This is a genomic window from Paenibacillus sp. J31R98 (assembly GCF_056269245.1).
The window spans coordinates 57,672-115,342 of record NZ_JBWDNO010000011.1; the positions used below are offsets into that span (position 1 = coordinate 57,672).

General features: G+C 47.7%; 50 protein-coding genes and 1 pseudogene (2 of these 51 cut by a window edge). 34 read left to right on the top strand and 17 right to left on the bottom strand.

What is annotated here, in order from left to right; translation table 11 throughout:
- Positions 1 to 387: the start of a recombinase family protein gene (locus AC0YNX_RS28325; protein WP_475819064.1), read on the bottom strand. Its footprint begins 1,059 nt before the window's first position; the window shows 387 of its 1,446 coding nt (coding positions 1–387); the start codon lies at positions 385 to 387; its stop codon lies off the left edge, out of view.
- 192 nt (positions 388 to 579) lie between these two features.
- Here AC0YNX_RS28325 and AC0YNX_RS28330 point away from each other — a divergent pair, with 192 nt between their 5' ends.
- Positions 580 to 924, top strand: coding sequence for a helix-turn-helix domain-containing protein (locus AC0YNX_RS28330; protein ID WP_475819065.1), 345 nt, complete (start codon positions 580 to 582; stop codon positions 922 to 924).
- 465 nt (positions 925 to 1,389) lie between these two features.
- Positions 1,390 to 2,874 (top strand): recombinase family protein, encoded by a 1,485-nt coding sequence (locus AC0YNX_RS28335; RefSeq protein WP_475819066.1) that lies wholly within the window; start codon positions 1,390 to 1,392, stop codon positions 2,872 to 2,874.
- A 110-nt stretch (positions 2,875 to 2,984) separates the two neighbouring features.
- Here the strand turns inward: AC0YNX_RS28335 and AC0YNX_RS28340 are convergent, their stop codons facing one another.
- Entirely contained in the window at positions 2,985 to 4,229 is a 1,245-nt protein-coding gene (locus tag AC0YNX_RS28340) for a hypothetical protein (RefSeq protein ID WP_475819067.1), read from the bottom strand.
- Positions 4,230 to 4,629: 400 nt separating this feature from the next.
- On the opposite strand from AC0YNX_RS28340, the gene AC0YNX_RS28345 reads away from it, so the two are divergent.
- Complete coding sequence (locus AC0YNX_RS28345) at positions 4,630 to 4,938, top strand: ArsR/SmtB family transcription factor (protein WP_475819068.1); 309 nt, start codon at positions 4,630 to 4,632, stop codon at positions 4,936 to 4,938.
- Positions 4,939 to 4,983: 45 nt separating this feature from the next.
- On the opposite strand, the gene AC0YNX_RS28350 is transcribed toward AC0YNX_RS28345, so the two are convergent.
- Positions 4,984 to 5,310, bottom strand: a complete 327-nt coding sequence (locus tag AC0YNX_RS28350) for a GIY-YIG nuclease family protein (protein WP_475819069.1) — start codon at positions 5,308 to 5,310, stop codon at positions 4,984 to 4,986.
- A gap of 322 nt (positions 5,311 to 5,632) precedes the next feature.
- Here AC0YNX_RS28350 and AC0YNX_RS28355 point away from each other — a divergent pair, with 322 nt between their 5' ends.
- The 8 genes from AC0YNX_RS28355 (at position 5,633) to AC0YNX_RS28390 (ending at position 18,153) form a co-directional block, all read left to right on the top strand.
- Positions 5,633 to 5,806: a hypothetical protein gene (locus AC0YNX_RS28355; protein WP_475819070.1), complete on the top strand. Its 174-nt coding sequence runs from the start codon at positions 5,633 to 5,635 to the stop codon at positions 5,804 to 5,806.
- A gap of 236 nt (positions 5,807 to 6,042) precedes the next feature.
- Positions 6,043 to 7,203, top strand: a complete 1,161-nt coding sequence (locus AC0YNX_RS28360; RefSeq protein ID WP_475819071.1) for an HNH endonuclease — start codon at positions 6,043 to 6,045, stop codon at positions 7,201 to 7,203.
- Between the two features lie 147 nt (positions 7,204 to 7,350).
- The gene (locus AC0YNX_RS28365; protein ID WP_475819072.1) at positions 7,351 to 8,133 is read left to right on the top strand and encodes a GIY-YIG nuclease family protein; all 783 of its coding nucleotides are present in this window, start codon (positions 7,351 to 7,353) and stop codon (positions 8,131 to 8,133) included.
- Between the two features lie 18 nt (positions 8,134 to 8,151).
- Positions 8,152 to 10,758, top strand: coding sequence for an AAA family ATPase (locus AC0YNX_RS28370; protein WP_475819073.1), 2,607 nt, complete (start codon positions 8,152 to 8,154; stop codon positions 10,756 to 10,758).
- Positions 10,758 to 11,789: an McrC family protein gene (locus AC0YNX_RS28375; protein WP_475819205.1), complete on the top strand. Its 1,032-nt coding sequence runs from the start codon at positions 10,758 to 10,760 to the stop codon at positions 11,787 to 11,789. The genes AC0YNX_RS28370 and AC0YNX_RS28375 overlap by 1 nt, the downstream gene beginning before the upstream one ends.
- Positions 11,790 to 11,999: 210 nt before the next feature.
- The gene (gene hsdR / locus AC0YNX_RS28380) at positions 12,000 to 15,251 is read left to right on the top strand and encodes a type I restriction-modification system endonuclease (RefSeq protein WP_475819074.1); all 3,252 of its coding nucleotides are present in this window, start codon (positions 12,000 to 12,002) and stop codon (positions 15,249 to 15,251) included.
- Positions 15,252 to 16,739: a class I SAM-dependent DNA methyltransferase gene (locus AC0YNX_RS28385; RefSeq protein WP_475819075.1), complete on the top strand. Its 1,488-nt coding sequence runs from the start codon at positions 15,252 to 15,254 to the stop codon at positions 16,737 to 16,739.
- Positions 16,732 to 18,153 (top strand): restriction endonuclease subunit S, encoded by a 1,422-nt coding sequence (locus tag AC0YNX_RS28390; protein ID WP_475819076.1) that lies wholly within the window; start codon positions 16,732 to 16,734, stop codon positions 18,151 to 18,153. Before AC0YNX_RS28385 ends, AC0YNX_RS28390 begins: the two co-directional genes overlap by 8 nt.
- A gap of 65 nt (positions 18,154 to 18,218) precedes the next feature.
- Here AC0YNX_RS28390 and AC0YNX_RS28395 read toward each other — a convergent pair whose 3' ends face one another.
- Positions 18,219 to 19,646 (bottom strand): SpoVR family protein, encoded by a 1,428-nt coding sequence (locus tag AC0YNX_RS28395; RefSeq protein ID WP_475819077.1) that lies wholly within the window; start codon positions 19,644 to 19,646, stop codon positions 18,219 to 18,221.
- Positions 19,647 to 19,817: 171 nt separating this feature from the next.
- Between AC0YNX_RS28395 and AC0YNX_RS28400 the strand changes: the two genes are divergently transcribed.
- The gene (locus AC0YNX_RS28400; RefSeq protein ID WP_475819078.1) at positions 19,818 to 20,738 is read left to right on the top strand and encodes a phospholipase D family protein; all 921 of its coding nucleotides are present in this window, start codon (positions 19,818 to 19,820) and stop codon (positions 20,736 to 20,738) included.
- A 63-nt stretch (positions 20,739 to 20,801) separates the two neighbouring features.
- On the opposite strand, the pseudogene AC0YNX_RS28405 reads toward AC0YNX_RS28400, so the two are convergent.
- Positions 20,802 to 21,632, bottom strand: a pseudogene (locus AC0YNX_RS28405) (SpoVR family protein); the annotation flags it as partial.
- A gap of 229 nt (positions 21,633 to 21,861) precedes the next feature.
- On the opposite strand from AC0YNX_RS28405, the gene AC0YNX_RS28410 reads away from it, so the two are divergent.
- On the top strand, positions 21,862 to 22,188 hold the full coding sequence (locus AC0YNX_RS28410; RefSeq protein WP_475819079.1) for a flagellar protein: 327 nt from the start codon (positions 21,862 to 21,864) through the stop codon (positions 22,186 to 22,188).
- Here the strand turns inward: AC0YNX_RS28410 and AC0YNX_RS28415 are convergent.
- Positions 22,185 to 22,778 carry an ankyrin repeat domain-containing protein gene (locus AC0YNX_RS28415; protein ID WP_475819080.1) on the bottom strand — a complete coding sequence of 198 codons (594 nt, stop codon included), beginning with the start codon at positions 22,776 to 22,778 and terminating at the stop codon, positions 22,185 to 22,187. The genes AC0YNX_RS28410 and AC0YNX_RS28415 overlap by 4 nt on opposite strands.
- Before the next feature lie 161 nt (positions 22,779 to 22,939).
- Here AC0YNX_RS28415 and AC0YNX_RS28420 point away from each other — a divergent pair, with 161 nt between their 5' ends.
- The 3 genes from AC0YNX_RS28420 to AC0YNX_RS28430 all read left to right on the top strand — a co-directional run bounded on the left by AC0YNX_RS28420 (position 22,940) and on the right by AC0YNX_RS28430 (position 26,521).
- Positions 22,940 to 23,083 carry an RAxF-45 family protein gene (locus AC0YNX_RS28420; protein ID WP_475819081.1) on the top strand — a complete coding sequence of 48 codons (144 nt, stop codon included), beginning with the start codon at positions 22,940 to 22,942 and terminating at the stop codon, positions 23,081 to 23,083.
- A 125-nt stretch (positions 23,084 to 23,208) separates the two neighbouring features.
- On the top strand, positions 23,209 to 25,143 hold the full coding sequence (abc-f, locus tag AC0YNX_RS28425; RefSeq protein ID WP_475819082.1) for a ribosomal protection-like ABC-F family protein: 1,935 nt from the start codon (positions 23,209 to 23,211) through the stop codon (positions 25,141 to 25,143).
- Between the two features lie 139 nt (positions 25,144 to 25,282).
- Positions 25,283 to 26,521, top strand: a complete 1,239-nt coding sequence (locus AC0YNX_RS28430; protein ID WP_475819206.1) for an ATP-binding protein — start codon at positions 25,283 to 25,285, stop codon at positions 26,519 to 26,521.
- Between the two features lie 50 nt (positions 26,522 to 26,571).
- On the opposite strand, the gene AC0YNX_RS28435 is transcribed toward AC0YNX_RS28430, so the two are convergent.
- Positions 26,572 to 28,437 carry an LTA synthase family protein gene (locus AC0YNX_RS28435; protein WP_475819083.1) on the bottom strand — a complete coding sequence of 622 codons (1,866 nt, stop codon included), beginning with the start codon at positions 28,435 to 28,437 and terminating at the stop codon, positions 26,572 to 26,574.
- A gap of 171 nt (positions 28,438 to 28,608) precedes the next feature.
- Here AC0YNX_RS28435 and AC0YNX_RS28440 point away from each other — a divergent pair, with 171 nt between their 5' ends.
- Positions 28,609 to 29,847, top strand: a complete 1,239-nt coding sequence (locus tag AC0YNX_RS28440) for an MFS transporter (protein WP_475819084.1) — start codon at positions 28,609 to 28,611, stop codon at positions 29,845 to 29,847.
- A gap of 181 nt (positions 29,848 to 30,028) precedes the next feature.
- On the opposite strand, the gene yhbH is transcribed toward AC0YNX_RS28440, so the two are convergent.
- From yhbH to AC0YNX_RS28455, 3 genes are all read right to left on the bottom strand, one after another.
- Entirely contained in the window at positions 30,029 to 31,189 is a 1,161-nt protein-coding gene (yhbH, locus tag AC0YNX_RS28445; RefSeq protein WP_475819085.1) for a sporulation protein YhbH, read from the bottom strand.
- 107 nt (positions 31,190 to 31,296) lie between these two features.
- Positions 31,297 to 31,833: a GDYXXLXY domain-containing protein gene (locus AC0YNX_RS28450; protein ID WP_475819086.1), complete on the bottom strand. Its 537-nt coding sequence runs from the start codon at positions 31,831 to 31,833 to the stop codon at positions 31,297 to 31,299.
- A complete protein-coding gene (locus AC0YNX_RS28455) occupies positions 31,820 to 33,061 on the bottom strand; it encodes a DUF2157 domain-containing protein (RefSeq protein ID WP_475819087.1) in 1,242 nt (413 codons plus the stop codon). The genes AC0YNX_RS28450 and AC0YNX_RS28455 overlap by 14 nt, the downstream gene beginning before the upstream one ends.
- Positions 33,062 to 33,231: 170 nt before the next feature.
- Here AC0YNX_RS28455 and AC0YNX_RS28460 point away from each other — a divergent pair, with 170 nt between their 5' ends.
- Positions 33,232 to 34,404, top strand: a complete 1,173-nt coding sequence (locus AC0YNX_RS28460) for a GntR family transcriptional regulator (RefSeq protein ID WP_475819088.1) — start codon at positions 33,232 to 33,234, stop codon at positions 34,402 to 34,404.
- Between the two features lie 127 nt (positions 34,405 to 34,531).
- Positions 34,532 to 35,326 (top strand): phytanoyl-CoA dioxygenase family protein, encoded by a 795-nt coding sequence (locus tag AC0YNX_RS28465; RefSeq protein ID WP_475819089.1) that lies wholly within the window; start codon positions 34,532 to 34,534, stop codon positions 35,324 to 35,326.
- Positions 35,327 to 35,671: 345 nt separating this feature from the next.
- Here AC0YNX_RS28465 and AC0YNX_RS28470 read toward each other — a convergent pair whose 3' ends face one another.
- Positions 35,672 to 36,124, bottom strand: coding sequence for a hypothetical protein (locus tag AC0YNX_RS28470; RefSeq protein ID WP_475819090.1), 453 nt, complete (start codon positions 36,122 to 36,124; stop codon positions 35,672 to 35,674).
- Positions 36,125 to 36,217: 93 nt separating this feature from the next.
- Here AC0YNX_RS28470 and AC0YNX_RS28475 point away from each other — a divergent pair, with 93 nt between their 5' ends.
- A complete protein-coding gene (locus AC0YNX_RS28475) occupies positions 36,218 to 36,604 on the top strand; it encodes a DUF423 domain-containing protein (RefSeq protein ID WP_475819091.1) in 387 nt (128 codons plus the stop codon).
- Here the strand turns inward: AC0YNX_RS28475 and AC0YNX_RS28480 are convergent.
- Positions 36,595 to 38,598 (bottom strand): methyl-accepting chemotaxis protein, encoded by a 2,004-nt coding sequence (locus AC0YNX_RS28480; RefSeq protein ID WP_475819092.1) that lies wholly within the window; start codon positions 38,596 to 38,598, stop codon positions 36,595 to 36,597. The two genes, AC0YNX_RS28475 and AC0YNX_RS28480, sit on opposite strands and share 10 nt — an antisense overlap.
- Before the next feature lie 190 nt (positions 38,599 to 38,788).
- The gene (locus AC0YNX_RS28485; protein WP_475819093.1) at positions 38,789 to 39,268 is read right to left on the bottom strand and encodes a hypothetical protein; all 480 of its coding nucleotides are present in this window, start codon (positions 39,266 to 39,268) and stop codon (positions 38,789 to 38,791) included.
- Positions 39,269 to 39,478: 210 nt separating this feature from the next.
- On the opposite strand from AC0YNX_RS28485, the gene AC0YNX_RS28490 reads away from it, so the two are divergent.
- Positions 39,479 to 39,784, top strand: coding sequence for a YunC family protein (locus AC0YNX_RS28490; RefSeq protein ID WP_475819094.1), 306 nt, complete (start codon positions 39,479 to 39,481; stop codon positions 39,782 to 39,784).
- 88 nt (positions 39,785 to 39,872) lie between these two features.
- On the opposite strand, the gene mtnA is transcribed toward AC0YNX_RS28490, so the two are convergent.
- Positions 39,873 to 40,937 carry an S-methyl-5-thioribose-1-phosphate isomerase gene (gene mtnA / locus AC0YNX_RS28495; RefSeq protein ID WP_475819095.1) on the bottom strand — a complete coding sequence of 355 codons (1,065 nt, stop codon included), beginning with the start codon at positions 40,935 to 40,937 and terminating at the stop codon, positions 39,873 to 39,875.
- A gap of 24 nt (positions 40,938 to 40,961) precedes the next feature.
- Entirely contained in the window at positions 40,962 to 42,182 is a 1,221-nt protein-coding gene (mtnK, locus tag AC0YNX_RS28500; RefSeq protein ID WP_475819096.1) for an S-methyl-5-thioribose kinase, read from the bottom strand.
- A 152-nt stretch (positions 42,183 to 42,334) separates the two neighbouring features.
- Between mtnK and AC0YNX_RS28505 the strand changes: the two genes are divergently transcribed.
- The 6 genes from AC0YNX_RS28505 (at position 42,335) to sufB (ending at position 48,319) form a co-directional block, all read left to right on the top strand.
- Entirely contained in the window at positions 42,335 to 42,922 is a 588-nt protein-coding gene (locus AC0YNX_RS28505) for a DUF1802 family protein (RefSeq protein WP_475819097.1), read from the top strand.
- 219 nt (positions 42,923 to 43,141) lie between these two features.
- A complete protein-coding gene (gene sufC / locus AC0YNX_RS28510; protein ID WP_475819098.1) occupies positions 43,142 to 43,921 on the top strand; it encodes a Fe-S cluster assembly ATPase SufC in 780 nt (259 codons plus the stop codon).
- A 20-nt stretch (positions 43,922 to 43,941) separates the two neighbouring features.
- Positions 43,942 to 45,249, top strand: a complete 1,308-nt coding sequence (sufD, locus tag AC0YNX_RS28515; RefSeq protein WP_475819099.1) for a Fe-S cluster assembly protein SufD — start codon at positions 43,942 to 43,944, stop codon at positions 45,247 to 45,249.
- Positions 45,246 to 46,472, top strand: a complete 1,227-nt coding sequence (locus AC0YNX_RS28520) for a cysteine desulfurase (RefSeq protein ID WP_475819100.1) — start codon at positions 45,246 to 45,248, stop codon at positions 46,470 to 46,472. The genes sufD and AC0YNX_RS28520 overlap by 4 nt, the downstream gene beginning before the upstream one ends.
- Positions 46,459 to 46,884, top strand: coding sequence for a Fe-S cluster assembly sulfur transfer protein SufU (gene sufU, locus AC0YNX_RS28525; protein ID WP_475819101.1), 426 nt, complete (start codon positions 46,459 to 46,461; stop codon positions 46,882 to 46,884). The genes AC0YNX_RS28520 and sufU overlap by 14 nt, the downstream gene beginning before the upstream one ends.
- Before the next feature lie 37 nt (positions 46,885 to 46,921).
- Positions 46,922 to 48,319, top strand: a complete 1,398-nt coding sequence (sufB, locus tag AC0YNX_RS28530) for a Fe-S cluster assembly protein SufB (RefSeq protein ID WP_475819102.1) — start codon at positions 46,922 to 46,924, stop codon at positions 48,317 to 48,319.
- A 265-nt stretch (positions 48,320 to 48,584) separates the two neighbouring features.
- On the opposite strand, the gene AC0YNX_RS28535 is transcribed toward sufB, so the two are convergent.
- Together AC0YNX_RS28535 and AC0YNX_RS28540 are read right to left on the bottom strand one after the other, a co-directional pair.
- Positions 48,585 to 49,538, bottom strand: a complete 954-nt coding sequence (locus tag AC0YNX_RS28535) for an HD-GYP domain-containing protein (RefSeq protein ID WP_475819103.1) — start codon at positions 49,536 to 49,538, stop codon at positions 48,585 to 48,587.
- 243 nt (positions 49,539 to 49,781) lie between these two features.
- Positions 49,782 to 50,522 (bottom strand): molybdenum cofactor biosynthesis protein, encoded by a 741-nt coding sequence (locus AC0YNX_RS28540; RefSeq protein WP_475819104.1) that lies wholly within the window; start codon positions 50,520 to 50,522, stop codon positions 49,782 to 49,784.
- A gap of 122 nt (positions 50,523 to 50,644) precedes the next feature.
- On the opposite strand from AC0YNX_RS28540, the gene moaA reads away from it, so the two are divergent.
- The 7 genes from moaA to AC0YNX_RS28575 all read left to right on the top strand — a co-directional run.
- Positions 50,645 to 51,646 carry a GTP 3',8-cyclase MoaA gene (moaA, locus tag AC0YNX_RS28545; protein WP_475819105.1) on the top strand — a complete coding sequence of 334 codons (1,002 nt, stop codon included), beginning with the start codon at positions 50,645 to 50,647 and terminating at the stop codon, positions 51,644 to 51,646.
- A gap of 24 nt (positions 51,647 to 51,670) precedes the next feature.
- Positions 51,671 to 52,153: a hypothetical protein gene (locus AC0YNX_RS28550; protein WP_475819106.1), complete on the top strand. Its 483-nt coding sequence runs from the start codon at positions 51,671 to 51,673 to the stop codon at positions 52,151 to 52,153.
- A 23-nt stretch (positions 52,154 to 52,176) separates the two neighbouring features.
- Complete coding sequence (locus AC0YNX_RS28555) at positions 52,177 to 53,619, top strand: bifunctional metallophosphatase/5'-nucleotidase (protein WP_475819107.1); 1,443 nt, start codon at positions 52,177 to 52,179, stop codon at positions 53,617 to 53,619.
- A gap of 36 nt (positions 53,620 to 53,655) precedes the next feature.
- Positions 53,656 to 54,507 (top strand): undecaprenyl-diphosphate phosphatase, encoded by an 852-nt coding sequence (locus tag AC0YNX_RS28560; RefSeq protein ID WP_475819108.1) that lies wholly within the window; start codon positions 53,656 to 53,658, stop codon positions 54,505 to 54,507.
- 132 nt (positions 54,508 to 54,639) lie between these two features.
- On the top strand, positions 54,640 to 55,785 hold the full coding sequence (locus tag AC0YNX_RS28565; protein WP_475819109.1) for an HD-GYP domain-containing protein: 1,146 nt from the start codon (positions 54,640 to 54,642) through the stop codon (positions 55,783 to 55,785).
- Between the two features lie 243 nt (positions 55,786 to 56,028).
- Positions 56,029 to 57,159 carry a radical SAM/CxCxxxxC motif protein YfkAB gene (yfkAB, locus tag AC0YNX_RS28570; protein ID WP_475819110.1) on the top strand — a complete coding sequence of 377 codons (1,131 nt, stop codon included), beginning with the start codon at positions 56,029 to 56,031 and terminating at the stop codon, positions 57,157 to 57,159.
- Positions 57,160 to 57,234: 75 nt separating this feature from the next.
- Positions 57,235 to 57,671 carry the 5' end (the start) of a hemolysin family protein gene (locus tag AC0YNX_RS28575; protein WP_475819111.1) on the top strand. The gene runs 913 nt beyond the window's last position, so only the first 437 of its 1,350 coding nucleotides appear in the window; it begins with the start codon at positions 57,235 to 57,237; its stop codon lies beyond the right edge, outside the window.

Below are 57,671 nucleotides of genomic sequence, written 5' to 3' on the forward strand. Positions count from 1 at the left end.
GTTGAAACCGGCAATGAGTAATTCGAAAAATTCTCCTGCAGGAGAATATTGAATCGGGATTTCGTTGTCAGCAGTAAACACAACCTTCACCTGATGAGTCCTAAATAGGTCGAAGAGTTCCATTGCTTGAATTACATCGCGAGCAAGTCGATCACGCTTATAGACGTAAACAGTCGTAACCAGACGGTCCTTGATGTTTTGCACTAATCGATTTAACTGTGGACGCTCTTCAATCTTGGTTTTTCTTGCTGACACAGCCTCATCTAAATACAGGTCGTCGAGTAGCATGCCTTTCGCCTGGATTTTCTCCAGTGCTAACGCTTTCTGCATATCGATCGAATGCTCTTGGGTTTTAATCGAGCTGCGCGCGTACAATACAGTTTTCATTATTGCTCCTCCTTTCTAGACGTGTCGTCTGCATGATCAGCTATAAGCTGCTTCTTCAATAAATCAACATACAGCTCCATCCATTTACGTGCCGCATTCGGGTCGTGTATATGACTAATGGATGAGATTTGTAATTCGGTGCTACGGGTTCTTTTACGAGCCGTTGTTATCCCTCCTATGGTGGTGAATGAAATGAGTAATTTCGGTCAGCAGCTAAGACAAATCCGACAACAGAAAGGATTTGGTTTAAATGAGTTTGCTAAAGAGCTGGGAGTTTCTCCGGCTTACCTTAGCAATCTTGAAACAGGCAAAACGCAAACCATTCAGCTAGGCATATTAAGCAGGCTGCAAGGACAATTGCAAATGTCTGTCGACGAAACAGAGCCAGTAAGCGATCAGCTGTCCGCACGAATTGTTCGGATCGGTGAATTGCTGAAAGCCATACATCGCTCTAAACCTGACGTTGCCGAATATCTAATGGCAATGGTGGAACAAGGTGTCAATGTGATGAAGCTTGAGGAATCATCAGGCATTTAACAAGATGCCCCGTTTGTCGGAAAAGTATTCATTATAGTAAATAACCATTTATCATAATGAATAAAGTAGCTGAAATATGGAGAGCCTAACTCCTGTCATGGAGTTAGGCTCTTTGTGTGATTGGACTCCGGTGCGGTAGCCTTCTCTTGGGTAAATGATATTTGGAATGGGATATGGTTCGACGTATTTAATCGTTGCTGTAACCATTGATTGGCAGCCGTTTGTTTGAAATGTTCTTCGAAATTGGCGATTCGATTAAGGAGGATATCGGCGTATGATTGCAATTTGAGTTCATCGATACATGTGAAGCAACTCTGTTCGTTGTGATGTTCAACTGTGAAGCGAACCTTCAGTTGTCTCATATCATCACCTCGATCTAGTCTATGCAGCTTGATCGAATGGACAATCCCCGATTTTGACATAAATTCGACAGGACAGGCATAGGAATGGACAAGAGGTGAGGTCATGAACGTACAACGACATAAAGCGGCTCAAAACATTAGTCTTCGTTCAGTGGCTCTGTACTGCAGGGTATCGACAGATGAGCAAGCGCGCGAAGGCGTTTCACTTGAGGAGCAGCAAGAGCGGCTTAAAGCTTATTGCCGTGCAATGGGATGGAGTGACCAGATACAGGTCTTCGTAGACGATGGTTTTTCAGCGAAAAGCTTAGAGCGCCCACAGTTGAAGCGACTGCTTCATGCGGTTGAAAATGGAGCCGTTTCTCGAATAATGGTCACGAAGCTGGATCGGATGAGCAGACGATTATTGGACTTGCTTAATCTGATAGATATGTTCCAGAATTATGAAGTCTCATTCGTATCGATAAGTGAATCATTCGATACAAACACGCCTTCGGGGCGATTGACACTTCAAGTGCTTGGTGCCGTTGCCGAATTCGAACGGGAGCGGATTCGAGAGCGCGTGTTTGAAAATATGTTGCACGCTGCTACGACGGGCAAATGGTTGACGCAAAGTCCATACGGATATGACTTGGTGGATAAGTACCTAGTTATCAATGCTGCAGAATCACTAGTTGTGAAGAGGGTGTTTGATATGTATTTGAATGAGGGACTTGGCTTTTATTCCATTGCAAAACGATTGAATGAGGAAGGAATTCCATCAAGGCAGCAGAAAGAATGGTCGATTCGAGCCATTAAGCTAATGCTGATGAATCCGGCATATAAAGGCATGCTGGTCTGGAATCGCGTGGATTCTAGCAAAACGCAGCGTAAGGACAAGGATGAGACAGAGTGGGTGAGCGTGGAGGACTGTTTGCCTGTCATTATCGAACCGTCGATATGGGAGCGGGTACAGAGCAGAATCGGTCAGCCAAACAACATTGCTCCTCGAGCACAGACAAGCCCTCATTTGCTTGGTGGAATGTTGAAATGTGGAAAATGCGGGTCGGGTATGAGTATCGGATTTTCTGGTTCGCCAAATAAAAGATATCGGGTATATCGCTGCTCTGCGAATAAAAATAAGGGGACGTGTACCAGTAAGCAGTATCGTGCGGACGAAGTAGAAGCCTGGTTCAAGGAAGGCTTACTGCAGCTTGTTGAGAATCAAACTGGTGTACTGACGATAATGGCGAAAGAAGCGATGGTTAAATCGGAACTTGAGCAGCTCGAACAAAGAGTCAGCACGGCAAAAGCGCGATACAAGCGTAAAGTGGAAGCCTATACTTCGGGTTTGATTGAACTGGATGACTTGAACGAAGAAAAGGAGCGGCTTGATCAATTCCTGCTAGAACTCCAAAGTTTGGACGCAGACGGCAATGAACCAATTAATATGGATCAGGTTCAAGAAGAGCTGAATGCGAAGATAAACAACATTCAATCGGCAATTGATTTGCTGCCTGCCGAACAAGCTAAAGGGATCATTAAAACATTAGTCCAGTTCGTTGTGGTTCATGGCGAGGAGGATATCGAAATTCGCCTGCAGCCGGTGTAAGTGATGTAATCTCGTTTAATCACCAGCCGAGTTGCCGTTGTACTTACTGAAGCAAAGGAAATGGTATCAATTAAATATCCCCCGCCGAAATTAGGCGGGGGATAAGTATTTCATGATTCGTGATCCGGGTCAGGCTGTTCAGCAACATGCTGTTCTGTAGTAGGCTCCTCAACAGCAGGCTGTTCAGTAACATGCTGTTCTGTAATAGGCTCCTCAGCAGCAGGCTGTTCAGCAACATGCTGTTCTGTAGTAGGCTCCTCAGCAGCAGGCTGTTCAGCAACATGCTGTTCTGTAGTAGGCTCCTCAGCAGCAGGCTGTTCAGCAACATGCTGTTCTGTAATAGGCTCCTCGGCAGCAGGCTGTTCAGCAACATGCTGTTCTGTAATAGGCTCCTCAGCAGTAGGCTGTTCAGTATCCTGTTGTAAGACATTAGGAAAGTCTTGTGAATCATCGTCATGATCAAAAATGTAGCTATCCTCATCGGTATCCTCGTCTATTTTGTCTACCTGCTTGTTGCCGGAAATAGCTTCCGCTGTGAAGTTGTCTACAATTTCAACGTCAAAAGCTGGCTGTAGTCCGCTCACTTTCAGATTACTACTACCTTTCGGAGGGCGACCACGACCACGCTTTGCTTGAGTTGGATCTTTTGGATCCGATTCATCGCTTATGCCAAATTTACGTTGAGTGAACTGAATCTGAGCGTCCTTTTTAGCTAATTCCGTTTTCATTTGCTCGAGTTCAAGTTTGTATTCAAAGTCCCTTTGTTGAAACGCAATTTGATGACTCTGTTCTCGGAGTTGTTGTTGAAGGGAACGGTTATCATCAACTAATCGTTGAAAATCCGACATGCTCCATTGATTACGTTCTTTTCTTAATGACTCAATCTCTGCTTCCTTGTCTTTAAGTGATTGTTGAAGTGTCGAGTTGTATCCATCGTAAACGCTGAACCTCGATCTCATATCCTCTAATTCGGAGCTGAGTTGAGCTGTTCTCGTTGTTAACAAGGCTAACTGTGATTCCGCGTTGTCGCGAGCTTCGTTACTCTTTTGAAGCTGATTTTGCAAATCATCGGAGGTTTGCTGCCATATCAATTGTTTGTCTCTGAAATTATCTACAGATTTCTTTACGATGTGCACAATTGTCTCATGGATACGTGTAGAATGTTGCTCGATATTATCCAAATCATCCGAGTATTGCTTTGTCTCGTCATTTTTTTTTAACTCATGCATTTCGTAGATGGAAAGAACATGTTCAAACCAGTCACTTTGCGTTTCGAAGTTTGCTTCACTTATAAACCGTTTTACTTTTTCAATAGTTTCTGGAGTTAATCTGAGCCCCCACGTTGAATTTGCCATGGATTTTTACGACCTCTCTTATATCAGTTAACTTTGAAAGGCTTGATTTTACTGGTGTTAACACGTTAACTGAGTAAACATGGATTTGCTTCCTGTTAAAAATGTATATGCAGCAATTATTTGAAAAATGTAGTCTGGACCAAGCAGATTTATTGAAGATGCTAAATTTATGGCTACTTTCCCACGCAGCGGCGAGTATAAAATTTGGGGGTCATTTCAACAAAATGGAAAAGTCTTCACTTTCCTATTTGATTTCGAAGAACCATGATTTAGTTATAAAGAATTGCAATGAAGCGAAATCCAGACAATGCAGCTCTTCATTTTTGCGCTGTAACCTTGATCAAGCAGTGTTATAATTTACGGAGAGATTTGTTAATCCCATAGTCAAGAGGCGATGCTTATGAAGCAGCTTCATGAAATGTCGAAACTATTTAAAATACTTAGCGATCAAACAAGGCTTACGCTAATTGTCCTATTGCGTGAGCAAGAATTATGCGTGCAGGATTTAGTCACTCTTGTGAAGATGTCTCAACCAGGAGTGAGTCAGCATTTAAAAAAATTGAAGGATGCTGGACTTGTAAAAGAAAAGCGAATAGGCACTTGGATTTATTACTCTCTAAATATTGAAAATAAGCCGCATCTACAAGCACTTCTTGAATACATACAACATCATGAGTTGCTTGATAAGGAATCAATAAATAAAGATTAACAAACAGCCCTTAATTCCAAAGTGGAAAAAAGGGCTGTTTGTTTGCTATGCTGCTTGTTCTGTAAATCCGATTCGCATGATGAAGCGACTGCTGCCAGGCGTTAACTTGTATAAGTTATAGCCGTATTGTTTTTGCATTGCCCTAGTAAGCCGGATCCAATACCGTTTACATTCTGGTACAAACTTCATATCATCTGCGTTCTCGCACTCGAACAGAGGAACGAACTTGAAATTGCTCTCACCGAATTGATCCCACTCATGTTGAAGATTAGCGTTCGGATGCTTTCCAGAGCGTAATTGACTCCAAATCGAAGCTTTACGGGAATACAAATTGCCAGAGCCGATGAACACTTTGTTATTTAACTGGTTCAAAACTGCAAATACTCCAAACGTCTTAGTGGATACGTTTGCTTTGGTTACAGGAGCGAGCGCTAGTGGACTAATTGTTATCACCTCGATACTAGTATATAAACGACCGCTTATATATATGACAGAATTCTAGAAGTTTTTTCAGCAGCTTGTCTAAAAAGAGCGTATTAAGCTGAATGTATGAAATGTGCATTTAAGGGACAACATGAGTAATTGAGAGGATAGTGATACAAACTTGAAACCGCTTTTACCTGATTACTCATTTAACGTCCACCCCGTAACAGATGAGGTCATTGAAGTACGGCTTTTTGAGAAGGGTTACAGAATGTACCCTGGTGAGAAGCTGTATGGTAAGTATGCTGCGAATGAACTGAACGAGTATCTTGGGGTATCGGTTCAGCAAGCCACAGCGATGATGGTAGGCTCTTTCGCCGGATATGATTGCCCGGCAGCCGACCCAGACTTTTATGATAGCAATGGACTACCGAAGGATTTCTAATTATTCGGCAAATCCAATAACTGACCGATGAACACTAGATTTAAGCAGCATGTGGCTTGATATTAAAGTCCAATTTTCCGAATATGGAGGATTGGTCTTTTTTTATTATTCTAGCTTAAGCGCCTTTGCGTATGAACTTAAAGGTTTTATTTGTTTTCATGTCGAACACTTCAATTTAATGGCAATTGATGATGAAATTTGCTTTTTACTTCTGGATTCGTAAGGGGATAGCCTTAATGAAAGAAGAAATCGTATTATTGAAAATTCATAATGGAATCGATGAAGGTAAGACTCTTTACGAAGCTTCCAGGCACCTTTGGGTGATTAAAAAAGAGCGAAAAGATTATCTTCAATATGCAGTCGGAATTAATCGTGGCAAAGTCGAATGTGTTTTTGAAATCGATGAATGGTTTGAAGAAATAGATGGTGACGGCAAGGAACGATTATCATTCAATGGTAAAGAAGGACCAGCCTATCTGTTGCAAAAGCTTCGAGAGCATACAGAGGCTTTATTATTGAAGTTCGGTTCGAAGAGTGCGGTAGCATATCTTTCTCTCTCCGAATTGAAGGATGAAGTTCCTGCAGATCCAACAACATGGATATTCCAAGGGAATCCAAACAAATTCAATATTGACGGTTACGTTTCGGACCGGAAATTCATATGGTGGAGCCTACGACAGAAACATTTCGAGAAGGTAATCCGTACTGGGGATGAAGTATTCCTGTGGCGAGCCGAGGCAGGTCATCCAGGAAGTGGAGGTCTCATTGCAAGGGGGGTTATAATTGGTCCGCCGATCCTTCGAACTGATGAGGATGCCAAGCAATATTGGAAAACAGATGAATGGAAAGAGCCTGGTCTCAGAGTACCGATAGAACTGCTCGAGGTTAAAGTAATAAACGGTTTTATTCCGAGAGTGACGGTTATGCAGATTAAGGTGCTTGAAGATTTGCTTATTCTTCGAATAGCGAATCAGACAAACTATAAAATAAGCGAATCTCATGCAGTAGAATTGCACAAAATATGGGGTATGCCTGATATTGAATATTTTGAAGATGCGGAGGAATCGGAGCTTTTCGCGGAAGGTAAGAAGGTGTATCGATTACATCGGATTACTGAAAGAAATCCGTATCTTATAAAAGCAGCGAAGGAGAAGTATAAGCAGCAGGATAAATTGCTAAGCTGCATGGCTTGTGGATTTTCATTTGTAAAGCATTACGGAGCAATTGGTGAAGATTTTATCGAGGGGCATCATACGATTCCGATCTCCGAGATGTCGGGAGAATACCATGCGAAGGCGGAAGATATCGCGCTAGTCTGTTCCAATTGTCACCGAATGCTTCATCGCAGACGCCCCTGGCTGAAGCTAGATCAGTTGAAGCAGCTCTTAAATAAATAATGATGTAGTAATCGAAGGAGAGCTAGCTCAATGGGAAAGAAACTTACGATATTCCTAATCGACGGATTAGCGACCGGTCCGAGGACGATTGAAATTGGAAATTGGTCCGGCAAAGCCATTTATACTCTCCGTTCTTCGCTGTCCAAGGTGTTGGATCGAGAAGAGTTCGAGCGACCTGGCGTTTATATACTGAAGTCAATGCCGAACAGCGATAATTTCAATGAACGAATCTATATTGGGGAAGCCGAGAATCTCAAGAAACGGTTAAAGCAGCATCTTGCCAACTCGGACAAAGATTTTGTTGAACTTGTCGCTTTCATAAGTAAGGATGAAATGTTGACAAAAGCACATATCAAGTATCTTGAATCAAAGATCATTTCGCAAGCTCGAGAAGCTAAGGCTGCTGAAATCGATAATAGTGTGAATCCGGAATTAACGACGCTTCCGGAATCAGATCGTTCCGACATGGAATTTTATCTGGAGCAAATCAAATTGATACTGCCTGTTGTTAATTTTATGTTCCTGATACCGTCTGTATATAAGCCGTTAAACGAAATTCGCAATGGACTTGAAAAATCAACCGATAACAAGCTGTATTATCTAAAGAGCAAATCGGCGGAAGCTAGGATGCTTGAAACCGAGGAAGGCTTTATTGTTCTCAAGAATTCGCAATGTTTAAAGCAAACGCAGAACTCGTTATCTGAGGGCTATCTCAAGCTCCGGGAGAAGTTGATCGAAACGAATATTCTTGAAGAGAGCGGTAACATATATGTTTTTAAAGAGAATGCAGTCTTCTCGAGTATAAGCGCAGCTGCTGCGGTGATCTTGGGAAGGTCGGCAGCGGGACCCATTGAATGGGTTGATTCAGAAGGTCTAACGTATAAGCAAAACTTAGAGAAAAAATACAGCAATACGATATCACAAATATAAACGAGGTGTTAATCAAGAATGGATTACGCACAATTGAATAAGCAAATGCTGCGGGATCGTTACATAGATATTTCGTTCAATAGATACTTAGCTTATAAAGATTCCGATATGTATGATGAATCATACAAATATGAGATTCTTCCTCGATTAAACCAATTCATTAAGGGTCAGGACATCAATGAATTCACTGTAAGCGATGTTCTAAAAAAGATTCAAAAAGAGAATCCGCAATCCGGCAGCTTCGTGCACTGGAGCAGCATAGCTGACTTGATTAAATATGCAGAAGATCGTCCGGTTGAAGTTGCTGAACTGTTGAACGAGCTTTATTTGTCAACGTCTAGTGTTGAAGACAGAATTGAACAGTTTAGAGAAAAAGGAAAACAGTATAATCCCTCGATCTCACTTGGAGCACCGTTATTTGGGTACCTCCTTTCAGCTTTGAACTGCGAAGATTACCCAATTTACAAACAAGAGGTATTTACAAATATAAAGTCCGCTTTTGGCGTAAATGTCAAGCTTGGGAGTGTAGGCAGCAATTATCAAATGTTTTTAAATATGTGTCAGGTTGCTAAGGAGCACTTATCAAAGACATATCCTCATTTAACGATGCTCGATATTCAAGATTTCTTCTTCTGTGCTACTCAATATGATCAGATTATTGTAGAAAGTGCCGTTAAATACTTATATGAATTAGCAACGGAATTAGGTGTTTATATGAAACACCCAGAACAAATGTTAGCAACCATCGCACAATTCGATTCCGACATGCTGATTAGTTTGCGGGAGAGATATCGCAATCAAGAAAAGGTTAATCGTATCAAGTTTGAAGTGGTTAACAGAATGATTGAATCCGGGTCAGTGGTGATTGATGATCTAGAGGAGATCAAACAGCATGTGAAAGGGAAGTATGATACGAATATACTGCAATCATGGAACAATTTCACGATCCTGTTTCAGTTGTATTATGCGAATGTGAAACAGAAAGTTCAAGAGGAACTACGTAAGGTCCATGAAGCCGTTCGCAATATGGACGTATTCGAAAAGATCGATTTTGAACCGAATAAGGTATTAAACGGATTTGATTGGAATCAAAATTTTGGGACTAGCGAATGCTGGCTGGCAGTCTATAATAGTAAGCATCTTAATCATCGTACAGCCCCGCAGTGTTTTCTTGGAATTGATTATGATAAGGGGATCCGATACGGACTCGTATTTGGCGACCAACATCCCAACAGAGGTATAGAGAATTTAGTGAGTCATATGGAGAGCGAAACCTTCACGTATGATTCGTTTCACCGTCAAATGATATCGATTGCGCACGTTTTCTTTAATGAACAAGCTACTGATGAACAACCAACATTCCCGGAAGAAGTTGAGAATATAGATTCCACAGCAACAGAAGATGCAATCAGTGTGAAAACGTGGGAAGAACTTCTCCAGAACGATCAGATCTTTAGAACGAGTGATTTAGAGTTTATTTATAAAATATACGAACTAGGCGGAAACGCAACAGCTACAAATCTTGCCGCAGCAATGGGCAAACATTCTTCCTCTTTCAATGCACCAATCGTACAACTCGCAAAACGAATTTATGAAGCAACGGATATCCCTCTAATAAAGGGAAATGACGGGAAAACATCCTATTTTCGAGTGCTGTTCGATTGGGAAAATGCGGAGAATGGTCATTTCATCTGGATACTAAAACCAAATCTATATGCTGCAATAACATCAATGGCTGAAGGTTCAGGCTTAGTTATCGGCAATTTGGATTCTTTACCGGAGTATACAAAAGAAAATTTCTTGAATGAAGTATTTATTAGTGAAGAACTATACGATCGCATGGCTAACTTATTAAAATATAAAAAGAGCCTGATTTTGCAGGGTCCACCGGGAGTCGGTAAAACTTTCGTATCCAAGCGTTTGGGTTATTCGATTATGGGAGCTAGAGATGAAAGCCGTATTGAAATGGTGCAATTTCATCAAAATTATGCTTATGAAGATTTCGTGATGGGTTATCGACCTAATGAAAATGGGTTCAATTTGGAATATGGCATATTTTATGAGTTTTGTGAACGCGCGTTAAAGCAGCCAGAACAAGATTTCTTTTTCATAATCGATGAAATAAACCGAGGCAATTTATCAAAAATATTCGGCGAGTTATTCATGCTGATCGAGCGCGATAAACGCGATGAATTTGTAACCATGAGCTATTCAAAGGCGAAGTTTACTGTTCCGAGCAACGTCTACTTAATTGGTACGATGAATACAGCAGATCGATCTCTCGCGCAGATTGAAGTAGCTCTTCGCCGCAGATTTGCGTTTGTGACGCTCGAACCGAATTTTAATGAAAAATGGAGTCGCGTTCTTCAAAAATCCGGCGTTTCCACTAACCTTGTGCAACGTATACTTCATGATGTCGGAAAGATTAACAAAGAAATTATTGACGATTACCAATTAGGTAGAAGCTACGCCATCGGTCACTCCTTCTTTGCAGAGAAACCGGATTTCCTCGACGAAGCAAGCTGGTACGAGGGAATAATCGAGTTTGAGATCAAACCCTTAATTGAAGAATATTTCTATGACCGTCCTGAAATTGTAAACTCTTTATTTATAGGGCTGCAATGATGGAGAACGAATTTAAAGTACCGATCCGCAATCTATTTTGTATGCTGAGCTATGTTCATGAAATGCCGGAGCTCATCAAAAGTATAAATGACGTCGACGAGGATTTGATTACGTATGATTTTATCTGCAAACAATTTTTGCGGGAAGCTGTTTCTGTAGTTCGCCGTGGACTCGTTAAAGACTATGTAGCAACCAGGGAACCGACTGATCGGTTAGGCGGACGGTTGTTGATGAATGAATCACTGTCATTTATTGCTGCGAGAGCACCGGTCATGGTATGTGAAAAGGATGAATACACAGCAAATATTAGGTTAAATCAAATCATGAAATCAACATTGCTTGCAATTTGTATGAACAGATACGTGAAAGAAGAGACCAGGCAACGTGCATTTAAAATTGCGGAATCTTTGCCGGAGGTAGACTCACCGCCACTTGGGAATGAATTATTTGCACAAATTAGCTATAACCGGTTTAGCATGCAATATAGGCGTATGATCCATATTGCAAAGATATTATTTGATTTTACGTTGCTTTCTCATAAAGCTGGGCAGTGGTCTCTATTTTCCGCAACCGTTGATGAGACCTCTTTAAACCATATTTTCGAGAAATTCTTGTTCCATTTCTTTCGTATGGAGCAACGTGATTACAATGTCTCTTCAGAAACTATGAAATGGCGACTTGAGGGATCCAATTCATTCCTGCCAGCCATGAGAACGGATGTATCTCTTACCCATAAACTTGGGCATCACAAAATCATCATCGATGCGAAGTTTTACAAAAATCTTTTTCAAGAGAATTTTGGGAAATCAACTTTCCATAGCCACAACATGTATCAGCTCTTTACTTATCTGATGCACCAATCAGTTACATTGAGCGTTAGAGGCATATTGATTTATCCGTTTAACGGAATTGAGGTAGACGAAACGTTCAGATGGAATGCTAATGTTACAATGGAAATAATGACGATTAATCTGGATCAATCGTGGAAGGAGATACATCGTGCATTAATGAAAGTAGTCAACAATGGATAGTAATTAGGAGGCACATTTAATCTGCGGATTGAATGTGCCTCTTTTTGCAATTAAACTTGGATTTAATGGAAATAAAGGATTTTAAGGACTTTTCACCGAAATTATACTCGGATCTGGAACTTAGGAACTATTTAAGCCTAGCTGGACAATTGATTTATTTGCATTTAGCAACCAATTGCATGATATCAACTTAGCATTGAGGTGTTGTGAATGGCTGGAAACTTTGACTTCTTACATGATCGTTGGGAGATCTTATCGACTCTTGGAGAGATGGCGGAACGTAATTTGTTTGTTGATCCCAATACATCGCTTATAAAGCTGCGTATGTTTGGTGAGACGTTGACTCAATATCTTTGTGCACTTGAAGAGATGATTGAGACGAAAGATATGAGTCAATTAGATCGCTTGAACAAATTAAAGCGTGATGACCTTGTCACTGATGAGGTTTTGGATCTTTTGCATACTCTCCGGAAAATCGGCAATAAAGCTAGCCATGATACAAGTATATACGGGACAACAGCTGAGGCGAAGCTTCTTACAAAGATGGCATTTCGTACTGCCGTATGGTTCATGCAGGTGTATGGTGATTGGAACTACCAACCACTTGAGTATGTTGAACCTACTCCAGAAGAAGCTGCAGGTAATGAAGAGCAATTGGCTGAATTAGCGAAAGCTTATGAAGCAAGACTAGCTAAGCAGGAACAAGAGTTAGAAGAACTTCGTAGACAACAAGTTATGGTGAGTAATGAGGATAAGAATAAACGCCATACGAAGTCCAAGCAAGCTGGCAGTGCCTTTACGCTTACCGAAGCCGAGACACGGCGCATCATTGACGATAAACTGAGGCAAGCCGGCTGGGAAGTAGACTCACAGACGCTGCGTTACGGACTAGGTATCCGTCCAGAGAAAGGGCGCAACATAGCTATCGCAGAATGGGCGCTTAAGACGGGCTTCGCCGATTATGCACTGTTTATAGGATTAGAGCTGGTCGGCATTGTAGAAGCAAAGCGAATCAGCAAGAACGTTGAAGCGGATATCGCTCAAGCTAAAAAGTATGCGATGCAAGTCGTACGCCATGGCGATGAAATCATTCACGGACCTTGGGGCAACTACCAAGTACCTTTTCTGTTCTCTACCAATGGTCGACCGTACTTGGAGCAGTTGAAGCATATGTCCGGTATTTGGTTCCTCGACGCTCGCAAATCGACCAACCATCCACGCCCGCTGCAAGCGTGGTATTCCCCGCAAGGGCTGAAGGATTTGCTACGACAGGATGTAGAGAAGGCAGCCAAAGATTTGCAGGACGAGACATTGGATTACTTGAAGCTGCGTCCATATCAGGAGGATGCAATCCTATCAGTCGAGGGTGCGATTGATAACGGGCAGCGGAACATTTTGCTGGCGATGGCTACGGGTACGGGCAAAACTCGCATGGCAATCGGGCTTATTTACCGACTCATCAAGCATAACCGCTTTAAGCGTATTCTGTTCCTCGTGGACCGCTCGGCGCTTGGGCGCCAAGCTGAGGCTGCTTTTAAGGATTCTAAGCTGGAGAGCTACCATTCGTTTACGGAGATTTTTGAGCTAAAGTCATTGGATGACAAGAAGCCGAATCCGGAGACCAAGGTACAGATCGCAACCGTTCAAGGAATGGTTAAGCGCATCTTCTATAATGAAACAGACGAGGCGGATATCCCGCCCGTTGACCAATATGACTGTGTGATTGTCGACGAAGCCCATCGAGGATATACGCTTGATAAGGAAATGTCCGAGCTGGAGCTGGAATTCCGCGACCATGAAGACTACGTCAGTAAATATCGCAAGGTGCTGGACTATTTCGATGCTTTCCGGATCGGATTGACGGCAACGCCGGCTCTGCATACGGTTGAGATATTCGGTCGTCCGGTGTTTAACTACTCGTATCGCGAAGCGGTTATCGACGGGTATTTGATCGACCATGAGCCTCCAATGCAGTTCGAGACTCAGTTGAAGAAGCACGGGATCAAATGGCAGGTTGGCGAAGAGGTTGCCGTATACGATATTTCGTCAGGAAATATTGAGAAAGAGATGCTGCAGGATGAAATCAATCTGGAAGTGACTCAGTTCAATAAAACGGTCATTACGGAGAATTTCAACCGCGTCATTCTGGAAGAACTGACGAAATACATCGATCCTGAGTCAGATGGGAAGACACTTATTTTCGCTGCGACTGATGATCATGCGGATATGGTGGTGCGAATTTTTAAAGATGAGCTGGAGAAGGCTTATGGAGCGGTAGATGACAATGCCGTACTCAAAGTTACCGGTTCAATAAAAGATCCATTGCATGCAATCAAACTGTTTAAGAATGAACGGCTGCCTAGCATCGTCGTAACGGTCGATTTGCTGACAACTGGTATAGATATTCCAAGCATCACAAATCTCGTCTTCTTGCGCCGCGTGCGTTCGCGGATTCTGTATGAGCAGATGCTAGGCAGGGCGACGAGACGATGCGATGAGATTGGCAAGGATCATTTTATGATCTATGATGCAGTTGGAATCTACGAAACGCTTAAGCCATACACGGACATGAAGCCTGTAGTAACGAAGCCGACTGTATCGCTTGATGTCTTGACGACTGAGCTTACGCAGTTAGAAGACGAAGAGCAGGGAAAACCGCACAAGGATCAGATCATTGCCAAAATACAGCGCAAGAAGCGTACTTGGACACAGAAGGATCACGACGACTTCAAAGCGCTGTCCGGCGGGATGAGCATTGAGAAGTTTATTGACGACTTGAAGAGCATGAGTGCACTGCAAGCAAGCGCAGATCTGAAGGCGAAGAAGCCGTTGGTTGCTTTTATTGATGAGAATCAGGGCAGAGGACACCGAATTTATATATCGGAGCATGAAGACAAGCTGATCTCCACTTCGCGAGGATATGGCAATGCCGACAAGCCGGAGGATTATCTGGAAGGATTCCATGCCTTTATCACAGAGAACATGAACCTCATTCCGGCACTTACGATTATTTGCACTCGCCCGAATGATCTGACGCGCGATGAGCTACGTAAGCTTCGGGTGGAGCTTGACCAGAAGGGCTACTCAGAAAAAATGCTGCAAGCCGCATGGCGGGATGCGAAGAACGAGGATATCGCTGCAGATATTATAAGCTTCATTCGTCAGCAAGCGCTCGGCGATCCATTAATTAGCCACGAAGAGCGCATTGAGAGTGCGATGAAAAAGATATATGATATGAAAGTCTGGTCGAAGGTCCAGAAGGATTGGTTGAAACGGATTGAGAAGCAACTGCTGCAAGAATCGGTGCTGGACCCGAATCCGGAGAAGGCTTTTGAAGTCGAACCGTTTAAGAGCAAAGGCGGTTATAAGCAGTTGAACAGAATATTTGATGGTGAGATGAACGCAATTGTAAGCACAATTAACACGGCACTGTATACACCAAGAAAGAGGGATTACGCGTAAATGGGCAATCAGGATATTGTACAGAAGCTTTGGAATCTATGTAATGTACTTCGGGATGACGGTATTACATATCACCAATATGTAACGGAACTGACGTACGTGCTGTTCCTCAAAATGATGAAGGAAACCGACAACGAAGGTATTCTACCGGAACAATATCGTTGGGATTCGCTGACAGAGCGTCATGGTATGGCGCTTCAGCAGCATTACCGTCAACTACTGCTAGACCTTGGCAACCAAGGTAATGAGACGATCAAGCAAATCTATATGAATGCAACCTCTAACATTAATGAGCCGAAAAACTTGGAGAAAATCATTACTTCCATTGACCAGCTCGACTGGTACAGTGCGAAAGAAGAAGGTCTTGGCGATCTCTACGAGGGATTGTTGGAGAAGAACGCAAGCGAAACGAAGTCGGGAGCAGGGCAATATTTTACACCACGTCCCCTCATTGATGTGATCGTTAAGCTGGTTGACCCGCAGCCTGGAGAGCGTTGTAACGACCCTGCGGCAGGGACGTTCGGGTTTATGATCGCGGCGGATCGTCATGTACGGAGCAATACAGACGATTACTTTGATCTAGGTGAGAAGGAAGCAGAGTTCCAGAAACATCAAGCATTCACTGGTGTTGAACTAGTTAAAGATACGCATCGCCTGGCGATGATGAACGCGATGCTTCACGATATCCATAGCGATATCATCCTTGGCGATACGCTGTCTGATGATGGAACCAACCTGAAAAACTTCGACGTCATCCTGACGAATCCGCCGTTCGGCACGAAGCAGGGCGGTGAGCGTCCGACTCGTGACGACCTGACGTTCGCAACAACGAACAAACAGCTGAACTTCCTTCAGCATATTTATCGTGCGTTGAAAGTCAACGGTAAAGCTCGTGCTGCTGTTGTTCTGCCGGACAACGTTCTGTTCGAAAGCGGTGTAGGTACGAAAATCCGTGCCGACTTGATGGACAAGTGTAATCTGCATACGATTTTGCGTCTTCCGACAGGCATATTCTACGCGCAAGGTGTTAAGACGAACGTCTTATTCTTCACGCGTGAGAAGACGGATAAGGACAGTACCAAGGACGTTTGGGTATATGATCTGCGCACTAACATGCCAAGCTTCGGGAAGCGTACGCCACTGACTGTGGCTCATTTCGATGCGTTTGCGGCGGCTTATACGGCAGAAGATCGTAAAAATGTGGAAGACGAACGCTGGAACGTATTCACCCGAGAGGACATTCTTAAGAAGGATGACAGCCTCGATATTGGCTTGATCGCTGACGAATCTTTGTCCGCCTATGATAACCTGCCTGATCCGATCGACTCGGCTGAAGAAGCAATGGCGAAGCTGGAAGAAGCGTTGGCATTGCTTGGCGAGGTTGTTGCTGAATTGAAGGCAATTGAGACGAAGCCGGTTAGCTATGAGGAAAGCAAAACAGCGGTGGCTAAAGTCGCGGAAGCATCCGGGGTATACAGCAATGAGTAAGAAGGTTGCGAAGTCGCAGGAAGAACTGTTGAAAGAGGCTTTGGTGCCTTCAGAAGAACAGCCTTATGAAGTGCCGGGTAATTGGATTTGGGTCTATTTTGGAAGAGTTGCTAGTCTGAGTAATGGATATGCATTTAAAAGCACAGATTATTGTGATGATGGAATATCGATTATTAGAATCTCAGATTTAAATGGTGAAGAAACTTCCACTGAAAATGCTGTTAAAGTTCCTGATAACTTGTATGACGAGAAATTTTTAATACGACGTGATGATCTTTTAATAGCTATGTCCGGATCGATTGGTAAAATGGGTGTTTATAAGAGCGATGAAATTGCTATGCAAAATCAACGAGTTGGTAAAATTGAATCAAAATCAGAACAAGTTCTTAATAGAAATTTTATGAAATACTTCATCTACAACTCAAAAGAAACGATTATTAAATTAGGATATGGCGGGACTCAACCGAATGTTAGTGGGAAGTTAATTGAATCACTGTTACTTCCACTGCCACCAATATTTGAACAAAAACGAATTGCTGATAAAGTCGAAAGACTTTTGGATAAAATCAATCAAGGCAAACAATTAATTGAAGAAGCCAAAACAACCTTTGAACTTCGTCGAGCGGCAATTTTGGACAAGGCTTTTCGCGGGGAATTAACAAAGAATGAGAGTTATATTTTAGATGAAGTCTTACTAAATTCTAATAAAGGTCAAATGACAGATGACGGAAAGAGTGAGGATTTACACAAACAGTTAGTGAATTTATCCCCAAAAAACTGGGCTATTTATCCTTTAGGTAATTTACTACGTCAGGATACGAGTATTTGTTACGGAATAGTTCAAACAGGTGAGAATACTCCAAATGGAGTACCAACTGTGCGTGCAGGTGATTTAAAGAATGGTTATATTGATATAAAAAGTTTGAAAAAAGTTGATAAAGAAATCGAAAATAATTATCCACGTTCAAGACTTTCTGGAAGTGAGTTATTAATTTCAATACGAGGTAGTGTTGGATACGTTGGTATCCCTACTTCTGAAATGCAGGGAATAAATGTATCACGAGAAGTAGCAGTAGTACCAATGAATAGGTCTTTAATACAGAAATATTTATCTTATTATTTCCAGTCCCCCATTGTACAAAATTACTTAAAATTGATAACCAAGGGTGTAGCCCAACAAGGAATAAATTTGAATCAACTACGTACTTTACCTGTGCCAGTACCCTCAATTGATGAACAAAATGATATAGTAAGGTTTTTAGATAACTTATTTGAAAAAGAAAAAAAAGCTAATCAGAATTTTGAAATGCTAAATGAGGATAATCTTAATAAATTATCGCAGACTTTGCTTTCGAGGGCTTTCCGTGGTGAACTGGGAACAAATGATTTAGTTGAAAAAAATGCTCTGTGCTAAAATAAAAGAAATCATCTGGATGGACCAATGGGTTCCAGATGATTTCTTTTTATTAGTTCGATAGCTTACAAAAACTTCCGACTTACCTTCTTCCCATCATACATAAACAATAATGCCTTATCCTCTACGACTGTCTCCAAGTAAATCGTCTTCCCCCACAACTGATAAACATGTGGCAGTGTCCGTTCCACATATTTCAAATCCAGTTCAACGCCTTCATACTGATGATATAAGTAAAGTTCACCATTGCGTAAGTAATCGCCATCCTTAACAACGAGGTACGGGAAGCCGCCGTTCACGCGCGAATAAGCAAGTTGGTCCCGAATATTCTCCCACGATTTATCGGTTATTTTCCACTCTGGACCTTTCTTTTCGAAAACATACAGATCCAGGTCCTTTACCAGATCTTTGGTTAAGTAGTTGCGAATGAATGAGATGTCCGCATTGTTCTCACGAACTTCGAACATTTTTTCTCTTCCGCGTCCGGGAACTCGCCCGAGCCGATCTCTTTCTTCCTGAGTAGGATTATCCCAACGCTTCTCAATATCTTCGAATATCTTTAAGCCCAGGTAGTAGGGGTTCAGTGAATGCCGTGAAGGCTGCACCACAGAAGAGTTCAGCTTTGCGAATTCAATAGTCTCATCAACAGTTAAATCAAGCTCACGCATGATCCGTTGGTGGAAAAAGCTTGCCCAACCTTCATTCATAATTTTTGTTTCGATCTGAGCCCAGAAGTACAGCATTTCATCGCGCAACATCGTCAAGATGTCACGCTGCCAAGGTTCCAGTATCGATGAATATTCCTCAATGAACCACAGGATATCTTTCTCCGGCTGAGGAGGGAAGGAGACTGCCTTTTCCTGTTTCTCCGGCGACTCAACCTTTTCCAATAACCAAAGATCGTCATATGGCGATGGGATCGGAGCAGATTCAGCCGGTGCACGTTTCTTCATGGAAGTGATGTAATCGTCTTTGGACATCCGATACGGTTTTACGATGGAAGGATCAACATGTTCTTGGATGGCGAGGACTGCGTCAATAAATTGCTCAACGGCAAGTGTTCCATAAGTCATCTCATACTCTCGAACCCGTTCTGCAGTAGCGCTCATGCTCTCGACCATGTTTCGATTCGTTTTTGAAAAGCGAGCATTGTTTTTGAAAAAGTCGCAATGGGCAAGAACGTGGGCGACGATCAGCTTATTCTGAATAAGAGAGTTGCTATCAAGCAGGAAGGCGTAGCAGGGGTTGGAGTTAATGACGAGCTCGTAAATTTTGCTAAGTCCGAGATCGTATTGCATCTTCATTTTGTGAAACGTTTTGCCGAAGCTCCAGTGGCTGAAGCGGGTGGGCATGCCATAAGCACCAAAGGTATAGATGATATCAGAAGGACAAATCTCATATCGCATCGGATAGAAATCAAGTCCTAGACCTGTCGCAACTTCCGTAATTTCATCAATGGCATATTCCAGCTCTTTCAAATCAGTAGATGGCATTTCCATTCCTCCAATTCTGATGGCGGTTATCTGGCTTCTTACCTCGAGTTGTTAACTGATTAAGCTTAGATAAATTATGATCACATTACGGATGCAGGTGAATTGATTTTTTATGTCGAATAATGCAAGGAATCTGTGGTTGGATATGAGTTTTGCTAGGAGGCAATATTAATGAGTCAGTTCTTGGGAAGTGATTTCCATAAGTCACTAATCGAGCAAGTAGGTAAGAGTACCCGTTCCATTACCATTATCTCACCATATGTGACGCTACCGGCTGTTAAAGAATTAGTTAAAAAGTTGCCTAATACGGTAAAAAGGCGTTCCCTGATTACGGTACCGCCTGGCGTGGAGTATGTGAATGGAAGCGTGGAGGTTGAAGCGCTTGAGCAGCTTAATCAACATGGATTCGAAATTCGTTGGTTAACTAATCTTCATGCAAAGATTTATTTGATCGATGAGAAAATAGCATTTGTAGGATCTGCGAATTTCACCAAAAACGGCTGGGAATTGGATAAGGGTAATGTAGAGGACATGATCAGCATCGAAACAAGCAATAGCGACCGTAATCATATCAATTCACGGTACATAACCACTTCTAATTTGCTTGATTTGAATGGAAAATGGAAAAAGGATGTAATTTCACAAAAACAGAAATTTCAAGAATTGAACAAACAGTTAATGAAATCCGTGCAAATTGATTTTCTGAATAATTATGGAGCAAACGAGCTCGCGGTTTTTTCTGACTATAAACTACCGCCAAACGGATATCAGTTTTACTTCAAATTCACTATTGCAAAAGTGACATGGCAAAAAATTAAGAAGGAAAAATCCACAATCCAACTAAAATTAGGCGGAGAGAAACAATCGTCTGATGCAACAATTACAGTTCCTTTTAGTAATTTCGGAAAGTATTTGACCAGTCAGTATACTACTGATAAACGACAAGATTGGCAATTTGGGCTATACGTTGATTACGAACAAAATTTAACACTCAGAATACGTGATAAAGTCATTGCAATTAATCGGAAAGATTTAAATGGCGCATTTAAAGTAGATATCTCTGTGACTAAAAGCACAAGAGCAAATGGATAATTTTTAGGAACGACCTTGGATTGAGGTCGTTTCTTTTTGTAATTAGAGCTAAGCACCTTTGCGATACGAAGCCCAGCCTTCGTTCATAATCTTCGTCTCGATCTGCGGCCAGAAGTAGAGCATCTCATCTCGCAGCATCGACATGATGTCCCGCTGCCAATCCTGCAAATTCGGCGAGTACTCCTCAATGAACCAGATGAGATCCTTCTCAGGCTGCGGCGGGAACTTCTTCGCGTCGGAGGCGCTTTTAGCCGAAATGCCTGCAGCTTGATCCTTCTCCTCTTGATCGAGATTCCAGAGATCGTCATACTGCGATTGGCGAGGCGCTTTAATCAATTGATTCTCCTTATTCAGCAGCTCAATGTACTGTGTTTTGTCCAGCTTGTATGGCCGAATCAGCGTCGAATCTACATGCTCCTGAATCGCCAGAACGGCATCGATAAACTTCTCAACCTCATCGGTGCCATATTCCATCTCATATTGGCTGACACGCTCGGCAGTAGCCGACATGCTCTCTACCATATTCCGGTTCGTAGCGCTGAACCGCGCATTATTCTTGAAGAAGTCACAGTGAGCGAGCACGTGAGCGACGATTAGCTTATTCTGGATGAGAGAGTTGCCGTCTAGCAAGAAGGCATAGCAGGGGTTCGAGTTGATGACGAGCTCATAGATTTTGCTTAGCCCAAAGTCATATTGCATCTTCATCTTATTAAACGTCTTGCCAAAGCTCCAGTGGCTGAATCTCGTCGGCATGCCGTAAGCGCCGAATGTATAGATGATATCGGCGGGGCATATTTCATACCGCATCGGGTAGAAATCGAGGCCGAATCCTTGGGCAATCTCCGTTATTTCATCAATAGCTCGTTCGAGCGCTTTGATCTCATCCTGGTGCAAATTCGTTTCCCCCTTGTCGTGCAATTGTGCTTCATAGCTATATGTATGGGGACGAAAGTGGCGATATGTGCTTTTTTTGACCAACGGAAATGCTAGATGAATATTTAACCAAGCCGTGATATGATTAGTTCAATAGAACTATAAGAGGCGAGGTTGAACTATGTCTAGAGAGCTATCTGTCGCCCACTGTCCTGGCTGTGGCAACGTATTTCAGAGGAACTTACGCAATATGTGTTCACAATGTTCAGCAGATGAGGATGCGGAGCTGACTACAATTGAACAGACGCTCAGACGCAGCCGCCAGCTGACGAATGAGCAGCTCTCCGAAGCTACGTCGATCGGTGTTACCCGAATTCGTTCGCTCATACGCCGCGGACGGCTGAAGCTGTACGATTATCCGAACTTGTCCGATGCCTGTGATCTGTGTGATTCGCCTGTCCGACAAGGCAAGCTGTGCGCGAAGTGCGTGAGCAGGCTTAAAGGTGATATTGCGAAAGACTTGGAGCAGAAGAGCCAGAAGAAAGAGCATGTGTTCTTGTCAAAGTTTAGACACTAGAGATGAGCGCCAGCCTGCTCCAGCAATGCTGCGATTTCGTTGAAGCGTCTGTGCTTCGCATGTCGGAGCGGGGTAACGCCATCCTTATCGGGGATGTTCACATCTGCGCCGTGTTCGATGAGCAGCTTCGCGACTTCGATATGATTCGGGCTGTTATTCCCGAGGACGATGACTTCCATGAGCGCTGTCCAGCCAAGGTTGTTAATATGATTGACGTCAATATCGCTAGTGGTCAGCAGCTCCCTCACAACATCGACATAGCCATGCTCCGAGGCTGGGATAAGCGCAACACCGCCGTAACGGTTTCTAATCCGCGTATCTGCACCGGCAGCGAGCAGCAGCTTAACCATTTCTAATTGACCCTTAGCTCCGGCATACAAGAATGGGTTGTCTAGAATATGATCCTGTTTGTGAATATCAGCGCCAGCATTGATCAATATTGCTGCGATAACCGGATTGTTCGCATGGGTAGCCACTAGCAGCGGCGTACGGCCGCGCTCATCGGTCGCATTGATATCAGCGCCTGCGTTAATCAGAGCTTGAACGGCCTCGGCATCGCGGCGAGCAATCGCTTGGAATAGATTGTTCATAAGGGATTATTGCCTCCTTGTATGGATAAACTTGGATTCCATTATACGATGCGCTCTATGATCAGAACAATGGACTGCAGAAATAGGCGGAGCCGCAGTTGCGCAACGACTGCAGCTTATGTTAAAGTACTCGTATCTATTGAGAAGGAGGTGAAGGTAGGATGAATGCAGAGAAGGTGAACGACCGTGTAAGCCAGCTTCCAATTGCGATGGCTGGCATCGTGCATGTTTTTGGACCTAACGGGATCAGTCTGTCCACAAACACGAATACGGTTTCACCACTCATGCGAAGACGCCTACCTTAGACCTCGATCGGATCAAGAACCGAAGAGTCGCGGGCCATTTGCCTGCGGCTCTTTTTTGCGTACCTGTATGAGAGATCAGGCTGTGGGGTGGCGGTGCTTCCGACTTAACTAGGAGGATTTCCACAATGATTATTGTAAATGGCGGCCATATAAAGAAATACTACGGGGCGAACCTCGTGCTCGAAGATGTAACTTTTGAGATTGGGGAGAAGGAACGAATCGGTCTCGTCGGCCGCAATGGAAGCGGCAAGTCGACGCTCATCTCGCTGATCGCCAAGCTGTCGAAGCCAGACGTTGGGCTGTTGACGATACGAAAGGAACTCCGAATCGGCTATTTGGCGCAGATTCCAGCTCATTGGGACGATGGAACGGTGTACGACGCGCTGGCATCTAGCTGCAAGGAGCTGCTTATGTGCAAGGCTCGTATGACAGAGCTGGAGCAGCAGATGTCTGATCCGAGTTCGGAGGATGGCGATCCGCAGCGCCTTGAGCGCCTGCTCGCCGATTATGCGAAGCTGCAAGAGAGGTTTCAGACCGAAGGCGGCTACGAGCTCGATGCAAGGATTGATACGGTGGCGAGCGGTCTGCAAATTCCGAAAGCGATGTATGAACGCAACTATGCGTCGTTATCAGGCGGAGAGAAGACGAAGATCGGGCTTGCCGCACTGCTAATCAGTAAGCCGGAGCTGCTGCTGCTCGACGAGCCGACGAACCATCTGGATCTGCAGAGCGTCGCTTGGCTGGAGTCGTATCTGAACAGCTTCGACGGCGCATGCTTAGTCGTCTCGCATGACCGGGCATTCCTCGACAATGTCGTCCATAAAATCATTGAGCTGGAGGATGGCGAAGCGCAGAGCTATCATGCCAATTACAGCGGCTATGTGCTGGAGAAGGAAGCGAGGCTGCTGCAGCTGTTCGCTCAATATCAAGAACAGCAGAAGCAGATCAAGAAGATGAAAGAATCGATCAAGCAGCTGACGGAGTGGGGACGCAATAGCGGTAACGAGAAGTTCTTCCGCCGGGCGGCTTCGATGCAGAAGGCGCTGGACCGAATGGAGAAGGTGAAGCGGCCGGTGCTTGATCCGAAGAGCGCCGAGTTCCAGCTGAAGCCGGAGGATCGCTCAGGGAAGCGGGTTGTTACGCTGACTAAGGTGAGCAAGCGTTACGGCTCTAAAGAGCTGCTGAACGAAGCTAACGGGCTGCTGCAGTATGGCGACAAGATTATGCTGCTCGGGCGCAACGGCACTGGAAAGTCAACACTGTTCAAAATGATTACCGGCGAAGAGCTGCCCGATGGCGGCGCGATTGAAGTAGGAGCGAGGGTCGAGATCGGCTACTTGGCGCAGGAAGAGTATCCGGCTGACAATAAGAAGAACGTGCTCGCTTACTTCCGCGAGCAGGCGGCGATGGAGGAAGGCGAGGCGCGGTCCCATCTGGCTCGGTATCTGTTCTATGGTGCTGATGTGTTCAAGGGTGTAAGTCAGCTCTCAGGCGGCGAGTGGACGCGTCTGCGGCTCGCGCTTCTCATTCTGAGGAAGCCGAACCTGCTCCTGCTCGATGAGCCAACGAACCATATGGATATTGCGGCGAGGGAAGCGCTTGAAGAGGCGCTGGAGGATTTTCCAGGCACCATTCTCGCGATATCGCATGACCGCTACTTCATCAATAAGCTTGCGAGCCAAATTTGGGAGCTGCGCAGCGGCAGTATTCATGTTTACCGGGGCAGCTATGACGATTATGCTGCGAAGCGTGAAGAGCTGCTGGCTGCGGAAGACACAGCTCCTGCTACTGTCGCTGCTGCTGTAAGACCGACTGCGGCATCGCAATCATCCGCGTCGCATTCATTCAAGAAGGAGCGGGCCAAGGCTGCTGCTCCTGCGGATGGAGCGAAATTAGAAGCTCGCATTGAGCAGGCGGAGAAGGAGCTTGCCTCGCTTGACGCCGAGCTTATGGAGCAAGCGCTTCAGCTGGATCCGGCTGAACTTGCGAAGCGTTGGGAATATAGAGAGGGACTGCAGCAACAGTTGAACGAGCTGTATGAGAGCTGGGCAAAGCTGTAACTGTCGAATGATACAAAAATTACTGGTAGTTTGTGGTGGGCATTGTGATATAGTTAGAGGTAAAAATAGATATATTTACCTATTTAGAACCAATTTCTAATCTGGGGAGTCGATCACAGCTACTATGCTTTCCATCTTGATGCATGAATTTCGTGGTTTGCTTTACATTCTGACAGCATGTATGCTGATCCTCATTGTAAAGCCTAGAGCGATGGTTACGGTGAAGCAGAGAGGCCTGCTGTTCATTGGAATATTCGTACTGCTAAGTATCTGTTATATGTTGATGGAGCCGTCCGATCCGCTCGTGTTCGCTCTGTTCCTGATTCCGATTCTGACTGCACTTAGCTCGATGTTTGAAGGATGGCTGGCAGCTTTGGTTGCCTGGGCTGCTTTCCTCGCTTGCGGGTATTGGATTGTAGGGACGGAGCTCGTTGCGACGGTTGTAAGCACATCCCTGCTGTTGCTGCTCGGTATCCTGTTTCATCATAGGTGGCTCCGCACCTGTGAGCTAAGCCAGCTCATGTATAAGTCGCTTCTGCTCATCTCCATCTACGAAGCTGTGTATATCGGCATCTACTATATGCGCGGGTATGAGGTTGATTTTAATTCTCTTGCTGTGATATTGGCGGGGACGTTCTTGTCGACTGCGCTCGTCTTCTTCGCATACTACCAAGTGAGGAATCACGAACGGATGCAGGAGGAGCTGTACAATGCTGAGAAATATCATATGATCGGCCAGCTCGCCGCTTCCATCTCGCATGAAATCCGCAATCCGTTAACGACGACGCGAGGGTTTCTACAGATGATGGGTAGGCCGAGTATTGACCAGGAGACAATGGAGCGCTATCGGATGCATGCGATTGATGGCATTGAGCATGCGAATTCGATTATTACCGACTATTTGAACTATGCAAAGCCGTCAATTGAGGATGCTCGCCCGATTGATGTGAAAGCAGAGATTAATGCGCTCATCCCATGGATTTCGCCGTTGTCTGTCATGTCGAGTATCGAAATCAAGATTATCCATGAGCAGGAGTCAAGCTTCTACATTATGGGGGAGCCGAAGAAGTTCCAGCAGTGCTTGCTCAACTTGATTAAGAACGCGATTGAGGCGATGCCTGGGGGCGGTGTGCTCACCATCACGACACGCGTTGAACAGTCAAACGTGTATATCCAGATTGCGGATACCGGTATTGGCATGAACAAGCTGCAGCTGAAGCGCATCGGCATGCCGTTCTTCACGACGAAGGAGAAAGGAACAGGCCTCGGTCTCATGGTTGTCGTCAGCCTTGTGAAAGTGATGGGCGGCCATATCGTATTCAACAGCAAAACCGGAAAAGGCACCGTTTGCGAAATTCGTTATGGACTCTATAGTTGATATCAAACGCAAAAACAGCACCGCCTCAATAGGCGGTGCTGTTCTTTTAGCTAAGGCTGGTCAACCGGCGGCAGCTGGCTCACATAACTGTCCGAGAGCTGGAGCAGCTTGAGTGCGCGGTTGTACTGGTCCTCTGAGGTGCTGGAGTTCGGCTGTACTGTGCCTTTCAGCGGGTGATGCGTGCCATCTTTATAGGCTGTGCCTGGGATGAACAGTTCATGATCCGTGATAAGCGAGCCAGACGGTAAATAATAGCGTTCTGGCAAGATATTCGAAGTCTGATTAAGCAAGTCTTGTCCGAAGTGAATATGATCGGCTAAAGAGAAGCCAAGCAGATTCGAGACGGTCGGCATTATATCGGATTGCGCTCCAAGCTGAGGTAGCACTTGATGCGGCTGGTCGATGCCTGGGCTTGAAATAATGAGCGGAATGTTAATCATATCCGTGATTCCATAATCACGACCATAAATTTCATGCATAAGCGCTTTATCATCATTATCAAGCGAGTAAATCGGTAGACCGAGATGGTCGCCGTAGATGACGAAGATGCTGTTGTCCCACAATCCGCGCTTCTTCAAATCATCAATGAACAAGCCAAGTGAATAATCGGCGTAGTTCTGTGCCCGAATATAATCACCGACGAAAGTGCCGTCATAACGGTCAGGCAGCTCAAGCTTGAATTTCCCCTTTGGAATGGTGAAAGGGTGATGCGACGACATCGTTATTAACTGTGTATAGAACGGCTTGCCCGACTTCTGCATCGTATCCAGCTGCTCTGCAGTCTTCTTGTACAGCACTTCATCGGAAGGACCGAAGAATACCATATCGTCTGTGCCAAAGAAGGATTGATCGTAATATTTGCCCCATCCTAATGCTTTGTACAACTCTTTGCGATTCCAGAAGTCAACGACATTCGTATGGAATGTTGCGGTTTGATACCCGTGTTCCTCAGCCAGACGCGGCAGGCTAGGAAGCTTACGATCGCTGTACATCATTGTAGCGGCGCCGGTTGGCGGTGTGTAAAACGACGTATTGACGACGAATTCAGCATCAGATGTATTGCCTTGTCCGACTTGCTGATAGAAGTTGGGGAAGTACAGGTGCTCATGCGCCAACTTGTTCATATTCGGCGTAATCTCTTGACCATCGATCTTCAGGTCGATCAGGAAGTTCTGGAAAGCCTCCATCTGAACGATGATCAGGTTTTTGCCAGCAGCGCTCTTCCAGTACTTCGGCGCTTGAGGCTCCGTAATGCCTTTCTCTTGGTCGATCGTTTGCTGCGTAATATCGGCCAGCGGAATTTCCGGCATTTTGGAATCGGCAAAGATCGTGTAGAGTTCATAATTGAGAATGCCCATATCTTCGGCTTTTACCAATTCGTTCATACTGGCACGGTTAGGCAGAATGTTGAACAAGCACAGCGCAAGCGAGCATATAAACACAAGAGAAACGACCGCTTTGTTCAGCGGAGCTTGGCTGAATTTCTTCCAATCTTGCAGCTTCGACTTACGAAGAAGCAGAACGATAAAGACGATAATATCGAGGAAAATAAACAAATAATAAGGGTCGAGAAGCGAGAAGACGCTGCTCTTGACCGCTGTTACCTGATTCGCTTGCTCGAGCGCATGGTAAGTTACGATAATGCCGAAATATTTATAGTACATGATGACCGCGAATAATATGGCCGTCACGAATAAATTGACTGTCACGTATAAGGCGAGCTTGCGTTTGGTAGCGAACCATTCAATTAAACAGAAGAGGAGCCAGAAGAATGGGAGCTCCGTAATGAACAATGTCCAGGATAGGCCACCGTCAAAGATGACGAGGTAGGCGAGCATGCTTTTGACAACGAGAATGAGTGTGAAAAAAAGAAACGGCCTCATCTGCAGCAGCCGTTTAAGTTGCCTAATCGGCATGACGAAATCCTCCTACGAAATTAATGTACGATCGTTCCATTATAAACTCTCATCGTACATTATGGACCTGTGCTAGATAGTTTGTCAAAATGGTAAATGCACACAAAGGCCCAGTATAAGTGTATACTACTATTAATCTATGAATTTTTTATGAAGGGTAACGATTCCACTATGAACAGTATTCGAGCGATGGTCTCATCGCTTCGTTTGCAGCTCGGGCCAAGAGCGTGGCATAATTTCAGCTTTGATGTAACCGCTTCCTTGTTATTTAGCTTCTTCAACGTCGTCTTCAACCAGTTCTATATTCCGATGGCGATCCAGCAAGGAGCGTCCAACATTCAGGTTGGCCTATTATCAGCTGCACCGGCAATCGGTTTACTGTTCTCCCCGATATGGGCGGGCTGGATTGAACGCTCGCATTCTCCGAAGCCGTTTATCATCGTGCCGAACTTTATCGCCAGAGCACTCATTCTGCTGCCTGCATTCTTCGGCGTTCCGCTTGTTTATGTATGTGTCGCACTCATGTTCCACATGCTAATGGGCATTCAAGCACCGGCCTACGCCTCGCTTGTCGTGCGCATGTACCCGCCTGAGCATCGCGGGAAGCTGATGGGGAATACTCGGGTCGCGATGGGCTTGGTTATGATTCCGACCGCGTTCTTCATTGGCAAGTGGACGGATGTATCCGGTCCGTCCGGTCCGCTGCTGTTCGCTTCCGTGACGGGCGTTATCTCGATTCTGGTCTTTAATCAGGTCAAAGCGCGCAAGGTTCCACCGAGTGTGGGACAAGCTAAGAAACGGGCATCGCTCCGCGAGCAGCTGCAGCTTATTAAGCAGAATCCGGAGATCGGCATCTTCTTCCTTGCTTGTATGTTCAGTGGCTTCGGCAATCTTCTTGCGAACCCACTTTATCAGATTTTCCAAGTTAATCGACTTGAGCTGACGAATACCGAGATCGGCTTCGCGCGGATTGCTTACTTCTCGTGCTTGCTCTTCTCCTATTTAATTGTCGGGAGTGTCATAGATAAACTGTCCGCCAAGCACACGGTCGTGTACGGGTTTGCTACGTTCGCAACCGTCCCGCTGCTCTATGCATTCCTCGGTAATTATCCGGCGGTGCTTATCGGCAGCGGTTTGCAAGGAATGGGCGACGCGATCTGGGACATCGGCTTCCTCGCTTATATGCTGCGCCTTGCTCCTGGACGCGAAGTCATCATATTCGGGCTGCATCTCATGTTATTCGGCATCCGCGGCACGATCGGTCCGCTGCTCAGCACGACGTTGTCGGAGGTCATCCCGATTGCGGATATTCTATATGCTTCGGCGATTTTCGGCTTCGCAGGGGTGCTGATGTTTATGTTGTTTAGCCGCAGTTCGGCTGGGCGAATGCGGAAGGCGGAGCGTGTTTAAAACCTCTAACGAATCGTATAGCGCTTATTCGCCCCAGATAATCCGGTCAGCAATGCGAAACGTCTGATTTTGACCAGATAGCGACGCTAGGATTCGTTAGAGACCGGACACAAAAAAACCTCCTCACCACAGAAGTGGAAGGGAGGTTTTCATGCGTAGGACGAAGTCCCCGATTATTCACTCAAACAACCAACTCCCGCTTACGGAAGAACGACTTCAGCGCGTTGTACACTTCGCCTTTCTCGCGGATGACGTAGTGCATGAAGTTCGGCAGGTTAATGTGCTTGTAGGCCGACATGAGCGTGCTGGAGCGATTGTATTGGTTCACCTCGCCGTAGCCGAACAGGTTCGCACGCTTGAGCAGCTCGCCGATCAGCTTCACGCACCGCTCGTTGTCGCTCGTCAGGTTGTCGCCGTCGGAGAAATGGAACGGATAGATGTTGTACACCGACGGAGGGAACCGGTTGTCGATAATATCGATCGCCTTAATATACGCTGACGAACAGATCGTACCGCCGCTCTCGCCGCGAGTGAAGAACTCCTCCTCGGTCACTTCCTTCGCCTCGGTGTGATGCGCGATAAACACGATTTCTACATTCTCATACTGATGCCGCAGGAAGCGGGTCATCCAGAAGAAGAAGCTGCGCGCCACATATTTCTCGAAGGATCCCATCGATCCGCTCGTGTCCATCATGGCCAGAATGACGGCATTGGACTGCGGCTTTATGATTTCCTCCCACGTTTTGTACCGCAGATCATCTGGAGAAATGCCATGGATACCAGGAGTGCCATGTGTTGCGTTGCGCTTCAGGTTCTCGAGGATCGTCCGTTTCTTATCGATGTTGGACATGATCCCTTTCTTCCGTATATCGTTAAACCGAATTTCTTTCGTCTCCAGCTGATCGCGATCCTTCTGCTTCAGGAACGGCAGCTCCAGCTCCTCGAACAGCATCGTCTCAAGTTCCGCCAAGCTGATCTCTGCTTCGACAATGTCCTCGCCTGGCTGATCGCCGGCATTCTCGCCCTTGCCGCCTTTCTGGGCGGATGCGGGGTCGACGCCGAGCACGTCGCCGACTTGGCTGTCGCCGTCGCCTTGGCCGACATGCTTGTTTTTGTTGAAATTATAGACGAAGCGGTATTCATCTAGACTGCGAATCGGTACTTTTATGACATGCTTCCCGTCGGACATGACAATGTTCTCTTCCGATACAAGATCGGGCAAGTTCTGTTTGATCGCCTCGCGGACCTTCTGTTGATGTCTTGCCTGATCCTGATGCCCTTTGCGATGAAGCGACCAGTCTTCACGCGACACGGTGAAAAGCGTTCCATTCTTATCTGCCATGCCTCCAGCACCTCCTCATACCGTTTAAGCTTGTTGTTATTCATTCTATTCAAGTCTCGGACGGTTATGTGAAAGAAAAAGCGCGGAACTTCTAGCAATCTGGCAAACTATTCAATCCTTTCTATAATGGTGCTTCCCCAAGGGGCGACTTTCACATCGACGATGAGGTCGCCTGAACGCGCACGCTCCTCCAGCGATTTGCCCGTATTCTCCGCTACATAATATTGCTCGAGCCCGTAATGAATACGAATGGTCTCGTCGGTGACATACTGCACACGGCCTTTCAATACCGCTTCATCAGCGCCGTGAGAGGGTTTGCTGCGATAGATGCCCTCCATCTCGTATGACCCGCCAGCACCTGTTTCCTGCAAAAGCACATACACCGTATCACCGCGCTCCGCCTTCTTGCCATTAGCCTTCCATTTGGACCAATCCGCATTGTTGATCTTGTAATTGAGCTGGACGTAATCTCCGTAGAGCTGGTCTCTCGGATCGACCGGAGCAGTCTGCAGCCGGATCTCTTTGCCTACCCAGAGCGCTGAATAATGGAAGATCGTGATGCCGGTGAGGAAGAGCAGCTGCAACGCCACGAGCACGATGAGCCAGAAGCTGCCGCGCCGCAAGCGATGGTTATTTGTCGTCATGACGATGCTCCTCCTCTTCATGCAACTCGTTCAGAAATTGTTTCTTCCGCCGGTTCAAGAACCAGCTGAGCACAAGCAGCAGGATGCCGCCAATGATGAAAAAGATCGATTTGTCCATGAAATCCCACGCCAGCTTGCCGTAAGCCGCCATCGTACTGGTGAGGAACAACAGCGTGCCGAGGTTGATTTTGACCGCCCATTCTTCCGCATAACCTCTCCAGAGAAGGTAGAGGGAGAAGAGGAACAGCGTAATCAGGTAAGCTCCATCCGCGCCATGAGCCAGGTAGAAGAACGGCAGTGCCAGAATCCAGTCAACTCCCGAAGAGAGCCGGCCGCTGCGATACTTGCCTGCAAGCGACAACCCGCAGAGAAGAACGAGTGCGAGCACATACCAAACGGGCTGCGCGGCCAAGTCTTTCAAGAACGAGGAGTCGTTCGAATCATTCCAGAACAGGACGATAAACAGATTGTGTACGAAAGCGGCGACGAGTGGGATCGCTTGGAACGGATAGACCGATTTGCGTTCTTTGGTCCAGTCCATCGCGGTATATAGCAGCCAGACCGGAATGAAGAACCAGGAGAATGCCCAGTCATGCACGGTGACGAGCATTAAGCTCTGAATCGTGAAGCTTGCGGCGAGCAACCACGCGAGCAGCGTATTCGGGTTTCTCATCCAGTAATAGCCGAGCCCTGCAATCATGATTACAAAAGCAACAAAGCTGAACTGACTGAATTCCGTAGCGTTGTACCATTGCAAGCAAGTGAATATAAGTAGGGTGATAATAAACAGGTAGCGGCTCTTGATCAGCCAAGTTAACAGAAGACCGGCTGTTCCCCATACGATGAATGACGTCACGTCGTAGGCTTGCAAATGGAACATTTGACCGATGAGCACGATGCCTGCACCGAAGGTCAGCAAGCCGAGCCCAATTAGCGCGACGCCAAGCTTGTCATGGCCTTTTCTGCGGAATGCTTCGCCTGATGTATAGAAGCCGATCATCGTAACCGCAATGATGAGAAGCCGGATAAGCTGCGGAATCTGCTGCCAGTTCGCAGCGACAAAGCTAAGGATTCCGAGTCCGACAAGAATGCTGCCCAGCAGCGGAATGATGCCGATCGCGCGATTCTGCTCAGGGTAAAGCGCCAAGATGCGCTGATATTGCTCTGTTGTAATAATGCCTTTCTGCGTCCATGATTGTCCTTCTTGCTGCAGCCACTTTCTACTCATGTGCGGCACCTCTTTCTTGCTTCTTACCTCAAGTATAGTCAACGTACTGGCAAAACATAGTACTAACTTTCCCTAGTACCGGCGATCTGTCCACTTTACGCTTGATCAAAATGTTATATTCGTTATAATACAACTATACAAATATTGCTAGTAATCGTCGGAGGGGTCATATGCAGGACGGACGAATACCAATCTACCAAGTCATCCAGGAATATATTCGCAATCAGATTACAGCTGGTTACTGGAAGAGCGGAGACAAGATCCCCACCGAGAAGGAATTGATGGAGAAGTTCGATGTAAGCCGGATTACGGTTTCGAATGCGCTAACAGGACTTTCGAAGGAAGGCTGGCTGCACCGGATTCAAGGAAAGGGCAGTTACGTGAACGAGATGAAGAATCCGCTTGCGCGCGTGAGAGCAAGCAACGGCGGTTCGTCGGAACAAGCAAGCGCACAGCAAACGGAATCTCGCCGAATGATCGGCTTAATTATGCCGAACTTAAGTGATTTCTTCTCCATTCGGCTTAATAATGGCATCAGGAAGGCGTTAACGCAAACAGGATACGACCTCGTATTGATGTTCTCGGAGAATTCAACAGAGCGTGAAGCTGCAGCCATTCGCGAGCTGCTCAGCATAGGCGCCGCAGGCCTTATCATTTTCCCAGTTGATGCGGAGACGTACAACGAAGAGATTCTTCGCCTGAAGCTGGATCGGTATCCATTCGTCATTATTGATCGGTACTTGTCCGGCATTGATACGCATTTTATCGGCTCAGACGGCGTGGAGGCATCGCGTCTGGCGGTTAATCATCTCTATGAGCTTGGGCATCGCGACATCGCCATCTGCTCGGATGTGCCGCTCTCAACGACAACAATCGAGCAGCGGATTTCCGGTTATATGCGAGCGCTCAAGGAGCGGGGCGAGATGATTAATCCAGCTCTTATGCTGACCGAGTTCCACATCAATCATGGTGAGGGAGAACTCGACCAGCAGCATCCGCTGTTCCGATATGTGAAGAACGGACTTGCCACAGCCTATATCGCCTTAAACGGCTATATGGCCATTCATTTGTACAAGATTGTTCGCTTCCTCGGGCTGGAAGTGCCGAAGGATCTGTCGATCGTCACATTTGACAGCATATCGCCGAGCAAGGAGTTTAACTTCTTCACCTATATCGACCAGCACGAGGATGAAGTAGGTCGAACTGCAGCCTTGCAGCTGCTGGATTTGCTGCAGCAGAACGGCAATTCACCGAGCGAAACAAAGTACCGCAAAATCATTATGCAGCCGCATCTCGTGCCAAGCCTGTCAACGGGGCCGTTGTCACTGCGCGCAAACCATTAACGCCGCTAGATTCTTCGACAAAACCAGTCATTGACAGAAAATCGTTATTCGCAGTACTATGACGACATATCCTATAGTACAAGTATGCAGACGCCCGTAATTAACCAGAGTTAGGAGAGATGCTTCAATGCTTAACCCGGTAGTTGCACCAGGAGCGCTTACAGACACTGATCGATTTATTTTTGAATCATGGGGATATCTCGTTATCCCTGACGTACTTAGTCCAGAAGAAGTGCAGGCATGTCTCGAAGCTTCCAAACGCATTCACGATGCGGCTGGAACAGATGGGTTCGGGCAAGTCGGCCGAGGTTATGAAACAGAGCTCGCGCTGGAGAAGCTGATGGATCATCCAGCTGTGCTGCCGAAAGTGAGAGGGCTGTATGGCGACCGATTCATTATGCAATCCGGCTGGAATACGAAGCAACCTGCATTTGGCAGCGTTGGCGGCTGGCATCAAGACGGCTCCGGCGCATATGACTTCAAGAAGCTGAGCTTACAGATCCCGCTACTTCAGCTTCGGGCGTCGTTCTTGCTGACTGATCAGACGAAGCCGAGAATGGGCAATATGGAGCTGATCCCCGGCAGCCACCGCGCGCAGGTGCCAATGCCGGATTCGATTCGCAAGGAGAAGGGCGATATCTCCATCGGCCATGTCATCTGTGCCAAAGCCGGCGACGTCCTGCTGTTCCACAACGCGGTATGGCACCGGACTTATGCGCATGACGGAGACTATGACCGCTACACGATGCACTATATTTACAGTCCGCCTTGGTTGACGCCGTCGGATCGGCTGCAGAACTCGCAAGCGTTCCTCGACCGGACGACGCCTTTGCGCCGTGCGCTGATGGGCGAATTCCATCGCCCGGACGCTCCGTATGGCGCTGGCTACGAGCCGCCTCCGTTTGACGCGCAGGGCGAATAGATTGTAGTACCCAAACAAAAAAATGCCTAGAAGTTTCGTGACTTCTAGGCACTCAGAGTTTAGCGCAACCCACGTTCATTCTAGAACGGTGGGTTGCGCTTTTTTGTATATTTCACTATCAGGTTTTCAGAGATAAGGATGCTCCAGATATCGGCAGCGTGCGAAGCTGAGAGTGCAAAAATCGAACGCTCAGCAAGGAAATCGGCCGATTGCTGTTCTGAGAGTGTGAAATTGGAACTCTCAGACTGGGAAGCAACTGATATCGACTGCTTGGCGAAAGCTGAGTACACAATCTCGACAGTCTATGTGCCTAGAAGTTTCGTGACTTCTAGGCACTTTTCTTAATTATTGCGAACCGCCCAGCAGGATCCCGATGAAGAACAGGCCGATAAGGCCAACCGGCAAGATCGCATTCAGTATGATTCCAAGAATGGAGAACGCCTTCTTCTTGTTCTTCGATGCGACACCGACAATGCCGAGAATAAGTCCGACGAGTCCGACGATACCCGACAGGATGACCATAAGTCCGCCCATAATAACTGGCGCGAATTCCGCGAAATCTTCTTCTTGCGCTTCAATTCTATCCTTGAAAGTGTTGATGTCAGGAAAGTTGTGGTTCATAATAAATGATGTTATAACTAGGATGGCGACGATGAAGCCGATAATGCTGATGAGTCCAAGAATAAATGACGCGATGCCAAGCTTGGATTGGGTTTTGACCGGCTCGGCTGCAACCTCAGGCGTTACCGGATTGAATGGATCTGGCGTATACGGCTGTCCATTATCATGTTCACTCATTGAGAGATATCTCCTTTATCCACGTTATCAATCGTTAGCTATTGTTTCAACCATACTTAGAGATCATAGGATACGGAAAGGAAGGAGAACTGCATGTTTAATAAATATGGCGCTTATGGAGCCATCCACGCCCTTGTTGCTGTCGTGCTCGGCGCATTCGCGGCACACGGCTTGAAGGATCGGCTAACAGCCGAAATGCTGAATGTATTTGAAACAGGCGTGCGCTATCATATGTACCACGGCATTGGACTTCTGCTTATCGCGCTTGCTTCTGATCGGATCGGCCAACAGAGAGGCATTCGCTGGGCTGCCCGGCTGATGCATCTCGGCATCTTCTTGTTCTCGGGCAGCTTGTATGCGCTTAGCTTGTCTGGCATTAAGCCGCTGGGAATCATTACACCGTTTGGAGGTCTTGCCTTTATTGTGGCGTGGGCAATGGCTGCTTATGCAATCTGGAAGGCGAAGAGCAATCAGGAATAACGGGCTACGCTGCTGCCCAGCTCCTGAATCTGCTCGTTCAATTCACTCATGACAGAGGTGATTCGGCTCACGGAGGCTGCTCTAGCTTCCGAGATGCTGGTCACCTCTTTTGTTAATTGCGCTGCATTGCGCGACACTGTTTCTGTCTGCTCGACCATCGCCGCCATCTCTTGGCTGCCGGCAGTCATCTCCTCTGTAGCCGCCGCTACTTCCTGCAGCTTCACGTTCATGGATGTGATCGAATCGGCGATGCGAGAGAAGGAGTGCTCAGCGGTCTGCACGAGCTGCGTGCCTTCACTAACCTCGATATGTCCCTGCCTGATATGAGAGACAGCTTCTTCGATCTGCTCGCGAATCGTCGTCACTCGCTCTTGCACCTGACCGGCTGCTTCACCTGCCTGCATCGCGAGCTTACGCACTTCATCCGCAACAACCGCAAAGCCTTTCCCATGTTCGCCAGCTCGCGATGCTTCGATGTTCGCATTCAATGCGAGAATGTTCGTCTGCGATGCGATCTTGCCAATCCATTCGGCGATTTCTACGATGGATTCCGAGTGCTGCTCAAGCCGCTGCATATCATTCACGACCTGCTGAACGGAACTGCTCGCTTGGTTCATTTGCACGACAGCCTTGTGGATGTTCGTGCGGCCATCTTCGGCGAACCCGGTTGATTCCGTCGCATTATGCGCAACGGAGATCGTACGCTCATAAATTTGATGAATGCCATCCGCGATGCTGGTCATCGCTATCGTGCCGCTTGCTGCGCCTGCGAGCTGAGCTTCAGCGCCTTCGGTCAACATGTGCATATGATCCACGATTTGTCCAATGCCTGTCGTTGTTTCTTCGGTTTCGCCCGAGAGCACCGTTGCTGTCGAGGAAGCGGAAGAGGATGTTGTCTCGATGCCGCGCACAATGCCGTGCAGATCGGACACTGTCGTTTGCAGCGTTCCGGTTATAAATCCAATTTCATCACGGCGTTTCAATTCGCCCGCGGGAGCTTGAGCCGATAATCTACCTTCGGCAACTTGCTTCAAGTAGGTATGGATCCGTTTGAGCGGCGAAATAATGCGGCCTTCGATGAAGAGTCCGATAATCGCGATCAGAATGAGGGCGGCAGCGCCTGCTTGCAGACTTAGTTTTCTTAAGCCTGATGCAACCTCTGTGCTAACGCGCAGCTCTCTGGCAACGGATAAGACACCGATCGGCTTGCCTGCATAATCATTTACCGGCATCATTTTGACACTGTAAGAGTGGCCGTTCTGCTCCAGCTCGGAGATGATGGGTTGCTCAGGCGAAGCCGAGCTCATCTGCTTATCAAAGAGATGTTCTGCGGCAGCAGCTTCTTTGGTTCCTGCCTTGCCCGAATCAATCCAACCGGCATTGCCAAGCTTCGAGTAGAACGATACGTCGACACCTACGGTGTGCGCAATGACCGCCAGCGCATTTGCATCAAGAAGGCGACCGAAGATAAGCACGCCTGGAGACGAGAGTTTGTTCTCTTCGTCGGTTATTTTTGAAGCAGCAATGAACGCGATGCCTTTGTTCGTCACAAGCAGTCCGGAGAAATCGCCGTCTGCCTTTGCTTTCTGCACGATGCCGAGCTTGCTGATACTCGGGACTTTGAAATCCGCGATGTCGCCGCTCTGCTGTACGACGTTGCCGTCATAGTCAGCCGTAACGGTGAAATCCACATTCGGAATGATATCGACCGCTCCGGACACATTGTCCGTAATCCATTCCAGATCGTGGGTGAGGAAGGCAGTGCGGAAATCGCCCCAGTGGGAATTGGTAACGGTTACATCCATAACGTGAGAAGATAGAATCGTGAGCATTCCTTCAACGGATGCGGCTGATTCGTCGGTTGCGCCGCGGTCCATGACCTCAAGCTTCGATGTGATGGAATGATAGTAGTAGAGGCCTATGCCGGTTATTGGCGCGAGCAGGATTACCGCGATGAGCAGAATGATTTGAGAACGGACGGAAAAAGAACGCATAGTAGAAGAAGTCTCCTTTGATCGCCAAATGAAAGTGAACCAAACGAAAAATGAAATTACACCTAAACTCTTCCACCATTTTGACAGCAGACGACATGATAATCAATACCTATGTCGAAAGTCCCCGCCGCTAGGCAAAAGAAAAAGCCAAGCTCGCTTATTTAAGCGAAGTCATTGGCTTCATGGCGTGCTATACAAACTCATCGATTTCGAAAAGCGTGAACGTATAGACTTGTTTCTCATCGACATGGTAAACGGTTATCGTCTGGGAAGCATCATCAAGATTAATGATGCGGCAAGGCATGCTTAGCTTCTTGCCGAAGCCTTTGTTCACCGTTAGTCGGATTAAGCGGTTCTCCGCGATACAAGCTTTGATCCGTTCCGTACTAAAAGACAAGTTGGAGTCAGGTGCTGCTGAGGCAGCTTCAGCTTTCTGGCTTGCTTTCGAGGCTTTAGTCTCCTTCTGCTTACTCGAGGAGGTTGCTTCAAGCGTCTCGATTAGACGGCCTAGCTCAATACCGGATTTTATTCGAAAATCCGCAAATCCAGCTTGGTTTAGCGCATGCAGAAGCCTCTCCATCGCAATTGCGTTACTGTCACCCTGCACGAGAATGTCAACATTGAATAAATGAGCGGATGTTTGTTTGTGAAGTTTATCTGATTGATTCATTGTGCCACTCCATGACGTCATAAAGTATTCTAACTATATCACTATCGCTTCAAATATTGTAGTGTCCCAAATTGATTTTTTGCTGCAAAAGCAGGCGCGTTGGTCAGGCTAATGCCAACACTCACCAGCAGACGCGCGCATATAGTGGAATGAAAATGCGAGCGATGAGCCGAAAGTGGCGGCTGGCGGGTAGAAGGAGGTGTTTTTCGTTTGATGCGGATGGTTCCAATTGTGCTCGCTGACAATACAACGGTTCTTGGCGTAGAAGTTCTTCTGCCCAAAACGACCTTGCTTGCGGTGACGACGGATAAGGGCTACATTATGTGCGGTGCTCTCGATGTTTCACTTCTGAATGAACGGTTGAAGGATAGAGGCATCATTGCAGGGCGTGCAGTCGGTGTCAAAACGCTGGATGAGCTGATGGCAGCGCCGCTTGAGTCGGTGACAAGTGCAGCGGAGGCGCTTGGCATAAAGCCTGGCATGACAGGTGCGGACGCGCTGCTGTTAATGGTATAGAAGGTTAGATAAAATAAAAAGGAAAGGGCCGCCTCAGGCAGCAACGAAAGCTGCAGCTAGGCGACCCTTATTTATTATTCGGATGTAATTAGTTGTCAAACAGTTTCTTGAGGTTCACGTCGTACGGAGGCTTCACAATGCCTTTCTCCGTAATAATTGCCGTTACATACTCATTCGGCGTGACGTCGAATGCCGGATTGAACACTTTGACGCCGACTGGCGCTGTCCGTTTGCCGAAGCCTTCCGTAATTTCTTCCGCATTGCGTTCTTCAATCGGAATCTCCGCGCCAGATGGCGTGTTCAGATCGATCGTCGAGAGCGGACTAGCGACATAGAATGGAATGCCATGCGCTTTGGCAAGCACAGCAACGCTGTATGTGCCGATCTTATTCGCAACGTCGCCGTTTGCGGCAACGCGGTCAGTGCCGACGATAACGGCATCAACCCAGCCTTTGCTCATGACCATGCCGGCCATGTTGTCGCAGATGAGCGTGACGTCAACGCCTGCTTGCTGCAGCTCGAAAGCCGTCAAGCGAGCGCCTTGCAGCACCGGACGAGTCTCATCCGCATAGACGCGCAGCTTGATGCCTTGCTCAAGTGCGAGATAGAAAGGAGCGAGCGCCGTGCCGTATTTGGCGGTTGCGAGACCGCCGGCGTTGCAGTGCGTCAGGACGCCCATGCCGTCCTGGAACAGCGTGAGCGCATGCTCGCCAATAAGGCGGTTCGTTTCTTCGTCTTCGCTCTGAATCGTAATGGCTTCTTGCAGGAGCGCTTCCTTGCATGCAGCGAGGTCGCTTCCGTTTGTCGCAAGTGCATCCGCACGCGCGGTCATCCGATCAAGCGCCCAGAACAGGTTCACCGCTGTTGGGCGGGAAGTTGCAAGATGGGCAGCAGCTGCTTTAACCGCTGCCAGCCATGCGCCAGCCTCATCGGCATTGCGGCTGCCAAGCACGACTCCGTATGCGGCAGCGATGCCGATTGCCGGAGCCCCGCGTACTTTCAGATGGCGAATCGCTTCCCATACATCTTGAGTGTTCACAAGCGGAAGATAGACAATCTCTTCCGGCAGCAGGCGCTGATCGAGAAGATCCAGTTGCTCGCCCGCCCAAATGACGGACTGTAATCCTTTATAGCTTGTTGCTTCTGTAGTCATAGTAAGTGGATTCCTACCTTTCGTTTAAGCCTTAACAGCAGTGGAAGCTGAGAGCACCGTATCGATGAGTTCGTCGATGGAAGCGGCTTTGCGTCCTTGTTTAATGAGCGATTTGCCGATGCTGAGGGACAGACGATGCGCGCGCTCGCGTGCAGCTGCATCTTCAATCTTATCAATGTCCGCCACGTGTGCGAGACCTACGATGCGGCGAACCATTTTGCAGCCTGCGTAGCCGATTGTGTCCTGCAGCAGGCGCTGCATGTAATTCGCTTTGTAGCCTGGAGCCGCTCCGGCAAGGCGGTCAACGCCATGCGCATCCCACAGAATAAGGAACTTGCTCTGGAACTGGGTCCATACATCCTTGACCGTCTCCAGCAAGTAAGCGCGGAATTCTTCACGCTGCGATTCGCTTGCGTCGCGTCCTTCGCGTGCCGCATAATTCAGCAGCAGGTTGGCGATAACGGCGCCGATGTCGAAGCCCATTGGGCCATAGTAAGCAAACTCCGGATCGATAACTTTTGTTGATTCCGGTGTGATGAAGATGCTGCCTGTGTGCAAATCGCCGTGAAGCAGTGCCTGCGAATGTGTCAGGAACTTCTCGCGAAGCAGCGCCACTTCGAGATGCAGCTCGCCGTCGTTCCATAGCGCCTCAGCTTCATCACGAATCGCATCTTCGAAGCTGTTCGTGTCGGCATTCGTATAAGGGTGGTCGAAGATAAGCTCTTCGGTAATTTTGCATAGCTCCGGATTGATGAAGCTAGCCATGCGCAGCTTCTTCTCCTGTTGATTATGTCCAAGATCCGAGGTGTAAAATAGGGTTTGCGCTAGGAAGCTCGAGATATGATCGGCAAACAGCGGATAACGTCCGCCATTGATCAGTCCCTGTCTCATGATGACATGATCACTAAGATCCTCCATGACAGTAAGCGCAAGCTCCTTGTCGTATAGATATACATTTGGAACTAGTCCTGGAGCAAGCTTGCCTTCGAGAATAAGCGCTTCGCTCTCGATACGCGCGCGGTCGAGCGTGAGCGGCCATGATTCGCCAACTACTTTGGCGTAAGGCAGAGCCTGCTTCATAATAATGCTGCTTCCCGATGCCGGATCGGAAATATGGAACACCAAATTCAAGTTGCCATCGCCGATTTCACGGCATTTCAGGTCAGCGCCTGGGGCAAAAACGCCATCAAGCGTACGCGAGATTTTGATCGCTTCTGCTTCGTTTAACGGATGATACGTAGTCATCTATAGAACACCTCCGGGTCGATATGATGCTTGGAGCTAGACTGCCATTTGTAGGCTGATCCGCAAATATGTATAGTATAGCGAATTTTTTCGCTTTCGAACACCTGGATTTGCTATAATGGATGTTATTGTGATGAAACGGAGGGGAAACAATGAATCATGAATTCGATCAACAGCAGCCGGTCGCGCTTAAAGAATGGGCGGTCGCGGTAAAAGCTTTGACCGAGGGGAAACAAATTATCGTTCTGCGCAAAGGCGGCATCGCGGAGGAAACGCGGGATTTTAGACTAAAAGCGCCTCGCTTCTATCTCATGCCTGCTTACGAGCATCAGCGTCCTGAGCTGCTCAAGGAGCCGTACCGAGATGATGCGCGCGAATTGATGGCAGCATGGCAGCCGAATGCTGCAACGGTCGAGATTAACGCAATCGCAGAAGCGGTAGACGACATCGAGATTTTCGATCAGGACACTCTTCGTCTGTTAGATGAGTTTCATATTTGGACGGATACGTTCGCGGATGAGAGGCTAAAGTGGAAGAAGACCAAGCCGCTTCATCTACTGATTCTGAGGGTAAGCAAGCTGGAGAGCCCAGTTCTGCTGCCTATGCAGGACCATTTTAACGGATGCAAATCATGGGTAGATCTTGGCCATTCTTTCGAAGGCGTGAAAGCGCAACCTGTCTTGAGTGACGCGGACTTCGAGGCACAAGTGAAACAAATTCGCAGCAAGATTGGGCGGTAAGCGGTACAGGCTGAGCGCGAATGCAGGCGCAGGCTCATTGATTTCAATTGAAATCTATACTAAAATATAATTGAGAATCACTGAGAATCAATTTAGAATAATTATAAAAGAGGAATTGTTTCAATAAATGCATTTTGGAAATTACCGCCTTGTTGGGGCGGGTTTCGTTTGTGCAGGGCAGAGACATTCGTCGTAACCATCTGGAGGGAGCAGTATACCATGGCAACACATTTTAAGATTGATGGCCTCAAAGCAGCCATTGACGGTAAAGAAATTCTGAAAGGCCTTAGCCTTGAAATTAAAGGCGGCGAGGTTCATGCAATCATGGGACCGAACGGTACGGGTAAGAGTACGCTCGCGTCTTCGCTTATGGGCCATCCTAAATATGAAGTAACGGACGGCGAAGTTACGCTGAACGGTGAAGACGTGCTGGAAATGGCTGTTGACGAGCGCGCTCGTGCAGGCCTGTTCCTAGCTATGCAATACCCAAGCGAAATCAGCGGTGTGACGAACTCCGACTTCCTTCGCAGCGCGATTAACGCTCGCCGTGAAGAAGGCAAAGAAATCTCGCTGATCAAGTTCATCCGCCAAATGGAAAGCAAGATGAAAGAGCTTGAGATGAACCCTGAGTTCATGCACCGTTACTTGAACGAAGGATTCTCCGGCGGCGAGAAGAAACGTAACGAAATTCTTCAAATGTTGTTGCTCGATCCGTCCATCGTTATTCTTGACGAGATTGACTCGGGTCTTGATATTGATGCTTTGAAAATCGTAGCGAACGGCGTTAACGCTATGCGTTCCGAGGATCGCGGCTTCCTGATCATCACTCACTACCAGCGTTTGCTCGACTACATTAAACCAGACTTCGTTCACGTTATGATGCAAGGCCGCATCGTGAAATCTGGCGGACCAGAGCTTGCTGAGCGTCTGGAAAGCGAAGGCTACGACTGGGTTAAAGAAGAACTTGGCATCGTAGACGAAACAGTCGGACAGGTTTAATCGGAGGAGGAGCAAGTGAAATGAGTACACAATTATCAACTCCGGTTAACCGCCAGACAGTTTCTGCTTTATCGCAAAGCAAAGGCGAGCCGGCATGGCTTGAAGAAGTAAGAGCGAAGGGCGCCGAGCTGGCTGAAACGCTGGAATGGCCAACCCCGGAGAAGGTCCGTATCAGCCGTTGGAATTTGACGGCGATCGGCAATCACAAAGCAGAAGCTGCGATTGCAGCTGTCGATGAGCTTCCTGAAACTGTGCGCGAATTGGCAGCAAAGGATCAGGCTGGCCTTGTCGTACAGCGCAATTCCGCGAGCGTGCTTCGTAAATTGTCCCCTGAGCTTGCTGCTAAAGGTGTTATCTTCACTGATTTGGAGACCGCTGCCCGTGAGCACAGCGACCTCGTGAAACAGTATCTGTTCAGCGTGGTACCTCAGGATGAGAATAAATTGACGGCTCTCCACTCCGCGATCTGGAACGGCGGCGTGTTCCTATACGTACCAAAGAATGTGGAAGTTGAACTTCCGCTGCAAGCACTGTTCATCACTGACGACGCTTCGGCTGCTTTCGCTCCGCGCGTTCTGCTCGTTGCAGACAATCATAGCCGTGTCACATATGTTGACAATGTTGTGAGCACATACAGCGAAGCGGCAGCTGCGATTACGAAGCCGACCATTGTAGAAGTCATCGTGAAGCCAGGTGCAACTGTACGTTATGCAACGGTGCATCATATGGCTGACAATGTTGTTGATCTTACGATTCGCCGTGCTGTCGTTGAGAATGACGGCCGTATCGAGTGGGTTATCGGCGATCTGCATGATGGCCACACGCTGTCCGATACGCAATCCCTTATGAAGGGCAATGGCTCAAGCTCCGATGCGAAAGTCATCAGTATCGGATCAGGCTCTCAGCAGATGAGTCTGACAACAGGCGCGGTTCACTTCGGACGCAGCACAGAGAGCAACATGGTTACTCGTGCGGTCATGAAAGAGCAAGCGACTGCGATTATCAATGGGATCACGAAGATCGAGAAAGGCGCTACGAAGGCGGGAGGGTTCCAGACAGAGAAAGTTCTCATGCTGAGCCCGAAAGCGCGCGGCGATGCCAATCCGATTCTGCTCATCGACGAAGATGATGTTAAAGCCGGACACGCAGCAAGCGTCGGTCAAGTGAATCCTGAGCAAGTTTACTACCTCATGTCCCGCGGTATTTCGAAAGCGGAAGCGGAGCGTTTAATTATTTATGGTTTCTTGGCCCCAGTCGTTTCGGAAATTCCGGTTGATGCGGTCAGAGAACAGCTCCAGCGTCTGCTGGAAAGGAAGCTGGAAGGATGAATGTACAAGCGATCAGAGAGCAATTTCCGATCCTTCATCAAACGATAAACGGGCATCCGCTCGTTTACTTGGACAGCGCGGCGACTTCACAGAAGCCGCGTTCCGTCATTGATGCCGTCAGTCGCTATTATGAGCATGACAATGCTAACGTACACCGCGGCGTTCATACGCTCGGTTCGCGGGCAACGGATGCTTACGAAGGCGCGCGTGAGAAAGTAGCGAAATTTCTGAATGCGGCAAGCCCGCAGGAGATAATTTTCACACGCGGCACAACAACTGCGCTTAACCTTGTCGCTTCGAGTTATGCGAGAGCGGTTTGCGGCGAGGGCGATGAGATCGTCATTACGCAGATGGAGCATCACTCCAATCTCATCCCTTGGCAGCAAGTTGCCAAAGCTACCGGCGCGACGCTTAAATATATTCCTCTCGAGCAAGATGGTTCGATCAAGCTCGAGAACGTGGAAGCGACAATTACGGAGCGTACGAAGGTCGTATCCGTGATGTATGTTTCCAACGTGCTTGGCGTTGTGAATCCGATCAAAGAAATTACAGAGATTGCACACAAGAACGGCGCTGTCATGGTTGTCGACGGTGCTCAGAGCACGCCGCATATGAAAGTGGATGTGCGTGATCTCAATTGTGATTTCTACGCGTTCTCCGGCCACAAGATGTGCGCTCCTACTGGAATCGGCGCACTCTACGGCAAGAAAGCGCTGCTGGAATCCATGGAGCCGATTGAGTTCGGCGGCGAAATGATTGATTTCGTTGACCTGTACGATTCGACCTGGAAAGAGCTTCCTTGGAAGTTCGAAGGCGGCACGCCAATCATCGCAGGCGCAGTTGGCCTCGGCGCAGCAATCGACTTCCTTACCGAAATTGGTCTTGATGCTATCGAACAGCATGAACACAAGCTTGCAGCTTACGCTTATGACCGTTTGAGCACGATTGACGGGATTTCGATCTTCGGGCCTAAGCAGAACCGTGCTGGTCTAGTAACGTTCAACCTGGATGATGTTCATCCGCATGACGTTGCGACTGTGCTCGACACGAAGGGCATTGCCGTTCGTGCTGGACATCACTGCTGCCAGCCGCTTATGCGCTACTTGAATGTTTCTTCTACGGCTAGAGCAAGCTTTTATTTATACAATACCGAAGAGGACGTTGACCGTCTGGTCGTCGGCCTTACGCAGACAAAGGAGTTCTTCGGTCATGGAATTGGATGATTTGTACCGCCGCGTCATCATGGATCATTACAAAAATCCACGTAACCGCGGAACGTTGAATGAGGAATCGTTAACGGTCAACCTCAATAACCCGACCTGCGGCGATCGCATCAGCCTACAGCTCCAAGTGGAAGACGGCATCGTCAAGCAGGCCAAATTTACAGGTGAAGGCTGCTCGATCAGCATGTCTTCGGCATCGATGATGACCGAAGCTGTGACTGGGAAGACAACGGCAGAAGCGCTTGAGCTTGCTGAACGCTTCTCTACCTTCATCAAAGGCGAGCCTGCTGAGTTCGAAGAGCTTGAGGATATCGAAGCTCTCTCTGGAGTCAGCAAGTTCCCAGCCAGAATCAAATGCGCAACGCTCTCTTGGAACGCACTTCGCAAAGGAATTGAGCATCAGAATCAATAATAACGCGGGTGACCGTGTGGGGTAGGAGGCTTTTACGATGGCAAAGCAAATGCCTGATTTAGAAGAATATAAATACGGCTTTCGCGACGAGCATAAGGCGATTTTCCAGTCCGGTAAAGGGCTGACACCTGAGGTTGTTCGTACAATCTCAGAAATTAAAGGCGAGCCGGAATGGATGCTGGAGTTCCGTCTGAAAGCGCTGGAGCAATTCAACAAGATGCCGATGCCGAAGTGGGGCGGCAACATGGATGATCTGGATTTCGACGATATCCAGTACTATGTTCGTCCTTCCGAGAAGCAAGGTAAGACTTGGGAAGAGGTTCCGACAGAAATTAAAGAAACGTTCGACAAGCTGGGTATTCCTGAAGCGGAGCAGAAGTTCCTCGCAGGCGTATCCGCTCAATACGAGTCCGAGGTTGTTTACCACAGCATGCAAGAGGATCTCGAGAAGCAAGGCGTTATCTTCACGGATACGGACACTGCGCTTCGCGAATATCCGGAGCTGTTCAGGGAATATTTCGGAACAATCATCCCGCCAACGGACAACAAGTTCGCAGCGCTTAACAGTGCGGTATGGTCCGGCGGCAGCTTCATCTACGTGCCAAAAGGCGTGAAGTGTGAAATTCCGCTGCAAGCTTACTTCCGGATCAACTCCGAGAACATGGGTCAATTCGAGCGTACGCTGATCGTTGCGGACGAAGACAGCTTCGTTCACTATGTAGAAGGCTGTACAGCTCCAATCTATAGCACGAACTCCCTGCACAGCGCAGTCGTTGAGATTCTCGTTCTGAAGAACGCTCGCTGCCGTTATACAACGATCCAGAACTGGGCGCCTAACATCTACAACCTCGTTACCAAACGTGCAGTTGCAGACGAGAACGCGACGATGGAATGGGTTGATGGCAACATCGGTTCCAAGCTGACGATGAAATATCCGGCTGTTGTGCTTAGAGGCCGCGGCGCGAAAGGTATGGTTCTGTCGATCGCAGTAGCGGGCAAAGGCCAGCACCAAGACGCAGGCGCGAAAATGACTCACCTTGCGCCGGATACAACTTCAACTATCGTATCGAAGTCGATCAGTAAGCACGGCGGTAAAGTAACGTACCGCGGCTTGGCGTCATTCGGCCGTAACTCCGAAGGCTCCAAAGCGAATATCAAGTGCGATACGCTCATTCTTGATAATGAGTCGACATCGGATACAATTCCGTACAACGAAATTATGAACGACAACATTACGCTTGAGCATGAAGCGACTGTATCCAAGGTATCCGAGGATCAACTCTTCTACCTGATGAGCCGCGGTCTGACGGAAGCGGAAGCAACGCAAATGATCGTAATGGGCTTCATCGAGCCATTCACGAAAGAATTGCCGATGGAATATGCGGTAGAGATGAACCGCTTGATTAAGTTCGAAATGGAAGGCTCGATTGGTTAAAACAGGTACTTCGCAGTCGAATGTTCCTCCGATCGCTGTTGTAGTTGGATTTCCTGAACTATAAGTTATAGGTTGAATTCCAACTACAAAGGCGCAAATGATTTAGCGTTGGTTAAACCACGCAAATCATTTCGCCTAGGCGAACGCTACCGCTTCTCCGGAATCATTCGAACTGCTTCGTACACGTTTTAACAATCCGGTAAAGGGCAGAAAAAAACTCCAAACCACGCTGCACATTTGCAGCGTAAGGTTTGGAGTTTTTTTGTTAGATCGTAATATGTTTGACTTCCAGGTCGCGCTCGATAGACAAGTCGATGAATTGATCTTCGATCCGTATAAGCGGGCGGAAATAATCGGTCGGATGAGTCATAATAATGGTTCCAGTCTCACCAGATACAAGTTCAACATGTTTGCCGATGAAATTCGGGATCATATGCTTGATGAACGTATGCGTTGTGTGCGGGTCGAGCTCATTGAAGCTCATTCGATGCAGCTCTCGCAGGACGATCAATAAGTCGCGTTTCTTCTGATATACGCGCGAAGAGATCATGGCGCTGTACACATCAGCTACGGCAACGATCTTGGCAACCGGATGCATCTGCTCGCCTGACAGCCGGTTCGGATAACCCGTTCCGTCAATTCGTTCGTGATGCTGCAGCGCTACTTTCGCGGCCATCGATTCTCCGAACGATTCAGTGATGATCTGGTGACCATACACGGTGTGTTTCTTGATCGTTTCGAATTCATCATCGGACAGCTTGGACGGCTTGTTCAAGATATCGTCGGTAATTTGGCATTTCCCGATATCATGAAGGAACCCGGCTTGTCCAATCTTGACCGCTTCCTTATCCTCATATCCAAGCCAGCCGGCTAAGTAGTAGGATAGCATACCGACTTGCACGGAGTGCTGATACGTATAGTCGTCCTTAGTATTAAGCAATAGCAGCATGGATACGACATCGCGTTCCAGCTTGAATGTATCGACGAGCGGCTGGAAAGTTTGTTCAACGTCGTCTTCATTGATTACGCCATTCTGAAAGGCATCGAGAAAAAGTTGTTCACATCCGTTAACCGCATCCTGATAGATCGGTTTTACGGTCGGCAGCCACTTCGGACTGGTTCCGCTTTCAATAGTTCGAATGGAAACTTCCGTAAATAATCGCATGTCAATATCAACATAATCTATGTGATGCTGAATCAGCTTGGAAATTTCTGACATCTGCAAGCACGTGCCCTTGGAAAGCACGTGAAGCCCATAGGAGTTAAAAATGTCGGTACTTAGGGTGTCTCCCTCTTTAAGCTCGGTCACATGAATTCTCATAATCCACCTCGAATGGCACATCAAATATGAAGGAAATGATAAGACCATGGTAGCAATAAAATGTAAAAATGGCAATAAGGGTGTGAAAGAAGCAGTGCTTCAGGCGCAAAATAGCGACCCTAGCACTGCTTCTTAATGAGTCTAAAGTTGTGGAATCGTTGGGTTCCAGGGGCCTAGCTGATGGCCTTTCCACTCGGAACCGTCTTCCCATATTTCTTTCTTCCATATCGGAACGATCTGTTTAAGCCTCTCGATTGCGTAGCGGCTTGCCTCGTAGCAGGAGTCGCGATGAGGTGCCGATACTGCGATGATGACGCTGATCTCGGCAATATCGACAACGCCGATCCGGTGCGCAATGGCGCAATCTGAACCTGGCCACCGTTCCTTAATCTCTGAGCCGATCTGTTCGAGTGTTTTAACCGCCATGGGGACATAAGCTTCGTATTCAAGACGTACGGTGCGAGCGCCGTGTGTCCATTCGCGCGTCGTGCCGGTAAAGGTCAGCGTCGCTCCATTGTTTGGCACGATGACGAGCGCTGTAACCGCATCTACAGAAAGTGGCTCTGCAGTAACCGCATATCTGGATTGCTCAGCAGCAGATGCAGCGGCAACCCCACTGTGCTGCTCTTCGCCCCCGGATACAGGTGGAAGCAGAGCAAGCTCATCTTCTGCTCGAATCGTTTGCTCATCTACCGCATAGGCTTGATTACATGCCATAAACGAGATGGATAGCAATGAAGAGTGAGCAGGATAGCGGCTCATTAATTCTTGCTTGAGCTCAAGCACCGTGAGAGTAGCTTTCTCAAGGGTCAACGTTATTGCAGCTTGGCCGAAGCGCTCGGATAATCCGGCAAACAGATGTATATTCCAATTTACAGACATGTCGTTAAACCTCTCGGATCTTAATGTTAATGGTCTCCATAGCATACCATATTGAGTTTAAAAATGTTATGCTAGAGTACAGAGACTTTAACGCTTTGATGGCGTGGAAAGGAGTGAGGGCTATGACTGCGTTAACGGATCGTTTTGGGCGTGTGCACGATTATTTGCGCATTTCTGTGACTGATCGGTGCAATTTGCGCTGTCTGTACTGTATGCCGGAGGAAGGCGTGAAATTCGAGCCTGCGGAAAACTTGCTCAGCTACGACCAAATTGCCGAAATCGTACGCGTTGGCGCTAAGATGGGTATTGCCAAGCTGCGGATTACGGGCGGAGAGCCGCTCGTGCGGCCGGGTCTGGCGGAATTGATTGGCCAGCTCTCAAGCATTCCCGGGATTCGGGATATTTCTTTAACGACAAACGGAGTACTGCTTGCCGACCAAGCGGAGGCATTGCGAGCAGCAGGCCTCAACCGAGTTAATATTAGCCTCGATACGCTTGATCCGACCCGGTTCAAGTTTATTGCGCGCCGCGGCGATTTGCAGCGGGTAATGCAGGGCATTGAGGCGGCGGCAAGTGTTGGTTTTGCGCCGATCAAGCTGAACTGCGTACTGCTCAAAGGTGTCAACGAGGACGAGATCGCTTCATTCCTCACGATGGCTGCCGAGCAGCCGCTTCATGTACGGTTTATCGAATACATGCCGATTGGCCATGCAGATGACAATTGGCGCAATCATTATTTGCCCCTCTCGCGTGTACTTGAGATTGCGAATGAGATCGGTCTCGGTGTTGAACCGATCAGCGATGTCTTGGGCAACGGTCCATCTGAGGACTATCGAATTGCAGGCGGCAAAGGGACTTTCGGTCTCATCCATCCGATCAGCGACCAGTTCTGCAAGCGATGCAACAGGCTTAGGTTGACGGCTGACGGCAACATTAAGCCATGCCTTTATTGGGTCGATGAGCTGAATGTGAAGCCGGCGCTAGGTAATCCGGTTGAAATGGAGAAGCTGTTCCTGCGGGCGATGGATATCAAGCCGCTTAATCATGAGATGGCGGAGAAGCTGTCAGGCGATGCGCAGAGCCATGAGCCTACCACGCGCCGCATGTCGCAGATCGGCGGTTAACTAGTTAAGAAGCGAGGGATAACCATGTCGGAGCAAGCAGAGACGAAGCAAATTTCAATCTCATATATGGGGCAGGAAGCGATTGCTGTAACTCCGGAGGACATGGCCGCACTTGCAGGTCGTGTCTTCCCTTTGTCAGAGCGGGTTGCAGGCGGTGCGGGCGAGGCGTTCGACTTCGCAGAATGGCTTAGCGCGTTCCGCAGCCAGCAAGGCGTTGCGGCAGATGCGCCGCTGCCGACTCATCTGAAAGTGGAAGCCGTCGATACGTTCGAGGCACTCATTCCTTGGGAGCAGCTGAAGGATGCTGCCGTACAATTCACCGTAGACGGCGCACCGCTGCCGAAGGGTGGTCCGGTAAGGCTGTATGTGCCGAATGGTTCCAGCGAATGCTTAAATGTAAAAAGCGTTATCGTCTTCCGTTTGCTTCATGATGAAGCGAATCGCGATGAAGTTGCGTATGGCTTTAAATCTACATTTTCGCCAGATGAAATGCGTTTGAAGCGATAGTCCCTTATAAGTGGGAGGCCAGCATGAACGAATTAGCAACGGATACGCCAGACGTCGTGCTGCTACATAGCAACGACATTCACAGTCGACTGGAGCAGGCCGCCAGGATGGCCGCGTATATAGATGATATACGACGCTCGCATGGAGCGGATCATGTGCTCACCTTGGATATCGGGGATCATATGGACCGTATGCGGGTAGAAACGGAAGCAAGCGATGGGCTTGTGAATATTGCGTTATTGAATGATGCCGGCTATGATGCCGTTACGATTGGCAATAACGAAGGACTGACCTTCACGCAGGAGCAGTTGAATGAAGCGTATGGCGTCCATGCGCGTTTTCCAATCTTGTGCGCGAACTTCTTCAAGGCAGATACGATTCAGCGACCTTCGTGGATGTTGCCCTCTACGATAATCAACAAAGCAGGCATACGCTTCGGTTTAATTGGCGTGTCCGCAGCTTTCGTCGAATTCTATGAACTGCTCGGCTATCATGTGACCGATCCGCTTCATGAAGTCGCTGAGCAAGCGAAGCAGCTACGCTCTCAGGTAGACGTGCTGATTGTGATATCTCATCTTGGGATTAGGCTTGACCGACAGATGGCAGAAGAGATCTCTGGCATTGATCTTATATTAGGCGGACACACTCACCATCTGCTTGAAGAAGCAGAGGTGATCGGGTCTACCCATATATGCGCTGCCGGTAAGTTCGGCGAATATATGGGGCGTGTAGATATTTGGTTTGATTCCGACACGAAGCGGCCAAGGTTCAGAGCCGTTTGTACGCCAATGGAGGAGCGCGCTGAACAGCCGGAGGCGACTGCTATTATTGGCGCCTTCAAAGCCGAAGGCGAGCACCGTCTTAGCCGGGTCGTCGCCGTGCTTGACGCGCCGCTGCTGCACACTGCTGAGCGGGAGTCGCCGCTTGGCAATTTACTTGCTGCGGGCCTACGCCGTTGGACGAATGCAGATATCGGCATCGTTAACGCGGGGCAGCTGCTTCGCAGCCTCGCCGCAGGCGAAATAACGGCAGGCGACTTGCATGCGCTGTGCCCGTCGCCGATTAATCCGTGCCGGATGAAGCTGCCGGGCGCGATGATTCGCTTGTCCCTCGAAGAGGCGCTGCTGCCGGAGTATATCGATAAGCCGATTCGCGGCTTTGGCTTCCGAGGGCTTGTCCTCGGCACGCTTGCTGTAGATGGTCTAACGATCGAGTATATGCCAGACAATCCGGCGTTACATAGAATCGTTTCCGTACAGGTCAACGGCGAGCCGCTGCAGGACGACAAGCTGTACGTGGTCGGAACGATTGACATGTTCACGTTCGGCGCCGGCTACGAGAAGTTGAAGAATGGGCTGGAGATCGCCTATTACTTGCCGGAGTTTATCCGAGGCGTATTAGAACATGAGCTTCAGGATAAAGAGGCCATTGCTGACAGCCGCCGTACAAGGTGGCTATCCGTTTAAACGATTATCAAGGATTGAATGGTTCAGGAGGATCTAATGGAAAACATTATTCATGCGGTTATCTTAGGAATTGTGGAAGGCTTAACAGAGTTTCTGCCGGTATCATCATCCGGCCATATGATCTTAACGAACAAGCTGCTTGACATTGCTTCGGACGATCAAGCAATCGTTACATTCGAAATTGTCATTCAGCTTGGCGCGATACTCGCGATGGCAATTGTATACTGGAATCGAATTCTCGATCTGTTCGGCCTCTCGCGCAAGCAGCAGTCGCTTGGCACGCTGTCCGCTGGACGCAGAGCAATGAAGCGTCCCAAGCTGAATCTCATTCATGTTGCGCTCGGTATCGTGCCGGCGATGGCGCTTGCTTTTTTGCTGAAAGACATTATTAAAGGGGAAGGCTTTAACCAAACGCCTGTGCTTTTCTCCCTTGTTGTTGGCGGTATCTACATGATTGCAGCGGAATGGCTCAATCGAACGCGCCGCGTCAAAGTTACTGCTGAGACGATGGATGATATCTCCTATAAACAAGCGTTTATGATCGGGCTGTTGCAATGTTTGTCGCTCTGGCCGGGCTTCTCCCGTTCGGGTTCGACGATCGCTGGCGGGATGCTGACTGGAACGAGCTATAAAGCAGCTGCAGACTTCTCCTTCCTGATGGCGATTCCGATTATGGTCGCTGCAACGGGCTACGAAATGCTTGATAACTACAAATTCATTGAAGGCGACAACTTGATGTTCTTTATTGTCGGCTTCCTTGTCTCATTCGTCGTAGCATGGCTCGTCATCGTATTGTTCCTGCGCTACATTCAGAAGATCAAGCTAACCCATTTTGCGATCTACCGTTTCATTCTCGCGGCATTGTTCTGGATTTTCATCATGAGATAAGAAAAAAATAACAGATATTGTCGATGTTTGACGAATCTGTTGTTGCTCTTTTTCCATAAATCCCTTACATTAATCTTACGAGGATTAAGCTCGATATTACCAATTAATGGATGCAAGGCAGGGGTCGATACGATGCGATTATTGCCCATAGAGATGTGCCGACCAGGTATGCGTTTAGCCAAAAAGATCTATTCGGAAGAAGGAGTCGTTCTCCTGAGTGAGAATGTCGAACTATCGACACGGCTGATTAACCGACTTTCGGAATGCGGAGTCCATTTCGTCTACATTCAGGACCCCCGCTTGGCTGACCTCGTTATACCTGATCTGATCAGCGAAGAGACTAGACAACGGGCGCTTAGTGGAATTCGCACAAATTTCCGCGATCTAATGGATCGGCCCAATCGGAAGACCGGCGTGACTTATCCATACATTGCCAAGTCGTTCAAACAGATTATGGGAATGGTCATTGATGATTTATCCGGTCAGAAGGATGCTATGATTATGCTCATGAACATGGGCATCGTTGACGATTACTTATTTCAGCATTCTTTGAATGTTGCCGTGTATACGACACTGCTCGGCATTGCGAACGGATACACCAGAGACGAGCTGATGACGCTTGGCCTTGGGGCGATGCTTCATGATATCGGCAAGACCCAGATCAGCCCGAATATTCTTAAGAAACAAGGCTCGCTTACGATGGATGAATATGAAGAGATGAAGCGGCACGCCGAACGCGGTTATTACTTGCTGAAGGACGAGCCAAACATTCCTCTCATTGCAGCGCATTGTGCGTACCAGCATCATGAACGGCTAGACGGCAGCGGTTATCCAAGGGGCATTAAAGGGGACGAGATCCATGAGTATGCAAAGTGGATTGGGCTTGTCGACTCCTATGATGCGATGACGACAACACGCATTTATCGTAGGCCGATGTTGCCGCACGAAGCGGTAGAGTCGCTGTATGCAGGGACGGGCACACTTTATGAGCAGCGCATGCTCCAGCTGTTCAGAGATAAAGTTGCAATTTATCCGCTCGGAATAACCGTTAAGCTGCAGTCTGGTGAATATGGCGTCGTGGTCGATATTAACTCCTCATGTCCGCACCGTCCGGTTGTACGCGTGCTGAATAACGCTTATGGCGAACAACTGAACGCACCATATGAGCTGGATCTGTCGACACAGCTGACAACAATGATTGTCGGCGTGAACGATGATCCGCATTTACCCGAAGGTTCCAAACGCAATCATCAAGAATCCTTTTCTCTTTATACGTAATGACAGGGAGCCGATGAGGCTCCTTTTTTCTGGATCACTCACTTTTAGAGGTGAGCAGTGTTTGCAACATGCGAGCATGAACATTACAATAAGAAGATATATGAAGAACGAACGTTTTTTTAAAATCTAAGAAAGCATACGTATTCGATATTCTTTGCTTAGATTTCTCCGCGAAACGTAAGATTTTGCCGAGAAGATGGCGACAGCCGTTTACACTTATTAAAAGTCAGGTGCTGAGAAGAAATGCAAAATGCAATACGTTTTACTGAACCCTATACCAATCACTCGCATTCTAACGATCTTTGGGATCCGATTCTCTCTTTGCGGGAGCATGGACGGCATGTGCTGACAAGCGTAGAGATGACCATGTCCAATCTCTGTAATATGCGCTGTGAGCATTGTGCTGTTGGCGATACGCTCGTCATGGCTGAGCCGGCGAAGCTGCCGCTTGACCAAATGCTGCGCAGGCTCGATGAAGTCGAGCATTTGAAGACCATCAGTATCACCGGCGGAGAGCCGACCTTCTCGTCTCGTACGGTGAAGGAATACATTATACCGCTGTTGAAATACGCGCGCAGCCGGGGATTATCCTCGCAGATCAACTCCAACATTACGCTTGATTACAGCCGTTATGAGGAGATTGCGCCGTACCTAGACGTCATGCATATCTCATTTAACTATACGAATAGCGATGATTTTCATGAAATCGGGTTTGCCAAGAGTGGTCACCCGGTTCCGAAAGAAACAGCTGCTCGAATGTATGAGCGGATGATCGACAATGCGCGCCGCCTCAGCGATGGAGGACTGTTCGTCTCGGCAGAGTCCATGATAAATTATCGCACTTATAACAAAATGCCTGAGATTCACAAGCTAATCATCGAAATGGGCTGCAAACGCCATGAGGTTCACCCGATGTATCCGAGTGCGTTCGCAGCAGATTTGCCTGTCATTACGCCTGCTCAAATGCGTGACGCCGTTAACGCGTTGCTCGACAGCCGTGATCCATCGATCTGGATGCTGTTCGGTACGCTGCCGTTCTACTACTGCAACGAGAATGCGGAAGACCGCAAGCTGCTTCAGCGACTTGCTGCCGAGAAGCTCGTTACGGTTCGGAACGATCCGGATGGTCGCAACCGACTGAACGTTAATTTGTTCACTGGCGATGTGTTCGTTACTGACTTCTCTGATGTGCCGGCGTTCGGCAACATTGGCGAAGACCGACTGGATGAGTTGTTCGGCCGATGGCTTGAGCATCCGCTTGCCCGCAGTGTGGACTGTCATTGTCCGGCTGCCGCTTGCTGCGGTCCGAACCTGCTTGTGAAAGATATGTATTACCGGGATGTCGATTTCGGTACTCGTCAAGCCATTTTATAGAAGCGATTATACAACGCGAAGGCGTAGGCGAGACAACACCGGCTGATTGCCGGGTGAGGGGAGCGTACAAACGCTGTGCATGAATTTGAATTTGGCAAGATCTTTCTGAATGTCTCGGTTGTCCTTATTCTTGTATTGCTTAACGGCTTCTTCGTCGCGGCGGAATTCGCACTAGTCAAGGTGCGGCAATCCCGCCTGACACAGCTGTCCAACGAGGGACATACGCGTGCCAAATACGCACTGAAAGTAAATAAACGGCTTGACTCCTATCTATCTGCGACACAGTTCGGCATTACACTTGCATCACTCGCGCTCGGTTGGGTGGGAGAGCCGGCGATTACCGATCTCATCGTTGAACCGATCTTTGCAGCAATCGGCTTGTCCGATGGTCCGGTCTTGCATACGGTCTCGGTCGTGATCGGGTTCTTGGTTATTACCTTCCTGCATATCGTTCTTGGCGAGCTTGCTCCGAAGTCGCTTGCGATTCAGAAGTCCGAAGCGACGTCTCTCTG

Excerpts from the sequence above, each read along its gene's own strand:
- AC0YNX_RS28330 (WP_475819065.1), top strand. The coding sequence starts at position 580 with ATGAGTAATTTCGGTCAGCAGCTAAGACAAATCCGACAACAGAAAGGA.
- AC0YNX_RS28335 (WP_475819066.1), top strand. The coding sequence starts at position 1,390 with ATGAACGTACAACGACATAAAGCGGCTCAAAACATTAGTCTTCGTTCA.
- AC0YNX_RS28340 (WP_475819067.1), bottom strand. The coding sequence starts at position 4,229 with ATGGCAAATTCAACGTGGGGGCTCAGATTAACTCCAGAAACTATTGAA.
- AC0YNX_RS28345 (WP_475819068.1), top strand. The coding sequence starts at position 4,630 with ATGAAGCAGCTTCATGAAATGTCGAAACTATTTAAAATACTTAGCGAT.
- AC0YNX_RS28355 (WP_475819070.1), top strand. The coding sequence starts at position 5,633 with ATGTACCCTGGTGAGAAGCTGTATGGTAAGTATGCTGCGAATGAACTG.
- AC0YNX_RS28360 (WP_475819071.1), top strand. The coding sequence starts at position 6,043 with ATGAAAGAAGAAATCGTATTATTGAAAATTCATAATGGAATCGATGAA.
- AC0YNX_RS28370 (WP_475819073.1), top strand. The coding sequence starts at position 8,152 with ATGGATTACGCACAATTGAATAAGCAAATGCTGCGGGATCGTTACATA.
- AC0YNX_RS28375 (WP_475819205.1), top strand. The coding sequence starts at position 10,758 with ATGGAGAACGAATTTAAAGTACCGATCCGCAATCTATTTTGTATGCTG.
- hsdR (WP_475819074.1), top strand. The coding sequence starts at position 12,000 with ATGGCTGGAAACTTTGACTTCTTACATGATCGTTGGGAGATCTTATCG.
- AC0YNX_RS28385 (WP_475819075.1), top strand. The coding sequence starts at position 15,252 with ATGGGCAATCAGGATATTGTACAGAAGCTTTGGAATCTATGTAATGTA.
- AC0YNX_RS28390 (WP_475819076.1), top strand. The coding sequence starts at position 16,732 with ATGAGTAAGAAGGTTGCGAAGTCGCAGGAAGAACTGTTGAAAGAGGCT.
- AC0YNX_RS28395 (WP_475819077.1), bottom strand. The coding sequence starts at position 19,646 with ATGCCATCTACTGATTTGAAAGAGCTGGAATATGCCATTGATGAAATT.
- AC0YNX_RS28400 (WP_475819078.1), top strand. The coding sequence starts at position 19,818 with ATGAGTCAGTTCTTGGGAAGTGATTTCCATAAGTCACTAATCGAGCAA.
- AC0YNX_RS28410 (WP_475819079.1), top strand. The coding sequence starts at position 21,862 with ATGTGTTCACAATGTTCAGCAGATGAGGATGCGGAGCTGACTACAATT.
- AC0YNX_RS28415 (WP_475819080.1), bottom strand. The coding sequence starts at position 22,778 with ATGAACAATCTATTCCAAGCGATTGCTCGCCGCGATGCCGAGGCCGTT.
- AC0YNX_RS28420 (WP_475819081.1), top strand. The coding sequence starts at position 22,940 with ATGAATGCAGAGAAGGTGAACGACCGTGTAAGCCAGCTTCCAATTGCG.
- abc-f (WP_475819082.1), top strand. The coding sequence starts at position 23,209 with ATGATTATTGTAAATGGCGGCCATATAAAGAAATACTACGGGGCGAAC.
- AC0YNX_RS28430 (WP_475819206.1), top strand. The coding sequence starts at position 25,283 with ATGCATGAATTTCGTGGTTTGCTTTACATTCTGACAGCATGTATGCTG.
- AC0YNX_RS28435 (WP_475819083.1), bottom strand. The coding sequence starts at position 28,437 with ATGCCGATTAGGCAACTTAAACGGCTGCTGCAGATGAGGCCGTTTCTT.
- AC0YNX_RS28440 (WP_475819084.1), top strand. The coding sequence starts at position 28,609 with ATGAACAGTATTCGAGCGATGGTCTCATCGCTTCGTTTGCAGCTCGGG.
- yhbH (WP_475819085.1), bottom strand. The coding sequence starts at position 31,189 with ATGGCAGATAAGAATGGAACGCTTTTCACCGTGTCGCGTGAAGACTGG.
- AC0YNX_RS28450 (WP_475819086.1), bottom strand. The coding sequence starts at position 31,833 with ATGACGACAAATAACCATCGCTTGCGGCGCGGCAGCTTCTGGCTCATC.
- AC0YNX_RS28455 (WP_475819087.1), bottom strand. The coding sequence starts at position 33,061 with ATGAGTAGAAAGTGGCTGCAGCAAGAAGGACAATCATGGACGCAGAAA.
- AC0YNX_RS28460 (WP_475819088.1), top strand. The coding sequence starts at position 33,232 with ATGCAGGACGGACGAATACCAATCTACCAAGTCATCCAGGAATATATT.
- AC0YNX_RS28465 (WP_475819089.1), top strand. The coding sequence starts at position 34,532 with ATGCTTAACCCGGTAGTTGCACCAGGAGCGCTTACAGACACTGATCGA.
- AC0YNX_RS28470 (WP_475819090.1), bottom strand. The coding sequence starts at position 36,124 with ATGAGTGAACATGATAATGGACAGCCGTATACGCCAGATCCATTCAAT.
- AC0YNX_RS28475 (WP_475819091.1), top strand. The coding sequence starts at position 36,218 with ATGTTTAATAAATATGGCGCTTATGGAGCCATCCACGCCCTTGTTGCT.
- AC0YNX_RS28480 (WP_475819092.1), bottom strand. The coding sequence starts at position 38,598 with ATGCGTTCTTTTTCCGTCCGTTCTCAAATCATTCTGCTCATCGCGGTA.
- AC0YNX_RS28485 (WP_475819093.1), bottom strand. The coding sequence starts at position 39,268 with ATGAATCAATCAGATAAACTTCACAAACAAACATCCGCTCATTTATTC.
- mtnA (WP_475819095.1), bottom strand. The coding sequence starts at position 40,937 with ATGACTACAGAAGCAACAAGCTATAAAGGATTACAGTCCGTCATTTGG.
- mtnK (WP_475819096.1), bottom strand. The coding sequence starts at position 42,182 with ATGACTACGTATCATCCGTTAAACGAAGCAGAAGCGATCAAAATCTCG.
- AC0YNX_RS28505 (WP_475819097.1), top strand. The coding sequence starts at position 42,335 with ATGAATCATGAATTCGATCAACAGCAGCCGGTCGCGCTTAAAGAATGG.
- sufC (WP_475819098.1), top strand. The coding sequence starts at position 43,142 with ATGGCAACACATTTTAAGATTGATGGCCTCAAAGCAGCCATTGACGGT.
- sufD (WP_475819099.1), top strand. The coding sequence starts at position 43,942 with ATGAGTACACAATTATCAACTCCGGTTAACCGCCAGACAGTTTCTGCT.
- AC0YNX_RS28520 (WP_475819100.1), top strand. The coding sequence starts at position 45,246 with ATGAATGTACAAGCGATCAGAGAGCAATTTCCGATCCTTCATCAAACG.
- sufU (WP_475819101.1), top strand. The coding sequence starts at position 46,459 with ATGGAATTGGATGATTTGTACCGCCGCGTCATCATGGATCATTACAAA.
- sufB (WP_475819102.1), top strand. The coding sequence starts at position 46,922 with ATGGCAAAGCAAATGCCTGATTTAGAAGAATATAAATACGGCTTTCGC.
- AC0YNX_RS28535 (WP_475819103.1), bottom strand. The coding sequence starts at position 49,538 with ATGTCAGAAATTTCCAAGCTGATTCAGCATCACATAGATTATGTTGAT.
- AC0YNX_RS28540 (WP_475819104.1), bottom strand. The coding sequence starts at position 50,522 with ATGTCTGTAAATTGGAATATACATCTGTTTGCCGGATTATCCGAGCGC.
- moaA (WP_475819105.1), top strand. The coding sequence starts at position 50,645 with ATGACTGCGTTAACGGATCGTTTTGGGCGTGTGCACGATTATTTGCGC.
- AC0YNX_RS28550 (WP_475819106.1), top strand. The coding sequence starts at position 51,671 with ATGTCGGAGCAAGCAGAGACGAAGCAAATTTCAATCTCATATATGGGG.
- AC0YNX_RS28555 (WP_475819107.1), top strand. The coding sequence starts at position 52,177 with ATGAACGAATTAGCAACGGATACGCCAGACGTCGTGCTGCTACATAGC.
- AC0YNX_RS28560 (WP_475819108.1), top strand. The coding sequence starts at position 53,656 with ATGGAAAACATTATTCATGCGGTTATCTTAGGAATTGTGGAAGGCTTA.
- AC0YNX_RS28565 (WP_475819109.1), top strand. The coding sequence starts at position 54,640 with ATGCGATTATTGCCCATAGAGATGTGCCGACCAGGTATGCGTTTAGCC.
- yfkAB (WP_475819110.1), top strand. The coding sequence starts at position 56,029 with ATGCAAAATGCAATACGTTTTACTGAACCCTATACCAATCACTCGCAT.